Here is a 47231-nt window from a genome sequence, read left to right as displayed (position 1 = left end):
GGGGCTTCTGGCTCGGCGGCCTCTCAGCCGCTTCTGAAACTTACAGCATCGGGGGCTTCCGCTTCCCTCTGCCCTAAGCCCTGCAGCGCTTTGCCTTCCGGCTCACGCGCAGTCCAATAACCTATCACATCAGCTCTCGTCTACAAGTGCTTCTGCCCAGGGGAGGAAGATCTCGAGGGTCGCGGGGTCGCGGGCCGCCAGAACGGGAAAATCGGCATGGGCCTGGTCCTCGCCCGGCTGGAGGCGGGCTGGATTGGTCACCAGCCACCGCAGCGGACAGCCCAGCTCCGAGAGCACCAGCCAGGCCGCAGCCAGATCCCAGATCTTCGGGGTGGCTTCGAGCGCCGCCACTGTCTGGCCCATCGCCACGCTGACCAGATTGAGGCTGGCCACCCCGAGCAATCTGATCTTTCCGGGAAAACGCCGGTCGGGCAGCCTCTGAAGGACGCCGATCGATCGGCTGCACAGCGAGGCGCAGCCGATCGCCTGGCCCTGGGATGTGGGAGCAGGCAGAGGCTTGCCATTCCGCCAGGCCCCCTGCCCCCGCACCGCCACGATCCGTTGCCGGAGGGGAGGAATATCGAGGATCGCCAAGACCGGAACGCCGTGCTCGAAACGGGCCAGGGAAATCGCCCAGTACGGAATGCCGGCGGCAAAGTTCGTGGTGCCATCGAGGGGATCCACCACCCAGTAGGCGGAGGTCCGGGGGATCCGTTTCTCTCCCTCCTCACTGAGTACCCCTTCGCCGGGATAGAGCTGGCCCAGGCCGTGCACCAGGGTCGCGTCGCTCCAGCGGTCACAGGCCGTGATCAGGCTGCCATCGGCCTTGGACTCCGCGGCCATGTGACCGAAGTCGAGGCGCTGCCGGGTGGCCACCTGATCGAGCAGGCCATCAAGCGGCAGGGCGCCCAGCGGAAGGTGGCTCATGGCAGACGCGCTCATCCGAGTTCCAGCGAGAGGACGCGGCTGAGGCTGCGGCTGGTGTCCTCACGGAACTGGCGCAGGTTCAGCGCCGAGAGCAGCCACAACGCCGCAAAGGCGACCAGAGCCTCGATCGACAGCACCAGGGCAAAGGGGAAAAAGCTCGAGCCATCCGGCCCGATGGCCCGCCCCAGATCGAGCAGACCTCCCCCCAGCAACTTGCCGACGGCCCTTGAAAATGCCTGGGCCAGGCCCCAGACCCCGACAAAGGTTCCAGCCGCCTCCGGCAGGGTGAGGTCAAGCATCAGGCAGAGAGTGCTGTTGGTGCCGATCCCCGAGGCCAGGCCGAACACCAGCATCACCGTCTTGAGCACGGCCACCTGGGCTGTGAGCCCAGCCAGAAGAAGCAGAAGCATCGAAGCGGCGATCAGCTGGCAGCCCAGCCGCGCCGTGGCCAGCGGTCCAAGCCTGGGAACGATCCACCAGCCCGCAGCCACCAGGCCGATCAGGGTCCCCGATCCCCAGAGAGCGTTGAGACCGGCGGTGGCAGCGATCGGCATGCCGAACACTTCGGCGCCATAGCTCTCCAGAACAGGATCCTGAAGGAACAGGGCAAGGGTGAAGAGGACGAGAAAAAGAAAGAAGATGGCCACCTGCCGGCTGGAGGTGATCAGCTGCCAGGCCCGCCTCAGGGTGATCGCATCCTCCCGTTCGGCGCTCTGACTCAGATCGGTCTGGGCCGGTTCCATCCCCAAAACAGCCAGGAGGGTCAGCGCGAAGACAACCAGGGCGGAGCGCACCATGAATGGCCCCAGGACCGCTTCGAGTACGGCGGGATCCTTCACCCCATCGAGATTCCGAAGACTGAGGGAAATCGCCACCGCTCCAGCAACGATGCCGACAGTGAGCATGCACCAGATGATCCCGACCGCCCTGGGGCGATCCTTCTCGCCGGTGCGATCAATCACCAGAGCGAGATACGGGGTGCTGGCCATCGACACAGCCAGCCCGTAACAGGCGAACAATCCGCAGAGCAAGGCTCCCCCCAGCAGGCTCGCCTGGGAATCCTGCGCCTGGAACGCCCTCGCCAGCCTGAAGATCACCGGCACCACCAGCACGGCCAGGCCGCAGAAGCCGGCAGCACCCACAAGGATGTATGGGGTGCGATGCCGTCCTGCCCAGGCATAGCGATCGGAGATCTGGCCGAACAGCACCCGGGAGGGAGCAACGAACTGCTCGAAGGCCAGGGCGCCGCCCACCAGAAGGCCTGGGAACCCCAGCTCACTGACCATCACCCGATTGAGCAGCCCGGCAAAAACAACAGCCAGAAAGCCGAGACAGGCCTGGAAAAGGCCAAGCCTCAGGGTGCCGGGGATGGAGAGCCCTGGGCCCGATGAAGCATCCGGGTTCATCGGGGCGGCAGCTTAAAGCGATGTGACCTTATCAAGGACATTCTGGAATCCAGCTGGCCTGGCCCAAGCTGGCTCACAGGCTTGAGTCGAGCTGGCAGGCCGGCTGCAGAGGCAGGGGTTCGATCGGGATCTGGGTGGCTGGGTCCTGAGCTGGCTTGCTTCCCGGCAGGGCAGGAGGCTTGCAGAGCGCCACCTGATCAAGACCGGTGCGGCGGCGCAGCTCAGCCAGACGCTTGTTGTAGTCGGTGACGGCGCGAGCGTAACGAACCTCGGCCTGGGTGAGATCGCGCTGTGTATCGACAACTTCCCGCTGGGTCGTGACGCCGGCCTGGAATCGAAGCCGCGCCAAGCGGAGGGTCTCCCGCGCCGAGATCACTTCCCGGGTCGTGGTGGCGATGTCGCGATTGTTCTTGAGCAGCTCATAGAAGCTCGATTCCACTTCCTGGCGAATCGAATCGCGACGACTGGCGAAACGGAACCGATTTTCCTCAGCGACCTGCTTCTGCTGGCGGTACTGGGCGGCGGCTCGACCGCCATCAAACAATGACCAGCTCAAGTTGAGCCCGATTGTGTTATCGAAGCCGTAGGTAAGCGTATCGGTATTGCTGGTGTTGATCGCTCTGGAGGTGGTCTCACCACTGAAGCGGTTCCAGCCGAAGTTATTCACAATGCTGAGAAAGGGCTGCACCGCTCCGATCGAGGCATTGGCATTGCTGTTTGCAATCGAGATGTCAAGAATGATCTGATCGAGTTCCTCGCGGAAGGCATAGGCGGCCACGATGCTCTCCTGCAGAGAGGGCAACCAGGAGGCCAGCACCCGCGCCGGTTCCCTGGCCGTGGGGGTGACGTTCATGGGCAGATCAAGAAAGGCGGCCAGGCTGCGGCGGGCCACGGATTGATCAGCCAGGGCTGTGGTGAGCAACTGCTGGTCGCGGGCAAGCTGGGTTTCTGCCTGCAGAACGTCGAGCTTGGTGGATACACCGGCCTGGAAACGAGCCCTCGCATCCCTGAGACTCACCAGAGAAGCGCGCACCGATTCCTGGCCGATTCTCACATTTTCGTCGGCAAGTTGCAGATCGAAGTAGGCCTGGGCCACCTGAAGCCGCAGATCCCGCAAGGCGATCAGATACTGATTCTGGGCCTGCTCATACTGATCGCGGGCGGCGGCGATCTGAGGGACCCGTTGGGGATTGATCAGATCCCAGTTGATGCCGATGCTCATCTGCCCGCCATACCTCAGATTGGAGGTCGTGGTGGTGTTGGAGGTGGGGTTGAAGGGTGTTCTGCGGCTCGGGAAATTTGTATCACTCCGAAAACTATTGTTCAAACCTGGAAAACTGTTTGACGTGTTGAGGTTGATGTTGGGATACCAGGCGGAGATCTGGGCCCTCAGGTTGGACTTGGCCTGATCCACCTGGGAGGCCACAGCCTTCAGATTGGGGTTGTTGACTTCGGCAATGGTTTCCACCTCACGCAGGCCAAGGGGCCTGAGTTCCTGGATCCTCACCTGGGTGGGCTTGGTCGGCAGGGCCAGCGAGGGTGGGCCACTGAGCCCTTCCAGGCCGGGCTCGAGCTGCTTGGCTGCCGGAGCCAGCACGGAGGGATCCGACCTGGGACGGTTTCCCAGGACCTCAGGGGCCAGGGGCAGCTCGCTGCCCACGGGCTGGGCGGGCTGCACCGAAGCCGGCTGAGCCACGGCAGGGAGACAGGCCATCCCGGCGAGTGCCGACAGGACAAGGATGGAAGGCCGCACGCCAGAGAGGTCGGTGTTCAGGCAGAGCTTAAGGAACAAAGGCCAGCTCGCCGATGCAGGCAGCCACGAAATCATCCGCCCCATCCACCAGGCGAATCGGCACCGGGCAACGGGCTCTGAACGCGTCGAGGCTGAGGTCGTCCAGAAAGACAGGCATTCCCTGGCGCAGGACCACCGAGGGGAGAAGAAGCTGATCGCCCAGATCCAGGCCAGCCAGCCCCGTCAGCAGGTCGGATCCGGTCAGCAGGCCCGTGACCACCTGATCCTGGCCCCAGTAGGGGCTGGGCAGACCATGCAGGATCACCTCCAACCCATCAACGCGGTTGAGGCGATCCACCACCGGCTGGAGGGCCTCGGCCACCAGCCGCCCCACCACCCAGCTGATCCGGCGGGGAGCCGCCAGGCGCTCCGGCAAGGGTTCGGTGGCCCGCTCCAGGGATTCAAGGAAGGCCCGGATGCTGCCGACGCCGTTCTCCTGCTGGGGGAGGTCTTCGTAGGCGGAGCGGGGAGGCAGAGGCAGGCCGGCGATCAGATACCACTCATCCGAGAGCCAGGCGAAGCGGCTGCCCAATCTCGAGAGGAAGTGCTCCTGGATCGGCTCCACCTGGGCAATCACGGTGCGTGCACAGTCCCGATCGACCGGCACCAGACCATCCTGCTGGGGCCGGAAGCGGGTCAGCCCGACAGGCACCACCGCCGCGGAAAGCACCGCCGGCCAGGGTTCGGCAGCGAAGCTGGCCAGGTCATGGAGGCTGCGCTCCAGGGCCGCACCATCGTTCAGACCCGGACAGACCACCACCTGGGCGTGGATCTGCAGGCGCCGCTCCGCGAACCAGGCCAGCTGCTCCATCAGCAGCCCAGCCCGCTGATTGACCAGAAGGCGTTGCCGCAGCTCCGGATCCGTGGCATGGACCGAAACGAACAGCGGCGAAAGCCGCTGATCTTCGATCCGCCCCCAGTCGGCCGGGGTGAGGTTGGTGAGGGTGAGATAGGAGCCGTAGAGGAAGCTGAGCCGGAAGTCGTCGTCCTTGACGTAGAGGCTTTCGCGCTGACCGGGGGGCTGCTGATCAATGAAGCAGAACGCGCAGTGGTTGTTGCATTGCCGCAGCCCGTCGAACAACGCTTCTGTGAAGCCCAGCCCCAAACCGTCGTCGGCATCCTTCTCGATCTCCAGCCGGTGCAGAACACCCTCCGGGTCCTCCACCTCGAGCACCAGGTCTTCCTCACCGACCAGCACCTGCAGATCGATCAGGTCCCTGGGCCTGAGGCCATTGATGCTGAGCAACCGATCGCCGGGTTGAAAGCCGAGCTCCTCACCGATCGAACCGGGCGCCACGGTGGACACAACCGCCGGCTGGGGGAGGCGATCGACGGCGCCGACATCCAGCGAGACGCCGGCGGAAGGCTCATTCCACACGGGATCAGCGGTTCCACAGACCCTTCAGTCTGAACGACGATCAGCTCAGCCGGCAGCACCCCCCGACCGGGCCACCCAGGCCAGCAGGAACACCCCGAAACCGAGCCGGTAGGCCACGAACACCCAGGTGCTGTTGTTCTGAAGAAAACGCAGCAACCAGGCGATCGCCAGCCAGGAGACCACCGCCGCCGCCGCGATCCCGACCAGCATCGGCACAGGCCCCAGGGCCGCGTCGGCGGCAAAGGCCGTCTTCAGCTCGACAAGGCCGGCCAGGGTGATGGCGGGGATACCCAACAGAAAGGAAAAACGGGCCGCCGCCGATCGCTCCCAGCCATCGAAAAGCGAGGCCGTCAGGGTGCTGCCGGAGCGCGACACTCCTGGAATCAGGGCCAGGGCCTGGGCCAGCCCGACCCAGACCCCATCGATCGGACGGACCTGGGGCAGCGACCGGCGCCTGGCGCCAAGCGTTTCCGCCAGGGCCAGAACCAACGCCATCACGATCGAAACAATTCCGATCGAAGCGATCCCACGCAAGGCGGATGTTTCGTAGCCCGGCCAGAACACCTTGATAGCCAGACCGGCGAGCACGATCGGCACGGTGCCGATCACCATCGCCAGCCCCAGCCGCGCCGAGGGGTCCTTCCATTGACCCAGGCGAAAGGCGCGGCTGATGCCACGGATCACAGCGGCCAGGTCGTCACGGAAATAAAGAATCACCGCCCCGATGCTGCCGAGCTGGATCACCGCCGTGACCGCGACGCCAGGATCCCCCCAGCCCAGCAACACCGGCACCACCTTGAGATGGGCCGTGCTGCTGATCGGCAGAAACTCGGTGAGCCCCTGAACGACCCCAAGCACCAGGGCGTGCCAGCAGGCCTCGAAAAGCCCCAGCGCCGGAGGCTGGATGGCGGCGGGCATCGGGGGCATCAAAAATGGGAAGTTCCGACCCTATGGCCTGGAGGCGAAACGCACCAGGACCCAGCCCCCCTTAAGGTTGAAAACCTTTTGTTACACGTGCCGGTGCCTGGGGCCATTGCCACCCTCTCTCCCCCCGCTCCAGCCAGCCTGCAGCTTCGGATTCCCTCCCCTTCGGCGCGAGGGCGACAGGCAGGGTTGCCTCTTCCGGCGATGGCAGCTCTGCTGGTTGTGTTGCCCGTTTTCCTCCAGGCACCCTGGGTAAGGCTCCATCCCTTCAGTGCATCGCTGTTCACCGCTGGCCTGCTGGCGATGGGCCTGCTGCTCGATCGCCTGAACGGGGGCCGCTGGGCCAGCCTTGGTCAGCTGCTGGTCGGCTTCGCCGGCAGCTGGCTGGGGGGATGCCTGTTCTGGGGATGGTTTCGGCTTCACCCAGCCCTTCACCTGCCGATCGAGGCCTTTGCCCTTCCGCTGGCTCTTGCCGGCCTGAACGGACGCTGGAGCAACGGTTGTGCCTTCTACCTCGCATCCCTGGTCGGAACGGCCTGCACCGACGCCACCATGGCCCTGGCCGGAGTGATGCCTTACTGGCCCCTGGTCCTGAACGCCCCTCTCAGCGACGCTCCAGGACTGCTCAACCTGGCGGGCCGCCAGCTTGCCCACCCCGAGGCCCTGCTCCCCGTCGCCCTGGCCGCCATCGCCCTGCTCTGGGCCGCCGGTCAGCTCTGGCGAGCCGGAGCCCCAGGGAAGATCGCTGCCGCCGTCCTGCGAACCACCCTGGTGGTGGATGGTCTCTTTCTGGCGGCTGCCCTGCTCTGCCCCCGGCTGAGTGGCCTGATCTGAGCGGCCGAGCCGGTTGGTATTGAAGAACTGCGAATGCTCAAGCAGGCGAGCCTGGAATCACCGGAGCGCGCCTGTAGCCTTTGGCTGGATCCCGTCCGGCGATCAACTCGAGGAGATTTTCGATGAAACGGCTGGTTGCCTGGCTGATGAGCGGTGTGCTTGTTGCCGGTCTGCTTCTCACCCTGTTCCTTCCCGCCGCCGCCCAGGCGGAAGAGCGTCGGAACGTTGCCGACGACAAGATTGCCGCTTCCGAAGGGAAGGTGGACCTGAACAACTCTCCAGTCAGAAGCTTTCAGCAGTTTCCAGGCATGTATCCCACCCTGGCGGGCAAGATCGTGCTGGGGGGGCCCTACGAGGCCATCGATGATGTGCTGAACCTTGATCTCACCGAGCGGCAGAAGGAACTCTTCCAGAAGTACCGCGACAACTTCACGATCACTCCATCTTCCATTGCCCTGAATGAAGGGTTCGATCGGATCAACAACGGGGTTTACCGCTGAGCAGACAGGTCCTGCTCCTGGCTCAAGCCGTCGGCAGTGATCCGGCGGCTTTTTTGTTGGCTCCTTGACGGGCCCCATGGCTGCTGACGCCGCCCTCCCAGGGCCGCTGGCCAGGCGATGGGATGTCGTCGTCGTCGGCGGTGGCGCCGCCGGACTGATGGCCTGCCTGGAGCTGCCTGCGGATTTTCGGGTCCTGCTGATCAGCAAGGAAAAAGCACCCCGCTCGGCCAGCCGCTGGGCCCAGGGAGGCATTGCCGCGGTGACCGGGCCCGAAGACAGCTTCGAGAGCCACCGAAACGACACTCTCAAAGCCGGCGCCGGTCTCTGCGATGTCGGGGCGGTGGAGTTGCTGGTCCATCAGGCCCCCGGCTGCGTCAGGCGATTGCTCGAGCTCGGCATGGCCTTCGATCGGGTGGAAGGGGGACTGAGCGCCACCCTGGAGGCAGCCCACAGCCACCGCAGGGTCCTGCATGCCCAGGACCGGACCGGGGGCGCGCTGGTGGAGGCCCTGGAACGGGAGGCGAGCCGCAGGCCGCAGCTGCAGCAGGGCAAGGGACTGCTGGCCCTCAGGCTCTGGGTCGAGCAGGGACGGTGCCTCGGTCTGCAGGTGCTGGAAGGGAGTCGGGTGCGGTGGCTGAGGGCTGGAGCGGTGGTGCTGGCCAGCGGTGGCGGCGGTCATCTCTTCGAGAAAACCACCAACCCGGCCCAGGCCACCGGTGACGGTGTGGCGATGGCCTGGCGGGCCGGTGCCCAGGTTCGCGACCTCGAATTCGTCCAATTCCATCCCACCGCCCTGATGCTGCCGGGGGCTCCCCATTTCCTGATCTCCGAGGCGGTCCGGGGGGAAGGGGCCCGGCTGATCGATGACCAGGGCCTCAGCCCGGTGGCCCAGCTGGCCGGCGGCGACCTGGCCCCGCGTGATCAGGTGAGTCGCGCCCTGGTGCGGACCATGCAGGAGCAGGGGGTTGATCGGCTCTGGCTCGACCTGAGACCGGTGGGAACCGAGCTCCTGGAGCGGCAGTTCCCCACCATCCTCGGGCGCTGCCGCGAGCTGGGGCTTGAGCCCACCACCACGCCGATTCCGATTGCTCCGGCCGCCCACTACTGGATGGGGGGAGTGAGCACCGACCTGACGGCGGCCACCAGCCTGCCTGGGCTCTACGCCATCGGTGAAGTGGCCAGTACGGGGGTGCACGGCGCCAACCGTCTGGCCAGCAACTCGCTGATGGAATGCCTGGTGTTCGCCCGCCAGCTGGGTGATCTGCAGCTGGCGCCAAACGATTGGCCCCAGCACGATGACGCCCAGGCGGAACCCTGGGTGGCAGCGGATGAGGCTGCCGGCCAGGATCTCGATGGCCCCGGCATCACGGCCAGGATCGACGCCCTGCGAAGGCGTTGCTGGCGCGTGGCGGGAGTGGAGCGCCGTGGCACCGCGCTGAGCCGGGCCCTGCTGATCACCCAGGCGGAACGCCTGGAGCTGGATCACCAGCCGCTGGCACGGCAACTGGATCGACTGGCCCCTGGCGGGCAATTGCAACTCACTCCCCTGCAGCAGAGTCGGCTTCGCCCCCTTCAGGATCTCAGGCAGATGCTGATCCTGGCTGAGCTGCTGATCGCCGCGGCCCTGTTTCGCCAGGAAAGCCGCGGCGGCCACTACCGCACCGACGCTCCCGCACCGCAACCGTTCTGGCAGCGGCACACCATTCAGGAACGGGGCAGGCCGATCGGCACGGATCCGCTCAGCGAACCGCCCAGCCGCCTGGGCTGAGCCTGGAGCTCACTTCAGGGTGCGACCGGGCCCTTGAACCCACTCCATTCCGCCAGCCTGGCGAGGGGCTTGACCCCCGATTCCATCCGTCCGTTGATCTCCCAGCTGGGGAACCCCTCGATCTTCTTCGCCTCACACAGGGCCCTCTGGTTGTTCACCCCATCGGGGGCACATTCGACCACTGTGAGTTTCGCGGCTGCCTCCTTGCCGAACAGTTCCTTCTGTTCATGACAATGGGGGCACCAATAGGCGGAATACATCACGGCGCCCTGGGCCTTGAGGTGCTCCGCCAGGGCGATGGTGGCCGGGGTGCTGGCCCTGACGACGGGAGGCGGTGTGCCCTTGGTGGTGAGGGCAGCCGGCCTGTCGACGGACGCCGCCCAGCCGAGCCCGGCCAGGCCCACCACGAGGGCAACGATCACACCACGGAAAACGAGCTGGCCACGGTCTTCCCAGTCGCCGCCGAACAGGCTCAGGACGAAGAGCAACAGGCTGAGCACCGCCGAGAGCACGCAGAAGAAGCAGAACGCCTGGATCTTGAAGATCAGCAGGCCCATCAGCAGCAGGCTGAACACCAGCATGCCGCCGGTGAGCAGGAACAGCCCCCACCAGCTGCGCTCCGAGAGGCTGGTGCGCAGCTCACCCCGCAGGACCAACGGCAGCAGGGCGAGCAGCAGCACCGCGGTGTAGGCCAGGAAGCCGAACAGGGAGAGGGGTTGGCCGAAGAAACTGCCCCAGACGCTGTTGAGCACCTTGTCGCAGCCTTCAGCTCCCCCTGGGCAGGTGAGCTGGCCGATCACACCCCAGCGCTTGAGGGTGATCGTGCCGGTGTCGATCATGCCGATGGTGGCCAGCACGGCCATCACCACGCGTATCCAGCGATGATTGGGTTCACTGCGGCGACGGCTGCTCAGGCGACTGCTCAGGCGGGTGGTGCTCACGGCGGATGTTGCCAGTTGGGCGATTGTGGCAGCACCCGCCTGAGGGCGGTCACCCGTTGCCGGTCCACAGCACCGCTCACCACTCCATCCTGCTTGAGGGCGGTGCCGGCGATCACCCCGTTGCAGCAGGAGGCCAACTGGCCCATCAGCGCCGGGGTGGCTCCACTGCCGATCAGCACCGGTGCCCCCCTGGCCGCGGCCATCGCCTGCTCCAGGTCGCGCCGGACGGTGGGCTGGCCGGTGCCGGCCCCGGAGACGATCACCCCGTCCGCCCCGCCGCGCTGGAGAACATCAGCCACAGCTTCGGCCATGCCGAGCGGCGCCAGTGGCGCGCCGTGCTTGACCAGAACATCGGCAAGAATCAGGATGGATTCAGCCCCCAGCAGGCGGCGGCGGCGCAGCAGCTCGGCCGCCTGACCCTCGATCACACCCTGATCGGTGACGGTGGCACCGCTCAGCACGTTGACCCGCAGGAACCTGGCTCCGCTCACCTGGGCGATCGCCAGAGCCGCCAGGGCATCATTGCGAAGCACGTTGATTCCAACCGGCAGGCAGGTTTCGGCCACCAGCTCGGTGGCCAGGCGGGTCATGGCCGCCACGGTTTCCGGCGGCACGGTCCCGCCCCAGAAGGGCACATCACCGAAGTTCTCCACGATCAGGCCATCGGCGCCGCCATCGCGATAGGCGCGGACATCGGCAAGCGCCGCAGCCAGCACCGCGCCGAAATCCCCCTGCCAGCCGGGTGAACCCGGCAAGGGCCTGAGATGAATCACCCCGATCAACGGGCAGGGCTGAGCAAACAGGCCCTGCCAGCGATCCGGAATCAGGAAGCCGCTCGGGGGAGTGTCGCGGTTGTGCATCTCATAGGGTGTCAAGACCGGCCTGGGACCCGAACCTCCGATGAGCCAAGCCGCCAGCAAACCCACTGTGGCCTTTGCCCACCTGGGCTGCGAGAAGAACAGGGTGGATACCGAGCACATGCTCGGCCTGCTGGCCCAGGCTGGCTATGGCATCAGTGCCGATGAAAGCGAAGCGGCCGTGGTGGTGGTGAACACCTGCAGCTTCATTCAGGACGCCCGCACCGAATCGGTTCGCACCCTGGTGGGACTGGCTGAACAGGGCAAGCAGATCATCATCGCCGGATGCCTGGCACAACACTTCCAGGAAGAGCTGCTCGAATCGCTGCCGGAAGCCCGGGCGATCGTCGGCACCGGCGACTACCAGCACATCGTTGAGGTGCTGCAGCGAGTTGAGCAGGGCGAACGGGTGAACCGGGTGAGCGCCACCCCCTCCTTTGTCGGAGACGAACACCTGCCCCGCTACCGCACCACTTCCGAAGCGGTGGCCTACCTGAAGGTGGCCGAGGGCTGCGACTATCGCTGCGCCTTCTGCATCATCCCCAGGCTGCGCGGTGATCAGCGCTCCCGGCCGATCGAATCGATCCTGGCCGAGGCTCACCAACTGGCGGCTGAGGGGGTGAAGGAGCTGGTTCTGATCAGCCAGATCACCACCAACTACGGCCTGGATCTCTACGGCAAACCACGGCTGGCCGAGCTGCTGCGGGCGCTCGGAGAAGTGGAGATTCCCTGGATCCGGGTCCACTACGCCTACCCCACCGGCCTCACCCCGGAGGTGCTTGCCGCCTACCGGGAGGTGCCCAACGTGCTGCCCTATCTGGATCTGCCGCTCCAGCACAGCCACCCCGACGTGCTGCGGGCGATGAACCGCCCCTGGCAGGCCGATGTGAACGGTGCCCTGCTCGAGCGCATCCGCTCCCAGTTGCCTGATGCCGTGCTGCGCACCACCTTCATCGTCGGCTTCCCGGGGGAAACGGAGCAACAGTTCCAGCATCTGCTGAACTTCGTGGAGGAGCAGCGCTTCGACCACGTCGGCGTGTTCACATTCTCATCGGAAGAAGGAACGGCCGCCGCCGACCTGCCGCAACCGGTTCCGCCTGAGATCGCCATGCAGCGAAGGGATCGGCTGATGGCCCTGCAGCAACCGATCGCCGCCGCCCGCAACGCCACCTGGGTGGGCCGCATCGTCGATGTGCTGATCGAGCAGGAGAACCCGGCCAGCGGAGCCATGCTCGGCCGCTGTGCCCGCTTCGCCCCCGACGTGGACGGCGAAGTGCGGGTTCACCCCGGTGAGGGTGGGCTCTGCGCCGCACCCGGGACCCTGGTGCCGGTGCGGATCACAGCAGCGGACACCTACGACCTGATCGGAGAGGTGGTGGGGACCAGGGCGATGGTGGAGGACGCCGTGGCCGCCCTGGGGGCTGGTGCGTGAGGGGCTGGATCCTTCGGAACCAGCGCACCACCTTTCTGATCGCCTCGGGGCTCAGCACCGCCGGCTCCTTCGCGGGGATCACGGCCAAGGGCTGGATCCTGATGCACGACACGGCCAACCCCCTGCTGCTGGCACTGCACTTCGCCGCCCTGGCGATGCCCAGCCTGCTGGTGAGTGGTCGCGCCGGAGAACTCACCGACCGTCTGGGCTGCGAGAAAGTGCTGATCCGCTCCCAGTGGGGGCTGCTGAGCGGCGCCTCGCTCGGGGCAATCGCCATTCCCCTGCTGTCGGGAACCTCCCAGATTGTCCTGCTGTTGCTGAGCACCCTGGTGGTTGGGCTCTCGAGCGCCTTCGAACTCACGGCCCGCAACAAATACTGCTCCCTGCTGGTGGATGAGCCCCAGCAGCTGGCGCCCTATCTGACCAGCTTCTCGGTGGTGTTCAACGTCGGCAAACTGATCGGTCCACCGATCGGCGGCGTGCTGCTCGCCCTCAGTGGCCCGACGGCGGCCCTGAGCATCGATGCGGCCAGCTACCTCCTGCCGATTGCCACGGTGGTCTGGCTGCTCAAGCCCAACCGAGCGGCCGAACAACGCAGCCAGCAGGGCAAAGCCGGCTCGCTCGCCACGGCCTGGAGGGAATGCGGCGCTCCCCTTCGCCACGTGCTGGTGTTCACGGCCCTGGCCTGCCTGGCCGTGTTCTTCCACCCCGGCCTCGCCCCCCTGATCGCCCGGCAGGTGCTCGGGCCCAGCCCCCAGGCGCTCGGCCTGTTCACCAGTGTGCTGGCGGCAGGAAGCATCAGCGGTGGGCTTCTGCTGCAGCGCAACAGCCACTGGCTCAGCAGGCGACCATCCCTGTTGCTGGGGGGATGCACCCTGCTGACCAGCCTGGCCCAACTGGGCATGGCCCTCCCCGCCGGCAGTGGATTCAAGCTGGCGATGAGCTTCGCGATCGGCGCCGGCACCGCCGGTCTGCTGGCCGGCAGCAACCTGATCACCCAGGTGGCCGCCGCACCCGTGCTGCGGGGACGGATGGCCGGCCTGGGTCAGATCGCCTTCCTGGGCGGCGGTGGTCTGAGCGGACTGTTGGCCGCCTTTCTGAGCCTGCGCCTGGGGTTGTCCGCCACCTTCGCTCTGATGGGAGGGGTCGGACTGGTTCTCGCTCTCTGGGAGCTGACCCTCCGGCCCCGGACCCTGCTGGAGGTGCTGGAGAACCCCGGGGTCAGATCAACTTGATGCCACGCAGGACCGTGGACAGCAGGAAGGCCGTGACCAGGCCAGCCCCGACAAGACCCAGATAAAGCACGACGCCCATGGTGACCGAAGGCACACAGCCTCGTCATTAGAGCAGAGCGTGGCCTGATCGTTTCGGAAGCGCCTAGGGTGGCAGCCAATCATCACGGGATCCAACCGCCCTGGCGGAACAAAGGTCTGCGTGGAATCCATCGATACCCGGAACGGCATGCGCGCCCTGCTCATCTACCCGGAATTTCCCAAGACGTTCTGGAGTTACGAGAAGATCCTCGAGCTGGTCAATCGCAAGGTGCTGCTGCCCCCGCTGGGCATGGTCACCGTTGCGGCACTGCTTCCCCAGCACTGGGAGTTCAAGCTGGCCGACCGCAACGTGCGCGAGGTGACGGAAGAGGAGTGGACGTGGGCCGAGCTGGTGATCATCTCCGGGATGATCGTGCAGAAGGCCGACATGGCCGCCCAGATCGCCAAGGCCAAGCAACGGGGCCTGCCCGTGGCGGTCGGAGGCCCGTTCGCCAGCTCGACGCCGGATGCGCCGGAGCTTGATCTCGCCGATTTCAAGGTGCTCGATGAAGGGGAAATCACCCTGCCGATGTTCATCGAAGCGATCGAGCGGGGAGAAAGCCAGGGGCGCTTTTCCTCCAATGGCGAAAAGCCCGATGTCACGGGTACGCCCATCCCACGTTTCGACCTTCTCGAGCTTGATGCTTACGACTCGATGTCGGTTCAGTTTTCCAGGGGTTGCCCGTTCCAGTGCGAATTCTGCGACATCATCGTTCTGTACGGGCGCAAGCCACGCACCAAATCACCTGAACAGTTGGTAGCTGAGTTGCAGCGCCTCTTTGATCTCGGCTGGCGGCGTTCGATCTTTCTGGTTGACGACAATTTCATCGGCAACAAGCGCAACGCCAAGCTGTTGCTTCCCGCCATCAAGGAGTGGCAGATTGAGCATGGCTATCCCTTCAGCTTTGCCACTGAAGCCTCCGTGGATCTGGCCTCCGATGAGGAGATGATGCAGATGATGGCTGAAAGCCGATTCGACAGTGTTTTCCTCGGCATCGAGACACCCGACGAAGCCAGCCTGGAAACAGCCAAGAAACTCCAGAACATGCGCAGTTCCCTGGAAGAATCCGTGGACCGGATCACCTCCTATGGCATCCGCGTGATGGCTGGATTCATCATTGGCTTCGATGGCGAAAAAACCGGTGCTGGCCAGCGCATTGTTGAGTTCGTCTCCCGCACCGGCATACCCGCCGCCATGATGGGAATGCTGCAGGCGCTTCCCAATACGGGGCTCTGGTATCGCCTTGAGAAGGAGGGCAGGCTTGTGCAGGACAAGGCCGCCGCCAAAGGAGTGAATCAGACGAATCTGCTCAACTTCGTACCAACCAGACCGATCCGCGAAATCGCCACCGAATACGTTGACGCCTTCTGCGCCCTCTACGAGCCCAATGCCTACATGGACCGGGTTTACCACTATTACCTGAAAGTGGGATCGCCGCGTTGGAAGCCCTTCGTCAAGCCTGCCGATGCCACCGCCAAGCTGCCCAGCTGGACAGATGTTCGGGCCCTGGCGATCGTGGTGTGGCGACAGGGAATCAAGCGCGATACCCGTGGGCGCTTCTGGCGTTACATGCTTGGCATTGCCCGTCAGAACCCAGCCCAGCTCGAACAGTTTCTCGTCGTGCTGGCCCACAACGAACACTTCATGGAGTACCGGAGTGTGGTCACCCACGAAATCGAAGATCAGCTCAAGACCCTGCCTCCCGAGCTGCCGCCGGCCTCGGCCGTGATCAAGGAGTTGCAGCCGGCCTGATCCACATCCCGGCTGGTTCCAGCCTCCTAATCCTGGATGTAGGGCTTGCCTTCCCTGAGGCAGGCCTCCGCTTTCTGGAGCTCCCGCCCGAGGTAAAGCGCATGGTCGAGGCGACTGAGCGGTGAATCTTCGGCCGCTTCAGTGAGCTCGATCCCCAGTTCCTTGGCGGTTCTGCCGCGATAAATCCTGGCCGGAAGGCGTGGGTCGCCGCCGCGGCAGCTGAGCACAGCGCCGGTTTCGGGATCGGTGGCCAGCCCCTGGGCGTTGATGTCGTTGCGGTAGTGCTCGGCGATCAGCAGGCCCGCCTCCAGATCGAGCTTGATCAACAGATAGCCGGCCGGATCGAGGTTGATGAAGCGATCGGACAGCTGCTCATCGAGGCCATCCAGTGTCTCCAGGGCCTCCGGTGACAACGTCTGTGTCATGCCCGTTCCTGCCTCAATCCACCGCCAACCCTAGGCGGCATCCAGGGGGAGCTCGCGGCGGCTGAAGGGAAGCTCGGCATTGACCGCCTCCAGCTCCTCAAGCAACTGGGCATTGGCGGCCGGCAACCAACTGCGCAGCAACCGATCGAACTGTGGCTCGTACCAGCGATGCAGGCTGGCCCGGGGCTGAGCAACGAATCCACGGCGACGCTTGTGGCTGCCACCGGCGCCGGGGTCGAAGCGGCGGAGACCCTGGCTGATCGCCCAGGCAATCGGGGCGTAGTAACAAACCTCGAAGTGAAGATTCTCGATCTCCTCGTTGCTGCCCCAGTAGCGCCCCCACAACGAATCTGCCGAGTGAACGCAGAGAGACATCGCAACCGGATCACCGGGGTCACCGCGATGGGCACTGAACAGAACAATGGACTGGCGCAACTCGGCGGCGGCAAAGCTGAAGAATGCTTCGGTGAGGTACTTGCTGCCCCAGGCTCCCCAGCGATCACAATGCTGGGCATAAAACCGGTGCATGCGGATCACCATCGCCTCCGAGAGATCCTCACCGGCCAGCGCCGTCACGGTGAGGCCCGCCTCGGCGATCGAGCGGCGCTCCCGGCGGATGTTGCGGCGCTGGTTGGCATTGAAACTGGCCAGATAGTCATCGAAACTGCTGAAGCCAGCGTTGCTCCAGAGGCTCTGCTGGTTCAACCAGGTGGCGCAACCGGCTTGCTCCCCCAGAACCTGCCAGCTGGGATCGACATAGAGAAAGTTGCAGCTGAGGATGCCCTGCTCGCGGCAGAAGGCGTCGATCAGCTCCAGCATCACTGCTGTGAGGGCAGGAGCCTGCTCACCGGCGGCGAAATGGAAGCGATAGCCCTCGACCGGGCTGAGCGGACTCATGCCCAGCAGCTTGGGGTAGTACCGCAGACCGAGTTGGCCAGCCAGCTGGGCGAAGGACTGATCGAAGACGAACTCGCCATAGCTGTGCCCTTTGAGATAGAGCGGTGCGAGGGCAACCAGGGTCTGGTCGCGCCAGAGGCCGAGGTGACAGGGCTGCCAACCCTGGCGGGGAGCGACGCTGCCGGATTGCTCCAGACCATGCAGCCAGCGCCAGTCGTAGAAGGGCAGGCCGGACGCAGCGGTGAGAGCCTGCCACTGGTGCTCAGGAATCCCGTCGATCGACCGGTGCCAGCGGGCCTGCAGTTCAGCCATGGGCCAAGGCGATCCGACCGGACGACGGCTGCGCAAAACTAACGGGATGACCCGACCATCTGAGCGCCCAGCCCCAGGCCCGACCCGCTGGCGGCGGGGCGCATTCGGTGCGGCGATGCTCGCTGCCCTGGTTGAAGCGATGGTGGCTGGCCCGCCGGCGCAAGCCAGCCTGCTTGGACCGGTGCTGCAGTGGATGCGGCCCCAGCTGGAGCAGCGCCTCACCCAGCTCTGCCTGAATGTGGCGGCAGGAGGACAGAGCGGGCTGGAACGCAGCCTGCGGGAACCGTGCCGCCAGCTGGCTGGACCAGCCAGTCACTGCCTGATCAAGGAGGCCGAAACCAGTGGCCGCAGCTTCGGAGTGATCACCGAACTGGTGGCCGGACGCTTCGGCGATGACAGCGAGGTGGTGGTGAAGCGTTGCGCCGCCAGGCTGCTGGGCCTCCCTCCCGACACCCTCAAGGAGGTGCCGATGCGGGAGCTGAAGCAACGTTTCGGCCTTCCGCCGGGATGAGCGCAGCTCTCCGGTAGCGCAGCAGCAGTTCGCTTTCGCCCAGGGAGCGATGTTCCACCAGCTCCCAGCTCTGGCCCCACGGCAGCGCCGTGGCTGGACACCAGCCATGGGGACCACCCAGCAGCACTGGGCAGAGCGTGAGCTGGATCTCATCCACCCAGTGGCCCTGCAGCAGGCCGGCAGCCAGCTGGGCACCGCCCAGCAGCACCAATCGCTCCAGCCCCAGGCGCCTGAGCTCAGGCAGGGCGCTTGACCAGCTCTCCACGGGCAGCTGGCGATCGAACCCCGGCGGCAGCGGCTCCAGGCCAGGCCGGTGGGCCGGAACTCCAGTGCCCCCCTGGAGCAGCCAGCGTTCCAGGGGCTGGGAAAAGAAGGGCAGGCTGGCCTCAAAAGCGGCGCTGCGGCTTGCCACCAGGGCGATCGGCTGGGGTGAACGACCCGCCTGCCGCCGCTCCTGGAGCAACTGGGGCCGGTGGATGAGGCAGGTGCTTCGGTGCAGCCGCAGGCTGCGGGCGCCGATCAGACAGCCATCCGCCCAGGCCAGGGACTCCTCCAGCACACGGCGATCACCACGTCCACCCAGCTGGGCAGCTCCGCCAGCCGGAGGGGCCAACCGTCCGTCAAGGCTGACGGCCAGCACCAGACGAAGCAGGGGCCTCGCCGGGGCCACAGGTTCAGACAGCGGCGAGGGCCTCGAGGGCAGCCGGCCGCATGTCGAGCAGAGGCGTTTCAGCGAAGACTTCGGCCGCATTGTTGGGGCTCTCCTGCAAGCGCACCTTGTGCAGACGCGCCCCGGTGGCTGCGACCGGGGCGGCGAGCAGATCGACGATGTGGAGCGCGATGTTCTCGGCGGTGGGCACGCAACTGGCGAAGTGGACCACGTCCTTGTTGAGGAAGGTGTGATCGAAGGGCTCCACCACCAGATCGTTGACGATCTGCTGGAGTTCGGCCAGATCGCAGACCATGCCGGTACGGGGATCGATCGTGCCCCTCACCGTGACATCGAGCAGATAGTTGTGGCCGTGGCCGTGGGGGCGGGCGCACTTGCCGTAGATCCGCTCGTTTTCGGCCTGGGAGAGCTCCTGGCGGGCCAGCCGATGGGCGGCGGCGAAATGGGTGCGAATCGAGAGGAAGGCTTCCATGGTGTCGTCGAGCAGGTCGGCCCAGAGGGTGGGTTGTTCGTAGAGGCGCAGGCCGATCAGGGGCAGATGGGGCGCCAGGCGCTGCCAGATCGCCTGGCAGAGGGCCTCGGTGGTGGGCAGCCGGCCCGCAGGGCCCCGCAGATCGAACTCCGGCCAGCAGTCGTTGAGGAAGCGGAAATCAAGCTGCTCGGTGACTTCGCGGCGGATGGCGTGCTTGACATCGGAGAGATTCAGCACCATGCCGTCCTGGTTGAGGCCACCAGCCATCGCCACGATCAGTTCGTAGTTGTGACCATGGCCGGGGGCCAGGCTGCAACGGCCGAAACGGGCCAGGTTCTCGGCATCACTGAGCTCGGGCAATCGGTAGAGATGGCTGGAGCTGAAGGTGGCGCGGCGGGTGATCACGCAGCCACGGCCCTCGCCATGGCCGGAGAACCGCTCAACGGATCTCGGCTCCGCAGGCGGCTTGCCTTTGGTGATCAAGCCCTGGGCCGACATCGAAACAATTCTGGCGCTGCTGCATCCTAGGGAGGGCCATGGATGGGTAGCCGGTGGCCATGGCTCGCCGCGTTTTTTGATGTCCTCCCCAGATCCCTGCTCCACTGATCGACCGCTGGCAGAGCGCCTCGGCGGCATCAATCTCTATCTGGTGGGAATGATGGGTGCAGGCAAGAGTGCCGTCGGCAGGCCCCTGGCCGACGGCCTGGGCTATCGCTTCATCGATGCCGACCGGGTGTTGGAGCAGACCGCCGCGCAGACGATCCCGGAGCTGTTCGAGACCGAGGGGGAGCAGGGCTTCCGGGATCTGGAGTCAGCCGTTCTGGCCCGGATCGCCAGCTGGCATTCGCTGGTCGTGGCCACCGGTGGGGGGGTGGTGTTGCGGAGCGAGAACTGGGGCCGTCTCCAGCAGGGTCTGGTGGTCTGGCTCGATGCACCGGAGTCGGTGCTGCTGGAGCGTCTGCGCTCCGATCCCACACCCAGACCCCTGATCAGCGGTCCTGATCCGGCCGAGCGCCTGCGGGTCCTGCTCGAGCAGCGGCGTCCGCTCTATGGCCTGGCGGATCTGCAGATCCAGCAGGATGGGCGCCCGCCGGCGGACGTGGCCAAGCAGGTGCTGATGGCCCTGCCCGGGGTGCTCAACGGGCGTTAGCGGCGGGGCGGCTCCAGCCGCACCGCAAACCATTGCACCGTCAGGCCGGGCTCCAGCTCAAGCTCACAGGCCGTGTCGAGCAACCGTTCGGCCCGGGCTCGATCGTTGGGGAAGTCAGCCAGGTCAGCCGGTGGCTCGGCCAGCTCCGCCAGCCGTTCGGCCAGCCAGTCGACGGTTTCGAGCGCTGTGAGGGTGCGTTCGCCGAACCGGGGCTCCAGAACCACGTAGTGATCGCATTCGCGCAGAAGCGGATCGGACATGGCAGGGGCAAAGCGAACACCATCCTGGCCCTGCCCCTGGAGCCGCTGATCAATCCAGCGGACTGGTCGGGTCGATCAGCTCAGCAACCCTGCCCACCGTGAGATAGAGCTGATCCCGCCAGTCGAACAACGGCAGCAGCAGGGGATGATCGGCCAGACCAGGAACCCCCAGGCCCGCCAGGGGCGCTCCGGCGCTGGCGGGGAAGCGAAGCAGATAGAGCTGGGCCGCGACGGCCAGATCGGCGAGCGACAACTGATCGCCGGCCAGGAACGGCTGGCTGCCGACCAGCGCAGCCAGTTGCTCCAGGCTGGCCTGCAATTGCTGACGGCCATCGCGGCCGATCACCTCGCCGAGGCCGCTGAGCAATTCCCCCGGCAGTGCCCCGAGCAGAGAACGCAGAGGACCCGGCGTGGCCTCCGGCAGCAGGGCTCCACGCAGGACACCGTCCTGGCTGGCGGCCTGCAGCAGAGCCAGACGAACCCCGGCAGCCAGGGTGGTGTCGGCCCAGTCTTCAAGCAGCAGCACCCGGGCCCGCTCGGCTGGAGCCGCGGAAATCAGCGGCGGTGCCTCCCCCTGAGCATCGAGGTAGACGGCGATGGCCGAGGAATCGGCGATCACCTCCACCCCATCGCGGATCACCGGAACCTGCCGCTGCCCCGAGAGCCGGAACAACTCCAGCTGACCGAAGCCGGGGGTGACCTCCACAACGCTGTAGGGCAGCCGGCGAGCGGCCAGAATCAACCTGACCTTCTCGCAGAAGGCGGAATGCCTGAACTGGTAAAGCTCCAACTTCGTCGCTGCGAACCCCGTGGCGGCAGAGTAGCTCTCATTCCGTAAACCCTCGCCAGGGGGCACCGCCACGCACCGCGAGCCATGAAGGAATTTTTTCTCAACGTGACGCGCTACCCGCGCTACCTGGTGGCCTTCAGCCTGGGGGTGTTCAATTCGGTGCTCGAACCACTGGCCCGCCGAGGCAGCAACCCCGTCACCGCCGTGGCGTTGATCGGGGCCCTGCTCAGTGGCCTGCTCAGCCTGGCTCTCGTGCTGCGTGCGATGGTGAACCCCGCACCGCTGGCATAGGCATGGCACAGGGCCGACGGGTGGAGCGGGTCGCGGCGCTGATCCGGCGTGAAGTGAGCGAACTGCTTGTCCACGGCATCAAGGACGAGCGGGTGGGACTCGGCATGGTGAGTGTCACCGAGGTGGAGGTGGCCGGTGATCTGCAGCACTGCAAAGTCTTCGTGAGCATCTACGGCAGCGAGGACGACCGCCAGGCCGCCCTGGCGGGCCTCAGCTCCGCCACACCCTTCGTGAAGGGGGAACTGGGCCGCCGGCTGAAGCTGCGGCGCACGCCCGAGCTGATCTTCCAGCTCGATCGCGGCATCGAGAAAGGCACAACCGTGCTCGGTCTGCTCAACGAACTCGGGCGGCAGCGTCAGGAGAAAGGGGAGGTCCCACCCGGCCGTGATGATCTCGACGCCTGACTGGCGCCAGCTGTCCCTGCCGCAGCAGGTGGCCCGGCTGCTGGTGGTGCGCTGCAGCGGCCATCTGGGCGATGGCCAGCGCCGCTACCCCCGCTGGGAGCTGCCCAACGCCGAGCTGAAACGATTGCTGGGCCAGGGGGTGGGCGGGGTGATCCTGCTGGGCGGCAGCGCCAGCGAACTGCGCCTTCGCACCGACCAGCTCCAGCGCTGGGCCGGCCGCTCCCTGCTGCTCTGCGCCGATGTGGAGGAAGGCGTGGGCCAGCGCTTCGAGGGGGCCAGCTGGCTGCCCCCTCCCCTGGCCCTCGGCCTGCTCCACGCCAGCGAACCGGCCAGGGCGATCGCCCTGGCCACCGCCTATGGCCACTGCACCGGTCGCCAGGCCCGCCTGCTGGGCCTGAACTGGGTGCTGGCGCCGGTCTGCGATGTGAACAACAACCCGGCCAATCCAGTGATCAATGTGCGGGCCTGGGGGGAGGATCCCAGCACGGCTGGGCGGCTGGGGGCCGCCTTCATCGCCGGCGCCCAGGCCGAAGGGGTGCTGGCCTGCGCCAAGCATTTCCCCGGCCACGGCGACACCGACACCGACTCCCACCTGGAGCTGCCTCGGCTGCCCCACCGTCGCAGCCGGCTGGAGGCGGTGGAGCTGCCCCCGTTTCGCGCCGCGATCGAAGCGGGCGTGGCCACGGTGATGACAGCCCACCTGCTTCTGCCGGAGCTGGATCCAGATCGCCCCGCCACCCTCTCACCCCTGGTGCTGGAGCAGCTGCTGCGCCGGGAGCTGGGCTTCAACGGGCTGGTGGTCACCGATGCCCTGGTGATGGAGGCGATCACCGCCCGGTGGGGCGCCGGAGAAGCGGCGCTGCTGGCCTTCGAGGCCGGGGCCGATCTGCTGCTGATGCCCGCCGATGCCGACGCCGCGATCACTGCCCTGCTGGAGGCGCTCGCCAGCGGCCGGATCAGCCGAGGGCGCCTGGAGCAGAGCCTGGAACGGCGCGAGCGGGCCCTCGCTCTGGCAACCGCAGCGCCAACCGATCCAGCCACCCCTGAAGCCCTGGAGGGAGTTGAAACCGGCGCGGAACTGGCCCTGGCCAGGGAGCTGGTGACCGTCAGCCTGCAGAGCCAGGGCCGCGAGGAACTGCCGCCGGGTCCGGGCCTGAACCTGATCCGGCTCGACAGTGTCCTGGCCAATCCCTTCCTGCCGTTGATGGCACCGGCGCTGCAGCGACCTGCCCGCAACGGCTACGCCGCCTGCCTGATCGATGGCCGCAGCCCAAGCCCCTGGAGCGGCGAGCCGACGGCACCGCTGGCCCTCGATCGCCTGCCACCGGGTCCGGTGCTGCTGCAGCTGTTCGTGCGGGGCAACCCCTTCCGCGGCAGCGCCGGCGGCGAGGAACCCTGGCCCGCGGTGGTGCGTCAACTGCTGGGGGCCGGCAGGCTGGCGGGGCTGGCCATCTACGGCAGCCCCTACCTGTGGCAGGCGCTCCGACCGCTGCTGCCGCAGGAGCTGCCGGCGGCCTACTGCCCCGGGCAGATGCCCCTGGCCCAGGCCCTGCTCCTCGATCGCCTGGGGCTGGCGGGTGGCGGCCTGGAGGGCGGCTTCACAGACTGAATCGCATGGCCCACCAAGTCCAATCCCGGCGCAGGGCCAGCCTGGCGACCAGCCTGGCGAGCGCCGTGGCCTTGCTTCTCACCGGCCCGATGGGGCGCGCTGCACCGGTTGCCGCTGATCCTGTTGTCGCTCAACAGCCACAGGGTAAGCAGTGTCAACGGCTGAACCAATCCGGCAGACCCGATATCCAGCCCGCAGCGATTGACTGGCTGGAGCGTTGCCTCCTCGGACTCCCCACAACGAAGAGCACATACTTCAACGAAAGTGGTTATTCAGCCAAACGCCAGAAACTCCACGACGAGATCATCCGAGCAGCCCTCTCAGGGAAGCCTTGCGTAGCGATGGGAGCGCCGGTTGCCATTCTCACCGGAGGTCCACCGGGCGCCGGCAAAACCACCTGGCTGCGGCGCCACATCAGCGGCTCGCTTCTGCAGAGCAGCTACCGGATCGATGCTGATGAAGTTCGCGAAGCATTACCGGAGTATCACGGCTGGAATGCCAGTTCCACACAAGCTGAGGTCCGCGACATCGTTGCCATGCAGATTGAAGCCATCACCAGGCCATGCCGATTGAACGTGATCTACGATGGAACAATGACCCAGGCTGATCGCTATGAGCAGCTGATTGGATCCTTGAAACAGAACGGTTATCAGGTTTTTCTGGTGCAGATTCTGATCCCTGAGCCCCTCAGCCTGCAACGGGTGCTGGAGCGCTATCAGTCCAGCGGCCGTTATGTGCCGCGCTTGATTGTGAAGGCCTTTTATCAGCGCGGTATTTCCGTGTTCAGGCAGCTGGCCCCCAGGGCGAACGGCTCCGTCCAGGTGGATGGCCTCACCGGCAGGGTTCTCTGGAGCCAGGGCGATCCCCTCCCCGGCAGGGAAGTGAAGCCGATCAATCCAAACCACCCGCCCATGGGTAACCAACAAAGGCAGCCGGTGATCTTTGGGCAGAGTGGCGCACCGGAACAACGCTGAGCCCCTGATCCTGCTGGGCTATGGGCTTGTTTCCGGGCTGCGCAGCACGGTGCTGAAGGGATTGCAAGGATTCGGTGCCAGCCATCCAGTCGGCGGCGAGAATCCGATCAGCTTCTGCAATGTCTTCTTCATCGCCCAGTCGATGGTGGGACTTGCGCTGCTGAGCGCCGAGCCCAGGATCGTCTGGAGGGAGATCCGCACAATCAGCCCGGCGGCCTCAAGAGCCGTGGCCGCCGATTCCTTCCTGGGTTGCTTCCTCGCTCCACTGGCCTTCTACCACTCACTGGATCAGCTCTCGGTGATCACCCAGACGCTGCTGTTCTCGCTGACCCTGCCCGCTTCTGGCTTCCTGGCCCTGTTCTGGCTGAAGGAGAAACTGCCCGAGCGCTTCGCTCTGAGCCTGATGCTGATTTTCGGCGGCTTGCTGATCGGAATCCTGTTCGGTGCAACCGGGGGAATGATGAGCATGGACAACTGGATGGGCCTGGCCTGGGGCCTGGTTTCGGTGTTGGCCACCTCGCTTCGCAACTGCATCCGACGCAAGATTGCCACCTACCAGCTATCCCGTGGCCTCACCGTCGGGGTATCCAATCTGGCTGGAGCACTTGTTTTTGCCATCATCGCGTATCTGCAATACGGCCCCGATCATTTTCTGCTGCTTCAAACCTGGTGGGTCTTCTGGGTGATTGTTGTCTACGGAATCACCCTCAGTCTTGGCACCGAAGTGCTGCGCCAGGCCAGCGGCCGCCTGTTCAGCGTCAGCCAGGTGGCCCTCGCCGGCAGTGGCAGCATCCTCGTGACCGTGGTGAGCGCAGCCGTGGTTCTGGGGGAACCGTTCACGGCGGTGACCGCCCTGAGCCTCGGACTGATCCTGGCCGGGGTGACGCAGCGATTCATCCAGCCCAGGCTCGCCAGCGGCTGAGCCAGCGGTTCCAGGGCGCGGCGAAAACCGCCTTTAGGCTCTGCTGACCCAACCAGGCCGCCGATGCTCAGCCTCTCGATGATCGTGCGGGATGAGGCCGAGCGGCTTGGGTCCTGCCTGGCGTCGGTGGCGGGTTTCGTCGATGAGCTGGTGGTGGTGGACACCGGCTCGCAGGATGACAGCGTGGAGATCGCCAGGCGCCACGGCGCCACGGTGCACCAGATCGCCTGGCCGGGGGATTTCGCACCAGCCCGCAACCTGGCCCTGGAATCGGTGAGCGGCGATTGGGTGCTGGTGCTCGATGCCGATGAGCAGCTCCTGCCGGAAGCCAGAGCCCCGCTGCGGGCCCTGATGGCCCTCCCCGACGTGCTGCTGATCAACCTGCTGCGGCTGGAGCGCGGCGCCGAGCAATCTCCCTATTCCAGCGTGAGCAGGCTGTTTCGCCGCCACCCGGCGATCCACTGGAGCCGGCCATATCACGCGATGGTGGATGACAGCGTGGCGGCGCTGATCGCGCGCGAACCCGGTTGGCGCGTCGCTGAATGCCCCCTGCCCGCCCTGGTGCATGACGGCTACCGACCGGAGCTGCTGGCGGCCGGGGACAAGGCCGAACGCCTACGCCTGGCCATGGAGCAGGACCTGCGCGACAACCCCTCTGATCCCTATGCGAGCGCCAAGCTGGGAGGCCTGGAGATCAGCGAAGGACGCCATCGGCAGGCCATCAGCCGCCTGGAAGCAGGGCTGGCCCACTGCCCCGAGCAGGCCCACCCGCAACGCTACGAACTTCTCTTTCACCTGGCGATCGCCACGGCGGCTCTGGATTCCGAGCGGGCCATCGACCTTTACCGCCAGGCCCTGGCCATTCCGTTGAACCCTCGCCTCAGCCTGGGGGCGCAGCTGAATCTGGCGGCGCTGCTGCTGCGTCAGGGAAACGCCCAAGCCGCCCTGGCCCTGGCGGAAACCGCCACCCGGCGGGCGCCGGAAGTGGCGCTCGGCTGGGGGAACCTCGGGCTGATCCGCCGCCGCCTCGGCGACATCGCCGGCGCGATCGAGGCCTACGGCCAGTCCTTGCGCCTGAACCCCAGCCAGGCCGAAACCCACCAGAACCTGGCGGCAGCCCAACTGCTGGGGGGCAACATCGATGGGGCCCGCAGCCATTTCAGCCAGGCGATCCGCCTGCTGCGCCGCCAGGGACGCGCCCTGGACGCCGACCAGTTGCTGCGCCAGGCCGGTGCGATGGTGAGGCTCGATGCCTGAACCGATGCCAGAAGCCAGCAGTGAGGCGAGGGGCGCCGGATCAGCGGGGCCACCGCTGCTGGGGCGCTCGATCGTGGTGACCCGGGCCGAGCAACAGCTGGGTGAGGCGCGGCAACGGTTCGAGCAGGCCGGGGCCCGGGTGCTTGATCTGCCCGCCCTGGTGATCGGGCCTCCCGATGCCTGGGGACCGCTTGATGATGCCCTCGCTGAACTGGACGACTTCCACTGGCTGGTCTTCTCCAGCGGCAACGGCGTCGATGCCGTCGAGCAGCGCCTGGAGCGGATCGGCACCAACCTCGCCGGCCGGCCCCGTTCCCTGAAGATCGCCGCGGTGGGTCGCAAAACAGCCGCACGGCTGGAATCCCTTCGGGCCCCGGCCGACTTCATCCCCCCTGCCTTCGTGGCCGAGAGCCTGATCGAGCATTTTCCCGTTTCAGGCTGGGGTCTGCGCCTGCTGCTGCCGAGGGTGCAGAGCGGCGGTCGCACCCTGCTGGGTGAAGCCTTTGGCGAAGCCGGTGCCCGGGTGGTCGAGGTGGCCGCCTATGAGTCGCGCTGCCCGCAGCAGATGCCGGCCGCCACCGCCACCGCCCTGGCGGAGCAGAGGATCGATGCGATCACCTTCAGCAGCGGCAAGACCGTGCTGCACAGCTGCCAGTTGTTCGAGCGGCAGTTTGGTGACGATTGGCGCCGGCAACTGGAGGCCGTGGCGCTGATCACGATCGGCCCCCAGACCAGCCGCACCTGCCTGGAGTTGCTCGGCCGCATCGACGGACAAGCTGATCCCCACGATCTGGACGGCCTGGTTCAGGCCTGCATCCATACCCTGGCGAACCGCCCCCAGCTCAGAGCAGCGCCGGGTTGAGTCTGGCGCTGACGGTCCGCTGCCCCTGGCGAAGCAGGAGGTGGCCGGATTGGGCATCGATCGAGGCCACACTCCAGCCGATCGGCAGCAGGGGGGTGGTGCGCCCCCCCTGGTCACCCCTGGAGAGGCTGCCACTCTCGTTGCGGTAGGTGACCAGCGCCTGGGGAACCCCCCCGACGCTGACCACACCGTTGAACTTAAAGCCAGCCGGCAGGGTGATCGGCGGCTGAACGGCCAGGGATCCAGGCCGACCTGTTGCGGCGGCTGCTGGGGCTGCGGTGCGGGGCCGGGCCAGCGGGGCGAACGGATCGAGGCGCCGCTCCGGGGTGGTGGCCAGCACCTGCTCACGACTGGGCAGTGGCGTGAAGCCCTGGGTGGCCGGCGAGGCGACCGCTGGCCTGGAAGCGCCAGCAACCTTGGCGGGCTGCGGTGCAGCCGGCGCTGGAGCAGGCGGTGGCAGCAGCGCCTCGGGGCCGGGCGGTGGCGCACTGGCGCAGCCGACCAGGGCGGCCAGGGCGGCGATAGCCAGAGCCAGGTGTCCCATTCCCCGCAAATCAGTCGATCGGATGTCCACGTTCCACGAGATCCCTGAAGCGATCCAGATTGGCCTGGAGTTCCCGGGTGACGATTCCACCCAGGATGGCGGGTTCCATCAACGGCGCAAGCACACCCGGCAACTCGTAACTGACGGTGAGACGAACCGCCGTGAGGGATTCGCTCTGGGGGTAAAACCGCACGGCACCCTTGGTGGGCAATCCTCCCACCGATTCCCAGTGCAGCTGCTGGGCCTCGACTCGCTTGGAGATCCGCGCCTTCCAGTGGAAACGAAAGCCCTGGGCGGAGAGGGTCCAGTCGGTGAGATCAGGATCGTCGAGGGTCTTGACCGATTCGATCCAACGCATCCAGCGCGGCATCGCCTCCAGATCGCTCCACACCTCCCAGACCCGCTCCACCGGAGCGGTGATTTCGGTGGTGACGCTGTGCTCCAGCCAACGACCCATGGCTTCAGGCCACCGCGGCGCAACGGGTCAGGCGGGCCGGCTGCTCAAGGATGGCGGCAGCGGCCAGACGGCCACTCATGGTGGCGCCCTCCATGGAATCGATGTAGTCCTGGCGGGTGTAGCTGCCGGCCAGGAAGAAATTGCTCACCGGCGTGCGCTGCTGAGGACGGAACGGCTCCATGCCCGGTGCCTCCCGATAGAGCGACTGGGCCAATTTCACCACATTGCTCCAGATCAAGGTGAGCGGCTGGGCGGAAGGGAACAATTGCCGAACCTGGCCATCCACCGCCGCGGCGATCGCCGCGTTGCCCTTGGCGATCCAGGGATCGCCGGGGGTGAGCACGCACTGCAGCAGAGATCCCTGGCCGGGGCGGCGATAGTCGTCGGGGCTGGCCAGGGCCAGATCGGCGAAACAACTGAAATCGGCGTCGGCGGTGTAAAGCAGGTTGTTGAGACCGGCGGGGCGCTCAAGGTTGCGGCGGGCGGCTTGATTGGCCTCCGAATCGCCCAGTTCGGTCACCCAGCCGTCATAACGCAGCTGCACGGTTGCCACAGGCACCGCCTCGAGCCTGTAGATGTCATCGAACTGCTGAAAACGGCGCCAGGCCGGCGGCAGCAGCCGCTGGATGCCTGGCACGTCACAGGCGGCCAGATAAACATCGGCCTCCACGCTGATCTCGCCATCGGGTGTGCCCAGCAGCAGGTCGGTGATCCGGGGGGAGTCGGTGCCGTTCTCCTCGAAGCGCACCTCACTGACGCGATGCCGCAGATGCAGATGGGCGCCACGGGCTTCGATGTAATCGAGGATCGGCTGATGCAGCCAACGGTGGGGGGAACCCTTCAGCAGGTTGAGCTGGGAGGCCTCGGTGCGGGTGGCGAACATCAGGAAGATGGTCAGCATGCAGCGGGCCGAGATCGTGGCGCAATCGATGAAGCCGAGCGCATAGGCGATCGGGTCCCACATCCGCTCGATGCTGCGCTCACTGCCGCCGTGGCCGACGAACCAGGCCTTGAAACTGAGGCGATCCAGGTCGCGGATCACCGCCATGGCTCCGTCGTAATCCACCAGGCCACGCACGATCGGGCTGGTGCCGAGAGCCAGGGCGTTGCGCAGCTTGTCGATCCAGTCGAGCTGGGGGGTGGTGAAAAAGGCCTTGAGGCCATTGAAGGGGGCGCCGATCGGGAAGCGAAAATCCAGCTCCCGCAGATCCCCCCCCTTGTTGACGAACAGGTGAGTGTGGTCCTTGGGCAGCAGGTTCTCGAAGGCTCCCACCTTGCGCATCAGGGCAAAGAGGTTGGCGTAGTTGAAGAAGAAAACGTGCAGCCCCATCTCGATGTGGTTGCCGTCGCCATCCACCCAGCTGCCCACCTTGCCGCCCACGAACGGACGCGCCTCGTAGAGGTCGACCTGGTGGCCGGCATCACAGAGGTCGACGGCCGCTGACAAGCCCGCCAGACCCGCACCCACGATGGCGACCCGCACCCCGTCACTCCCGCTTTCTCCGACTCTATGGAGCCGACCGTCGCGGCGGCGGTTGTTCAGAAGCCGGGAAGCCTCCATAGAGTGGATGCAGCGAATTCCTCAAGACCCCACAGGCGCCCCCATGAGCAGCTCGATCGCAACGGTGACGGCAGACCAGGCTCCGGCCACCCACACCGGCAAGGACGGCAAGGGAATCCTGATCACCGACCCCGCCATGAAGCAACTGGCCGGCCTCACCCAGCAACAGGGTGAGGAGAAGCTGCTGCGGGTGGGTGTGCGCTCCGGTGGCTGCAGCGGCATGAGCTACACGATGGATTTCGTGGCCGCTGATGCGATCCAGGCCGATGACGAGGTGTACGTGTATGAACCGGCGGGGGCCGCCAGCTTCCGGGTGGTGTGTGACCCCAAAAGCCTGCTTTACATCTACGGCATGCAACTGGATTTCAGCTCCGCGCTGATCGGCGGCGGCTTCAACTTCACCAACCCGAACGCCAGCCAGACCTGTGGCTGCGGCAGTTCCTTCGCCGTCTGAGCCGGCAGCGTGGGAACCTGAGCCCATCCCTTTCGACCACCGCCGCTGCCGATGACGGCCACCAGTTCTTCTGCGGAATCCCAGTTCGATCAGGCGATCGACCGCTACCGGCAGGGCGCTCCAGCCGCCGAGCTGATCGACGAATTTCTGGCGATCACGGCCCAGGCTCCGCGCCTGGCCGCTGCCTGGACCTGCCTGGCCTGGTTGCAACTGCTGGAGGATCAGCCGGAGCAGGCGCTGCGATCGGCCCGGACGGCGGTGAAACTCAACCCCCAGGACCCGCAGTCGCGGGTGAATCTCAGCCTGGCGATGCTCGATACCGGCGCCAAAGGGGTGCGCGAACACATCGACCTGGTTCTGCGGGTCACGGCCCTCGCGCCTGAGCTGGCCACCGAACTGCAGGGTTCGATCAGCGATGGCCTGAGCCGCAAGCCCGGCTGGACCTCCCTGGAGAAGGTGCGGAACTGGCTGCAGGGTTGAGCGGCAGGTCTTCTGGAGGGGCCAGCCCCATGCAGCGCGTTCTCCTGCTCAGCAACGGCCACGGCGAGGATCTGAGCGGCAGCCTGATCGGCGCTCGGCTCCAGGCCGGCGGGGTGATCGTGCAGGCCCTGCCGCTGGTGGGGCATGGCGCGGCCTACCGACAGGCGGGCATCGAGGTGCTGGGAGCCACCCGCGAATTCAGCACCGGCGGTCTCGGCTACACGAGCCTGGGCGGCCGGCTGACCGAACTGTTTCAAGGTCAGCTGGCCTACCTGCTCGGCCGGCTGGGCCTGTTCCTGCGCCAGAGCCGAACGGCCGATCTGGTGGTGGTGGTCGGCGATGTGATCCCGGTGCTGGCCGCCTGGTGGAGCCGCCGGCCGGTGGTGACCTATCTCGTGGCCTACTCCAGCCACTACGAGGGCAGGCTGCGACTGCCGTGGCCGTGCGGTCTCTGCCTGAAGCAGCGGCGGTTTCGCCGCCTGTTCAGCCGCGATGCCTTGACGGCCAGTGATCTCACCGCCCAGCTGGGGCGGGCGGTGGACTTTCTCGGCAACCCCTTTCTCGATCCCGCACTGACGGACGCTCCACAGCCAGACGGCCGTGAACCCTCCACAGAATCAGAGCCACGCTCAGTCTGTCTGCTGCCGGGAAGCCGGCTGCCGGAAGCGGAGCGGAACCTGGAATCGATGCTTGCGGTGCTCCAAGCGCTTCCAGCCGATCTGCAGCAACCGGCTTGCCTTGGCCTGGACGCGGCCCTGGTCAAAGCGTTCACACCGGAGCGGATCGCAGCGGTGGCGGCCCGGCTGAACTGGAGGCTGGAGAACCGCAGCCTGCGACAGGGTCCACTGGAGCTGCGGCTGCACTGGGGGCGCTTCCCCGCCGTCCTGCAACAGGCCAGCCTTGTGCTCTCAATGACCGGCACCGCCGCTGAACAGGCGGTCGGGCTGGGGAAACCGGTGATCCAGCTGGCCGGGTTCGGACCGCAGTTCACCCCTGCCTTTGCCGAAGCCCAGCGGCGGCTGCTCGGACCCTCGGTGGTCTGCAGCGCCGGGGAACCGGGAACCGCCCTGAGCCTGGCCGGCACCGCCCGGCTGCTGCAGGAGCAGCTCGAAGCCCTCGGCGCCGGCACCAGCCTGGCGAACCGCTGCCGAGCCAATGGGCTGGAGCGGATCGGCGGCCCGGGCGGTTCAGCGAGAATGGCGGAGCAGATCCTGGCCTTGCTGGATGACTGAACTGGCTTCGCTTCCTCTGAGCCTGCGTCTGAAGGGTTGGCTCGACAACCTGCTGGTGCTGAATGTGTTCGTGGTGATCAGTGGAGCACTCTGGTTCGCCCTGGCGATCGGGCTGCACAGCCAGAAGGTGGAGGCACCGCTTGTCCTGTTTCAACGGCTCTGGACCCCGCTGTTCACCCCGGCCATCGGCGTGCTGATGGCCGCATCGGTGCTCAGCGGCGTGCTGGGCTGGTGGCAGCGGCGAGGGCCGCGGCAAGTTCCGGGTAGCGGAAGTTGAAGCCCTGATCCAGCAGACGCTGCGGCACCACCTCCTGGCCCTGAAGCACCACCTGGGCCCCGTCACCCAGCAGGAGTTGCAGCATGGGGCCGGGCACCGGCAGCAGGCTGGGCCGGCCCAGCACCCTGCCGAGGGCAGCGGCAAACCCCGCCATCGAAACCGGCTTCGGCGCCACAGCGTTGTAGACGCCCCGGTAGCCGGGATCCTCCAGCGCCTGGGCGATCAGGCTGCAGAGGTCATCGCGATGGATCCAGCTCATCCACTGGCCGCCCGAGCCGATCGGGCCACCCAGCCCGGCACGGAACACCGGCAGCATCTTGCCCAGGGCGCCGCCATCGGCACCGAGCACGATGCCGATCCGCAGCTTCACAACCCGGGCGAAGGCCGCCGCCCCATCCGCCGCCGCCTCCCACTGGCTACAGAGCCGGCCGAGAACATCGTCAGCGGCAGGGCTCGCCTCGCTGAACCGCCGCTCCAGGCTGCTGCCGTAATACCCCACGGCCGAGCCGCTGACCAGCACCGCCGGCCCGGACTGGAGCGCCGCCATCGCCTCCACCAGCAGCCGGGTGGGCTGCAGGCGGCTGTCGAACAGCAGGCGCACCTGCTCGGCCGTCCAGCGCTTCTCGGCGATCGGCTCCCCGGCCAGGTTCACCACCCCTTCGGCCGCGGCCAGGGCCTCGCCCAGCTCGGGCCGCTGCCAGCTGGCCGCCAGGGCGGGATCGGCCACGAGCCGTTGGAGCCCGGAGTGCTCCAGGCCCGCAAGGCTGCCGGAACGGCGGCTCACCACGCTGCAGGAATGGCCCCGCTCCAGCAGCAGGGGCACCAGGGCACGCCCGATGAACCCGGTGCATCCCAGCAGAAGCAGGCGCATGACTGTGATCCGGCGGCAGGGGAACAGGCTAGGAGCCAGGGCTCGCCAGGGCCGGTGGGGGGTCGGTGAGGCCGAGGCGGCGCGCCAGGGGCACCAGTGCGAAGCCCTGACCCAGCAGGCCCAACAACACGACCCCGAGCGCCAGGGGCGGCATCAGGTGCCCCCAGGACACCCCACTGGCGGCGGCCTGGATCGCCATCGCGATCGGCACGGCGCCGCGCAGCCCGGCCATTCCCACAAACAGCTTTTCGGCCTGGTTGTAGCCGCTCCGCACCAGCAGTCCCTGCACCATCAGCCAGCGCGCCAGCAGCATGGCCAGGAACAACACCACCGCCCAGCCAAAGGTCTGAACCACCTCCCGGGGGTCCACCACAAGCCCCATGCAGAGGAACAGCAGCAGCTCCGCCAGCTTGGTGAAGCCGGCATGGGCCTCCTCCAGGGCCGGCTGATCTCCATCGGGGCTGTTGCCCAGCACCAGGCCGGCGATGAAGGCCGCCAGCAGGCCACTGCCACCGAGCAGCTCGGTGGCTCCCACCAGCAGCATCAGTTCCGCCAGGCTCATCACCGCCAGCAGGGAGGGGCTGGCCTTACTGCGGTGCTTCGCGAGCAGGAACTGGGCGATGCTGCCGCCCATGAAACCCAACAGACCACCCAAGAGGAACTGGCGCACCACGTCGATCACCAGCCCTGAAGGCGCCGTGACGGCCCCCCCTGCCATGGCGAGGGCGAGGCCGGAGAACACAACAGCCACCGGATCGTTCACCGCCGATTCCACCTCGATCAAGGCGAGCAGCCGCAGGGGCAGCAGGCCTGAGAGGGGGCGCAGCATCGCCAGCACCGCTGAGGCATCGGTGCTGCAGACCATCGCTCCGACGAACAGTGCCAGCGGCAGGCTGGCGGGGATCTCGCCGCCTGGGAGGTACTGCAAACCCAGCACCACAGCCATCACCAGCAGGGCGGTGATCAGGGAGCCGGCTGTGGCCAGGCGGGTGGCCGGGCGGATCACGGAGCGGACCCGGCGCCAGTTGGTGGTGAGCCCTCCGAAGAAGAGCACCAGCACCAAGGCAACCTGGGCCACCAATTCGGCCCTGGGGAGGCTGAGCAGCGGCAGGGGTTCGCCGGGCAGGGCTTCAAGGTTGTTATCGGTGAGCAAACCGAGCACAAGCACCAGCAGAATTCCCGGCACACGGACCTTGATGGCCAGCGAATCGAGCAGAACAGCGGCCAGCAGCAGGGCGCCGAACACAGCCAGCGCCATGGCCAGGTTCGTTCCCAACAGAAGACCAATCCAGTGGGAGTGGTTATAGCCTGATCGGGCCGCCTTTTCGCCTGATGGCCGAAACTCCCACCGCCGCGATCAAGAAGGGCTCCCTGGTGAAGGTGAATGCGGCCGCCTATGCCGGCAGCCTCGAAGCGGCGGCCAGCGACCCCACACCGCCTGCTTATCTGTTCGAAGGGCCCGGCGAAGTGCTGGCGATCAAGGGCGATTACGCCCAGCTGCACTGGAGCCTGCCGGTACCCGACATCTGGCTCCGGCTGAATCAGCTCGAAACCTTCTGAGCCGGATCCCCGCGCCTCAGAGTTCCAGGCGGCGGCGCTCCTGATGGAGAAGGCTGCGGCGGTGCTTGGCTTCACGCAGCATTTCGCGGCCATCCCTGAGGTAGCTGTCCACATAACCCATGGTGTAGCGCTCCAGTTCAGCCAGGGCATCCTGCACCTGGCTGAGGCAGTGGTAGAGGCTGAGGCCGAATCCCTTGGCGGCGGCAGGGCAGGCCAGGGAACGGAACAGGGCCTCCACCTTCTCAAGTTTGGCTTTGCTCTGGGCCAGAAAAACGCAGAAGGTCTCCATCAGGGCGTCGTCGTAGGGATCGGCCGAGAGGGCCCGCAACTGGGCGGGGAAGGGGTTGATCACCTGGGCGAGCAGACGATCGATCGGGCCGTAGACCTGCTGCAGCCAGGCAACCAGTTCGCTGTCCCTGGAGCGCCCGCGCTGACGCATTGGCACGGCGGGAATAGCGGCCACGAAGCCGGCACGCTCGGCGTCGTAGTGGCGGCGCTGCTCCGCATCGCCCAGCACCGCCCAGGCCTCGTTGAGGGCCAGGATCACGGTGGCATCACCGCCGGCATCGGGGTGATGCCGTTTGACCAGGGCGCGATAGGCCGCCTTGATCGCGGCGGCACTGGAGCCGGGCGCCACCCCCAGAACGGCATAGAGCTCTGGCTTGGTGGAAGGCACCAGCGACGCACCGAACAGGCACACCATCATCGCCACGGGCCGGGCCGGAAGGCAGTGATCAGCCAGCAAAAAACCCCCGTTGCCGGGGGTTGCTGGTGTGTGAGGAGCTTGGGGCCGTGAATCAGAACCGGAAGGTGGTCTGAACCAGGCCGCCGAACACATTGAAGGTGTCGTCGCTGCCGGTGTTCTGGCCCAGGGGACGGCTCAGGTAGAAGATCGCCGGGGTAACCGAGATGTTGTCGGAAACCCGGAAGCGATACCACCATTCCCAGACGTAGTTGCCATCGTCGGGGGTGGTGTTGGCGTTGTCGTTGGTGCCACGAGACAACTGAGTGGCGAAGGTGCCCTGACCAACGGCCATGCCGGCGGCATTGCCCTTGGCAAACACATCACTCCACTGCAGACCGGCGAACCAGCTCTGAGACTGAGTGACGTAGGGCTGTACGAACTCAGCGCCGGTGGTCCTGGTGTCGTTGCCCGAAAGGGTGTTGATACCCCAACCCACACTCAGAGATGGAACGAAGCCGGGCTTCTTGGGTTGCCAGTAGGCGTTGACGGCGAAGTTGTTGGAATCGCCGTTGGCCAGGAAGGAGCTGTTCGAGGCAGCGAAGCCCGTGCTGCGCCGGAAGTTGGTGGCGGCCTGGCCGTAGCGGTAAGCCAGGGAGATGTTCCACTGGGGAGCCGTGTAGTTCAGCTGGGCCAGGAAGTTGCCGCGGGAGCAATCAGCACCGATGCCGCCTTCACCACCGGAGCAGGCAAACGGATTGCCTTCATAAACAGTGCCCACGTTGCCCGTCTGAGCCACGTAACTGGCACCGAAACTGAAGGCGCCTTGCCCCTTCTTGACATTCTGCTTCCAGATGCCTGCCAGTAGGGAACCAGTGGCCTTGTTGTAGACACCCGGTGCACCATGGACAGAGAAGTAGTCGAGGATGCTGCTGTTGTAAACCGAGGGGTTCACAGCCAGCGACTCAGTGTTCCGGGCCTTGGGACCAACAATGAAGCTGAACTCCTTACCAACGGGGAAGCGATAGTAGAGACGATCGATGCCAACCCCATCAGAGCCGGCAAAGCCATTGCTCGCCTTGTCAAGGGTGGTCAGGTTAACCGGATCACCACTACCGGCGTTGAAGGCATTGGCAAAGTTGCCGGAACGCAGCCGGGTGTAAAGCAGGTCCTTGCCGGTGAAGCTGGTCAGCAGGTTGAGGCGGACGTCGTAGCTGAAGGTGGTGGCACCATTCGCCTGGTTATACCGGTCTGACGTGTTCCTGCCCAAACCAGTGGGTACGCCAGCAATTGGGCCGTTCCGATCACCACCGGCGCTGAGGGCGCCAAGCACGAAGTTGGCCTCACCCTGAAGCTTGGTGGTGGTGGAGAACTGGCTGGCTTCGAGTTCACCCACCTTGGCTTCCAGGCCATCGACCCTGCCCTTGAGCACGGCGAGTTCGGCCTCGAACTCCTTCATTAACCGGCGCAATTCGTCGGTCACTTCGGTGATCCGATCGAGGCAGGCGTTGAGCAGAGCGGCGGCTTCCCAGCGGCTCAGCGGCTGCTTGCCGCGGAAGGTGCCATCGGGATAACCAGCCACGCAACCATATTGCTCAACCAGGTTGGAGAGCGCCTGATAGGCCCACTCGGTGGGTTGAACATCGGAGAACTGGCTGATGCTGGTGACCTGGTTCTGGCTTTTAGCCGAAGCAGGCCGGGCATACTTGTTGATGCCATCAAGATTGAGATCTGCGGCGGAAGCGGCCAGGGGACTGAACATCCCAAGGGCCACAGGCGCCAGCAGGAGCTGCTGGAACGGTTTTATTGGATCCTCACACCAATTGAGGGGGCTTCCATTGGAAGCTGCGCAAAGTGTATCGGATGCGGCCTCTTGAAACCATCAAAATAGAACTGGATGATGTATCGCAGGATACGCCAACTTGCCGCAGCCAGGTTGCTCCATCAAGGCCCAATCCAGAGCGAGACAGGCAAACCAACAGACACAAAAAAGCCGCAACAAAGAGCTGCGGCCTTTGGAACAAGAGTGCAAACGTTCAGCTCTGAATGAGCTTGAAGAAAAGAATCCTGGCTGATGAGTGTGAGGGATCAGCCAGGTTTCCTGTTTGTTGCTGATAGATCAGAACTTGAAGGTGGTCTTGAGCAGACCGCCGAAGTTGTTCAGATCAGGCCTGTTGTTGGAACCAAAGGAACCATCCTGGCCAAGGGGAGCGCTGAGGTAGTAGATCGCAGGCGTCACACTGATGTTGTCAGTGACCTGGAACTTGTACCACCACTCCCAGGCAAATTGACCATCCCGAGGATCAATGGTGGAATCACCACTGGTCTGGGTGAGGAAGGTGGGTTGACCCACAGCCATGCCCGCGGCATTGCCCTTGATGAACACATCGGTCCACTGCAGGCCGACATACCAGGATTGGCTCTGGGCGTCGCCGAAGTCTTCGCCGATGGCACCGGTGCCATTCCCGTAGGTGTAGGCGTTGATGCCCCAGCCAGCGCTGATCGAGGGAATGAAGCCGGAGTTGGAAGGCTGCCAGTAACCACTGATGCCGACGGAGTTGACGGAGTCAGCGTTCAGGTAAGCCGTCACTGCCGTGGGGGTGCCGTTGCCGCCGTAGAGGCCAGCCACACCATTGGGGGTGGAGTAGTTGTAAGCCACGGCGAGACCGAAGTTGGTACCCGTGTAGGCGATCTGAGCGGTACCGGTCTGCTGGGAGCAATCGTTGCCGATGCCACCGCAGACAGCGAAACGATCATCCGGGGCGCCGACGTTGCCATTGGCAGCGACGTAGTTGACGCTGGCACTGAAGCCGCCGCTCTTCCACCACAGACCACCACCAGCGCCGAGGTTGAGGCTGTAGGTGCCGGGGGCGCCGGCATAGGTGAAGATGTCGAGAACGGTGTCAGCCGGGTACACACTGGGCCAGACAGCCAGCATGTCGTCCTGACGGACCCGGGGACCGGCGGTGACGGTGAAGGAACTGCCGACCGGGAACTGGTAGAAGAGCCGGTTGATCATGACGGAGTCAGGACCGGGAGGGCCCTCGAAGCCCACTTCCAGCGCGTTCAGGCCTACGACGGGCGCACCGAAGGGGCTGTCACCGAAGTTGCCGGCGCGCAGGCGGGTGCGGAGCAGGTCCTTGCCTGTGAAGCTGGTGTCCAGATCGAGCCGCAGGTCGTAGTTGAAAGCAGTGGAGCCCTGGAGGGCCTGGGCTGCATCCACTCGGCCGCTGTCACCGCCGTAGGAGTTGGCGCCGATCACGAAGGTGGCCGTACCTTTCAGCTTGGTGGTGGTGGAGAACTGATTGGCCTCCAGCTCACCCACTTTGGCTTCGAGGCCATCGACGCGGCCCTTCAGCACGGCCAGCTCAGTTTCGAACTCCTTCATCAGGCGACGGAGTTCGTCGGTCACCTCAGTGATCCGGTCGAGGCAGGCGTTGAGAAGGGCGGCAGCTTCCCAGCGGCTCAGCGGCTTCTTGCCACGGAAGGTGCCATCGGGATAGCCAGCCACGCAGCCATAACGCTCCACCAGGTTGGAGAGCGCCTGGTAGGCCCACTCGGTGGGCTGCACATCGGAGAACTGGGTGATGCTGGTGACCTGCTCTTCAGAGCCGGCGTACTTGTTGACGCCGTCAATGTTGAGCTCGGAGGCCGAAACGGCCATGGGGGCGAGCAGACCGAGGGCTGCCGGCGCCAGCAGCAGTTGCTGGAAAAGTTTCATGGATTCCTCACACACGAGATGGCGCAAAGCGCACAACACCAGAGTCACTCCAGCGGGGCTGGATGGCCAAGGGGGTTGTGACAGAAGGCACAACGGCCCAGGGTGCGGATCGGTGCTCCGCACTCCGCCGGGCGGTCAGAGTGTCGGGGCCTCGCCTCAGGCCCCTGGCCGGTCTTCGGTTTCGCTCGCTTCGGCTCCCGGCTGCAACCACCTGGTGCTGGTGGCTGGCACTCGGCCTGATCTGGCTTGCCTGCACCGCTGCCGACCGGCTCTGGCTTCAGCTCGATCAGCGGCTGCCGGCCTGGGATCAGGCCGAATACCTCAACAGTGCCGTCGACCATGGCCGCGCCCTGGGCCTGCTCCCCGGCGGCGGCTGGGGCGGATGGGGCGCCCTGCTCGATCTCTCCCCCAAGATCCCGCCCCTGGCCAGCCTGGTGAACGGCACGGTGATGGGGATGGCCGGCGACAGTCCTGATCAGGCCAGCTGGGCCCTTTCCCTCTGGCAGTTCTTGCTGCTCACCGTGGTGGCCTGCTGGGGCCGGCAGCTGGTCGGGCCTGGGTTCGGCCTGCTGAGCGCGGCTCTGGTCGGCCTCACCCCTGCCCTGGCCGCCCTGCGGGTGGACTTCACCCTGGATCTCCCGCTCACCGCCGCCGCCACGCTGGCGCTCTGGCTGCTGGGCCGCTGGTGCGCACCCGCCCCCAGCGGGGGCCGCTGGGGGCAGTCCCTCGCGGCAGCGGCGGCGATCGCGGCGGCCGTGCTGGTGAAGCAGAGCGCCCTGCTGGTGCTGGCGCTCCCCTGCCTCTGGGCGATCGGCACTGGCCTGCGCCAGCGGCCGCGGCGCCTGCAGGTGCTGGCAGCCCTCGCCCTGGTGCTGGCGGCCGTCCTGCCCTGGCTGCATCACAACTGGATCACCACCCTCGGTGGCACCAACCGGGCCGTGATCGAATCGGGGACGCGGGAGGGGGATCCGGGCCCGTTCAGCCTCGCCAGCCTGCTCTGGTACACGAGGCTCGGGCCCGAGCAACTCGGAATGCCCCTTTTGGCTATCGGAGGGCTGGGGGGCCTGCTCGCCTGGCTGCGGCGGCTGCGGCGGCGAAGTGGGCCCAGCGGCGGCCTGATCGGCTGGGGCTCAGGCTGGGGCTGGCTGCTCGGCTGCGCCCTGGCCGGCTGGCTCTGCACGAGTCTGAGCCCGAACAAGGATCCGCGGTACATCGCCCCGGTGCTGCCCCTGCTGGTGCTGCTGCTGGCGCGGGGCTGGTGGAGCCTGCTGCACGGGATCCAGGCGAATGGGATCCAGACGCGCTGGAGGGGTGCGGCAGCGGCGGCCCTGCTCGGCATCGGCCTTGCAGGCACGGCGGCCACAACAGCAGTGGCCCGGATTGAGCAGATCGAGGCCCAGCCCGGTTCACCCCTAGTGAGCGTGATCGCGGCGCTGAGGCAACAGGTGGCCAACCAGCCGGTCACCGTTGTAGTGATTCCCACCACAGCCTCGCTCAACCAGCACAACGTCAGCAGCTTCGGCCGCCTCAACGGCGGCCAGATCCTCGGCCGCGAAATCGGCAAGCGAAAGGAGGAGCACCCCCTCGTGCTCGAGCAGGCCGAGTGGCTGCTGCTCGCCAGTGGCGACCAGGGCACCGAACGGAAAGCGTCGCGGCGCCTGAGCCGGGAGGTGCGGCGGGATGGCCGGTTCAGGCGGGTCGGCAGCTGGCCGTGGGACCGCGGCAGGGAGATCGAACTGTGGCGCCGGCGCGCCGACGCTCCGCCGGCCGGGCGGTTCGACCAGCGCTTCATCGCCCTGGCCAGAGGGATCAAGCAGGGGCCGGCCGGGCTTGGGGCGGTGTTCGCCGCGATCGGCCCCCAGCACCAGCTCGATGGCCACTTTCTCTATCAGCGCCGGGTGAACGCCTGGGCCTGGGCCCGACTGGAGCGGAATCCATCCGATCCCGATGCCCTCTGGAGCCTGGGGCTGCTGGCCGTGCTGCGCAACCGGCCCAGCGAAGCGGATGGCTGGTTCAGCCGCCTGGAGCGGCTCGCTCCCACCAATCCGTGGCCGAGTGCCTACCGGGCTGTGGTGCTGCTGGCCGACTGGCAGGCCGGCCAGGCCGCCGCCGTGGCGCAGGGCGCCTCCGGACGGTTCGAGCAGCCCGTGCTCAAGGCCCTGGCCGATCTAGCCGGGGTGTTGAGCGGCGATCTGCGCCGGATTCAGCCGGCCAGACAGTCGCTGCCCCGTGCCATCCGGATGGTGCAGGCGGAGCTGGAGGGCGAGCCGGAAAGCGAGACGGAGAGCCCCCAGTAACCTCCTGCCCACTACCCCCTCAACGATGCCCGCCGCTGATCCCGCACCGCCCGGGCGGGGCGCCGCCGGCCTCCCCCTCTGGCTTCCCCTGCTGACGGGGCTCGCCCTCCGGCTGGTTCAGATCCAGGCACCGATCCTGGGGGTCCACAGCTGGCGTCAGGCCGACACGGCCGCGATGGCCCGCAATTTCGCCGAGCAGGGGATGCATGTCCTGCTGCCCCAGATCGACTGGGCCGGAGCGGGCAGCGGCGTGGTGGAAGCGGAGTTTCCGCTCTATCCCTACGCGGTGGCATTGCTCTATCGCCTCTTCGGGGTGCGGGAGTGGCTGGCCCGGGGGGTTTCGGTGGCCCTGAGCGTGCTGACGATCTGGCTGCTGATCCGGATCGGGCGGCGGCTCGTGGGCGCCAGGGCGGGCTGGTGGGGAGGGATGGCGGCGGCCGTGCTGCCGATCCCGGTGTTCTATGGCCGCACCGTGCAGCCGGAAGCCACCCTGCTCTTCCTGGCCGCCCTCTGCCTGGAGGGGTTCCTGGCCTGGCTGGAGCGGGATGATCCACTTCCGTTGCTTCTGAGCTGGCTCGCCTTCACTGCTGCCTGCCTGATCAAGGTGTTGCCCTTCCTCTGGCTGGGGGTGCCGCTGCTGTGGCTGTGGGGCTCCCGGCGGAGCTGGCGCGTGCTGCGGCAGCCCGGCACCTGGCTGTTTCCCCTGGCCGCCGCCGCGGTGACGGCCCTCTGGTACTGGCACGCCCACCGACTGGGCCAGGCCAGTGGCCTCAGCTTCGGCTTCTGGGGCGGGGAAGCCAACCGCTACAGCTGGCGCGACCTGCTCGGGCCCGGCTACTGGCTGGGTCTGGCCATCAGGATCACGGTCCGGAACCTGGCGGTGCTGGGGCTGCCCCTGCTGGTGCTGGGGCTGCTGGGCCTGGGCCGCATCCCGGACCGCGAGCAGCGAACCCAGGCCCTGGTGCTGCCGATCGGGCTCGGGGCCGTCCTGGCCGCCGGAGCCCTGGCACCTGAGAGCAGTGCCGTGCACGAGTACTACCAGTTGCCGCTCACCCTGTTCGCCGCCCCCCTGATCGGCCTCGGCTGGGTGCGACTCCAGCAGGGAGCCCTGCCCTGGCTGCGCGGCAGGGGCTGGATCCTGCTGATCCTGCTGCCCCTGGTCAGCCTTACCGTGCTGACGATCGACTACTGGAGCCGCGAAAACACGGCCGGATCGCCGACCCTGGCCCTTGCCGAGCGGATCCGAAAGGCCACGCCCCCTGAAGCCAGGGTCGTGGTGGCCAGCGGTTCGGATCCCACCGTTCTCTATCTGGCCCACCGCAAAGGCTGGCTGGTCTCCCCGGCAGGCCTGATCAAACGCAGCCCAGAGGAATGGCGGCAACGCGGTGCCGCGGCCCTGGCCGGCAGCTTCCAGCAGATCGAAAGCTTCAGACCCTTCGAGAACGGCCCAGCCAAAACCAGGCTGCGCAGCTGGGTCTGCGCCCATGCCGGAGACTGTGGAGCGGATTCGAGCTTTCTGATCCCGCTGGGCCCGATCGAGCCCGCCCGCCGCTGAATCCGATGGAAGCGATCAGCCCCGGCCCTCGCCCCCCCACCGTCCCCTGGCGCGGCCTGCTGCTGCTCTGGGCCGTCGCCCTGATCCTGGCCGGCACAGGGCTGGGCAACCTGCCGCTGCGCGACTGGGACGAGGGCATCGTGGCCCGCGTGAGCCTCGAAATCGCCGATCGGGGGCTTCCCCGGGGCCTGTTGCCGACCCTCTGGGGGGACCCCTACCTCAACAAGCCCCCCGGGCTGCATCTGCTGATCGCCGCAACGATCTCGCTCTGGCGCCAGGCCAGCTCCGCCGCCGCCGGGTTGCCGCCGGAGTGGGTGATGCGGCTGGCGCCGGCGCTGCTCTCGACCCTGGTGGTACCCCTGGTGGGCCTGGTTCAGTGTCAGCTGCGGCCAGGACAGCGGGGCGCGGCCCTGGCCACGGCAGCCGTGATGCTGACCCTTCTGCCGGTGGCGCGCCATGGCCGCCTGGCGATGCTTGACGGCCCCCAGCTCTCAGCCATGGCCCTGCTCTGGTGGGCCCTGCTGCGCAGCCGCTCGTCCGGCCACTCCGCACTCCGGGAGGGGGGCATGGCCGGGCTGGCCGGAAGCGCCTTGCTGCTGCTGAAGGCCCCGGTCCTGCTGCCGGCCCTGGCGGCTGGGCTGATCGGACTGGCCGCCGACCCCAGCCCCGGCAGGCGGCGCTGGGGTCAACTGCTGATCGGACTGGTCCTGGGTCTGGGGCCGGGTCTGGCCTGGCATCTCTGGCATGGATGGAGCCGCGGCGGGGCTGCGCTCTGGCTCTGGGGCGGAGACGGGGTCACCAGGGTGCTGCTGGATGCCGGCGAAGGCAGTGAGCTCGGTTGGCGGGTGCCTCTGATCGAGCTGCTGGAAGGAGGCTGGCCCTGGCTGCCGCTCTGGCCGATGGCCCTGGTCATCGCCTGGCGGCAGCGCTCGATGCCCTGGGGTCGCTGGTGCCTGGTGCTTCAGCTGGTGCTGGCGGCATCCATCCTGCCGCTGCGCACCCAGCTGCCCTGGTACAGCCATCCCCTCTGGTTGCCGTTCGCCCTGCTCTGCGGACCGCTGCTGGCGCGGCTGCTGCAACCCCGGCAGGACCGCCCCCCCCTGCGGTTCGTGCCGATCCTCTGGTCTGTGCTGGGCGGCGGCCTGGTCGTGCTCGCCCTGCTGGCCGCAACAGGCCGGACCGGGCTGCCTGGCGAGGCCAGCCGCCTCGTTCTGCTGGCGGGCCTTGGACTGCTGGTGGGCGGCCTGATGCTGCTGCGCCCCACGGCACGGCAGCGCCGCAGCGGACTGGCCCTGCTGCTGGCGGGCTGGTGCTTCTCCCTGCTGCTGCTCTTCCAGAGTTCCCTCTGGAACTGGGAGTTGAACGAGCAGGACGACGTACGGCCGCTGGCCAGCCTCGCCAGGGCTGCCGAGACAGGGGCCGACACAGGCCTGCTGCCGATCTATGTGGCAGGACAATCAGGGCGGCGGCCCAGCCTCAACTGGTATGCCCAGCGGCCAATCGATCCGTTGCCTTCCAGGGCGAGCTCCGGCACGCCCACCCCGTTCCTGTTGCTTGCCAAAGCCTCCACTCCGCCTCCCCCCCTGCTTCTGGAGCCTGGTTCCCACTGCCGCCTGAGCAGGCTGGGCGAGCAGGACTGGCAACTCTGGCGATGCACCGTTGTGCCCCTCTCCGATGAACCACTCCGCTGATCGCCGGTCCTGGAGCGGCGTTGTCCTGGCTGCCGCCGTGGTGTTCGCCGTCGTGGGCCTGGTCCTGCAGTGGTGGCGCCTGCAGGTTCTCACCGCTTCCTACGACCAGGGCATCTTTCTGCAGGTGCTCTGGAACAGCCTGCGGGGCCATCCATTCGAGAGCACCCTCTCCTCCCAGCTGTCCGCCAGCGTTGTCCACGACGGACAACTGCCCGCCCTGGGTTATCACCGGCTGGGACAGCACTTCACCCCGGCGCTGCTGCTCTGGGCCCCCCTGGTGGGCCTGCTGGGCGCAGGAGCCCTGCCCCTGGTGCAGGTGGGCCTGATGACGGCCGCCGGACTGGTTCTGCATCGCTTCGCCCTCCAGACCCTTGGAAGCAACAACGATCGACTGGCGGCCCTGCTCACCTGTTCCTTCTTCGCAGCCAATGCCGTGATCGGCCCCACCTGGGGAAACTTCACGGATCTCTGCCAGTTGCCCCTGGCCTTCTTTCTGCTGGTCTGGGGTTGGCAGCGGCGGAGCTGGTGGCTGGTGGCCCTCTGCACGGTGTTGATCCCATTGATCCGCGAGGACACGGGCGTGCTGCTGGCCGGGGTGAGTCTCTGGATCCTGGTGCGCCGCAAGCAACAGTGGCCGGCAGCACTGCTGATCGGCGGGGTGGGAATCAGCTGGGTCGTGATCGTCACCACTGTGTTGATGCCCCTGTTCAGCGATGACAATTCGCGCCGCTTCATGGTGGAGAATTTCGGCCATTTCATCGGCGATCAGGATCGCGCCAGCAGCCTGGATGTGGCGGGGAAGATCCTTTCAACCCCCATCGGACTGATCCGGGAGCTGGTCAACGAACCTGGAGACACGCTCCGCTACCTGTTTGCCCAGGGTCTGCCGCTTCTGTTCATTCCGCTGATCTCCCTGGACAGCTGGTTGCTGATGGGACTGCCGTTTCTGGGATTGCTGCTGGCGGATGGGAAACCACCGCCACTGGCCATCAACGTGCGCTACGCGCTGCTGGTGGTGCCCGGCCTGTTCGCGGGGGCGGTGCTCTGGTGGCAGCAGCATCAGGGCAGCTTCCAGCGGCCCAGGCTTCGGGCCGCCTGGATCGGAGCCATCGGGCTGTCGATTCTGCTCACGATCAGCAGCAATCCCAACCGCGCCCTCTCCTTCCTGATTCCCGACAGCGTGAGTCCGTGGATCTACACCAACCCCGCCCAGCTCTGGAAGCATGGCCAGACAGCCCGGCGTGTTCTCCAGCAGATCCCGCCAACGGCCTCCGTGGCAGCCACCACCCCCCTGGTTCCGCTGCTCGCCGAGCGGGAAGTGCTGGTGCGCTTCCCGCGCAGCTGGCGCTACGCAGACAGAGCTGGTGCCCCCCGCGAGGTGGAGTGGATCGCAGCGGACCTGGCGATGCTGAGCAGAAATCTGAGCGTGTCGGATGGTGACCGCAGAGAAATCGCCCGAATCATCGAGCTGATCCCCGAGCTCTCACCTGGCTATGGAGTGGTGGATGTGGAGGGGGGAATCGTGTTGCTGGCGCGGGGAATGCCAGATCGTGCCGACGCCCAGGAGCGGCTGGCCGAACTGGTGAAGACTTTCGAGCTGGAGCCAAAGGACGAACGCTGATCGGCCGATCGGCTCACGAGGACCGTTTGAGCATGGCCGGTTCACCATGGCCGGTTCACCATGAACGGTTCACCATGAACGATGCCCCCGCTCCCACCAGAGGGTGGGAACGGGGGCTCTCGCCGGGTCCGCTCTGGCGCGGAACCGATTGAACTCAGAGGCTGCTGCCTGAAATCAGACGGCGTTCTCCGCGATCAGCAGACCCTTGCACATGGAACTGTGACTCACAGACACCTCCTCCCCTGGGGGAAAAAACGCCAGCCGGTGAAGCCTTCGGAGTGAATCCTGGAGCAGGCTCCGGGACAACACTCCACGACACTGCTGACAGAACGAAGCCAGTTTAGAAGAAAAGCCGGGAAAACGGATCACAGCGAGTTCCGTTGCCAACAAAAAAGGCGCCCGATCGGGCGCCCCTATTGACTTCACTGCGAAACAGAATGAAGGCGCTCAGAAATCAGAGAGCGTTACCACGGGGCAGGACCTCCTCAGGGAAGACGAAGTTTTCATGCGGCTGGTCAGCCGGTGCCATCCAGGCACGCAGACCTTCATTCAGAAGAATGTTCTTCGTGTAGAAGGTTTCGAATTCAGGATCCTCAG

46 protein-coding genes and 1 pseudogene are annotated in these 47231 nt (G+C 66.4%); 24 read left to right on the top strand and 23 right to left on the bottom strand.

The genetic code is table 11. From position 1 onward, the window contains the following. Nucleotides 1-129: 129 nt before the first annotated feature. From KQ307_RS01660 to KQ307_RS01640, 5 genes are all read right to left on the bottom strand, one after another. Entirely contained in the window at nt 130-927 is a 798-nt protein-coding gene (locus tag KQ307_RS01660) for an inositol monophosphatase family protein (protein ID WP_399235657.1), read from the bottom strand. Between the two features lie 11 nt (nt 928-938). Further along, nucleotides 939-2333 carry a BCD family MFS transporter gene (locus tag KQ307_RS01655; protein ID WP_259701949.1) on the bottom strand — a complete coding sequence of 465 codons (1395 nt, stop codon included), beginning with the start codon at nt 2331-2333 and terminating at the stop codon, nt 939-941. Between the two features lie 73 nt (nt 2334-2406). Further along, on the bottom strand, nt 2407-4047 hold the full coding sequence (locus KQ307_RS01650; RefSeq protein WP_259726728.1) for a TolC family protein: 1641 nt from the start codon (nt 4045-4047) through the stop codon (nt 2407-2409). A gap of 67 nt (nt 4048-4114) precedes the next feature. Continuing rightward, a complete protein-coding gene (locus KQ307_RS01645; protein ID WP_259701947.1) occupies nt 4115-5503 on the bottom strand; it encodes a TIGR03279 family radical SAM protein in 1389 nt (462 codons plus the stop codon). 45 nt (nt 5504-5548) lie between these two features. Continuing rightward, the gene (locus KQ307_RS01640) at nt 5549-6421 is read right to left on the bottom strand and encodes an undecaprenyl-diphosphate phosphatase (RefSeq protein WP_259701953.1); all 873 of its coding nucleotides are present in this window, start codon (nt 6419-6421) and stop codon (nt 5549-5551) included. 102 nt (nt 6422-6523) lie between these two features. On the opposite strand from KQ307_RS01640, the gene KQ307_RS01635 reads away from it, so the two are divergent. From KQ307_RS01635 to nadB, 3 genes are all read left to right on the top strand, one after another. Further along, nucleotides 6524-7261: a DUF3120 domain-containing protein gene (locus KQ307_RS01635; RefSeq protein WP_311133753.1), complete on the top strand. Its 738-nt coding sequence runs from the start codon at nt 6524-6526 to the stop codon at nt 7259-7261. Nucleotides 7262-7383: 122 nt separating this feature from the next. Further along, nucleotides 7384-7761, top strand: coding sequence for a photosystem II complex extrinsic protein PsbU (psbU, locus tag KQ307_RS01630; protein ID WP_259701945.1), 378 nt, complete (start codon nt 7384-7386; stop codon nt 7759-7761). Nucleotides 7762-7837: 76 nt separating this feature from the next. Continuing rightward, nucleotides 7838-9529 (top strand): L-aspartate oxidase, encoded by a 1692-nt coding sequence (nadB, locus tag KQ307_RS01625; RefSeq protein WP_259726727.1) that lies wholly within the window; start codon nt 7838-7840, stop codon nt 9527-9529. Between the two features lie 14 nt (nt 9530-9543). On the opposite strand, the gene KQ307_RS01620 is transcribed toward nadB, so the two are convergent. Further along, nucleotides 9544-10470, bottom strand: coding sequence for a vitamin K epoxide reductase family protein (locus KQ307_RS01620; protein WP_259701943.1), 927 nt, complete (start codon nt 10468-10470; stop codon nt 9544-9546). After that, a complete protein-coding gene (locus KQ307_RS01615; RefSeq protein ID WP_259726726.1) occupies nt 10467-11330 on the bottom strand; it encodes a BtpA/SgcQ family protein in 864 nt (287 codons plus the stop codon). The genes KQ307_RS01620 and KQ307_RS01615 overlap by 4 nt, the downstream gene beginning before the upstream one ends. A gap of 40 nt (nt 11331-11370) precedes the next feature. On the opposite strand from KQ307_RS01615, the gene rimO reads away from it, so the two are divergent. Then, on the top strand, nt 11371-12759 hold the full coding sequence (rimO, locus tag KQ307_RS01610; RefSeq protein WP_259701941.1) for a 30S ribosomal protein S12 methylthiotransferase RimO: 1389 nt from the start codon (nt 11371-11373) through the stop codon (nt 12757-12759). After that, entirely contained in the window at nt 12756-13994 is a 1239-nt protein-coding gene (locus KQ307_RS01605) for an MFS transporter (protein ID WP_259701940.1), read from the top strand. Before rimO ends, KQ307_RS01605 begins: the two co-directional genes overlap by 4 nt. On the opposite strand, the gene KQ307_RS01600 is transcribed toward KQ307_RS01605, so the two are convergent. After that, nucleotides 13981-14088 carry a cytochrome B6 gene (locus KQ307_RS01600; RefSeq protein ID WP_259726725.1) on the bottom strand — a complete coding sequence of 36 codons (108 nt, stop codon included), beginning with the start codon at nt 14086-14088 and terminating at the stop codon, nt 13981-13983. The genes KQ307_RS01605 and KQ307_RS01600 overlap by 14 nt on opposite strands. Before the next feature lie 132 nt (nt 14089-14220). Between KQ307_RS01600 and KQ307_RS01595 the strand changes: the two genes are divergently transcribed. Beyond that, nucleotides 14221-15825, top strand: coding sequence for a B12-binding domain-containing radical SAM protein (locus KQ307_RS01595; RefSeq protein ID WP_259701939.1), 1605 nt, complete (start codon nt 14221-14223; stop codon nt 15823-15825). Nucleotides 15826-15851: 26 nt separating this feature from the next. Here the strand turns inward: KQ307_RS01595 and KQ307_RS01590 are convergent, their stop codons facing one another. Both KQ307_RS01590 and KQ307_RS01585 read right to left on the bottom strand, forming a co-directional pair. After that, the gene (locus tag KQ307_RS01590) at nt 15852-16250 is read right to left on the bottom strand and encodes a DUF4346 domain-containing protein (protein ID WP_259701938.1); all 399 of its coding nucleotides are present in this window, start codon (nt 16248-16250) and stop codon (nt 15852-15854) included. A gap of 30 nt (nt 16251-16280) precedes the next feature. Beyond that, nucleotides 16281-17459, bottom strand: coding sequence for a GNAT family N-acetyltransferase (locus KQ307_RS01585; protein ID WP_259701937.1), 1179 nt, complete (start codon nt 17457-17459; stop codon nt 16281-16283). A gap of 46 nt (nt 17460-17505) precedes the next feature. On the opposite strand from KQ307_RS01585, the gene KQ307_RS01580 reads away from it, so the two are divergent. Further along, complete coding sequence (locus KQ307_RS01580) at nt 17506-17970, top strand: hypothetical protein (RefSeq protein ID WP_259701936.1); 465 nt, start codon at nt 17506-17508, stop codon at nt 17968-17970. On the opposite strand, the gene KQ307_RS01575 is transcribed toward KQ307_RS01580, so the two are convergent. Both KQ307_RS01575 and KQ307_RS01570 read right to left on the bottom strand, forming a co-directional pair. Further along, nucleotides 17915-18640 carry a dihydrofolate reductase family protein gene (locus tag KQ307_RS01575; protein WP_259701935.1) on the bottom strand — a complete coding sequence of 242 codons (726 nt, stop codon included), beginning with the start codon at nt 18638-18640 and terminating at the stop codon, nt 17915-17917. The genes KQ307_RS01580 and KQ307_RS01575 overlap by 56 nt on opposite strands. 4 nt (nt 18641-18644) lie before the next feature. Further along, nucleotides 18645-19610: a 6-carboxytetrahydropterin synthase gene (locus KQ307_RS01570; RefSeq protein ID WP_259701934.1), complete on the bottom strand. Its 966-nt coding sequence runs from the start codon at nt 19608-19610 to the stop codon at nt 18645-18647. 79 nt (nt 19611-19689) lie between these two features. On the opposite strand from KQ307_RS01570, the gene KQ307_RS01565 reads away from it, so the two are divergent. After that, on the top strand, nt 19690-20262 hold the full coding sequence (locus KQ307_RS01565) for a shikimate kinase (protein ID WP_259701933.1): 573 nt from the start codon (nt 19690-19692) through the stop codon (nt 20260-20262). Here the strand turns inward: KQ307_RS01565 and KQ307_RS01560 are convergent. Together KQ307_RS01560 and KQ307_RS01555 are read right to left on the bottom strand one after the other, a co-directional pair. Further along, nucleotides 20259-20522, bottom strand: coding sequence for a chlororespiratory reduction protein 7 (locus KQ307_RS01560; protein ID WP_259701932.1), 264 nt, complete (start codon nt 20520-20522; stop codon nt 20259-20261). The genes KQ307_RS01565 and KQ307_RS01560 overlap by 4 nt on opposite strands. 49 nt (nt 20523-20571) lie before the next feature. After that, nucleotides 20572-21312, bottom strand: coding sequence for a glutathione S-transferase (locus KQ307_RS01555; RefSeq protein ID WP_259701931.1), 741 nt, complete (start codon nt 21310-21312; stop codon nt 20572-20574). 84 nt (nt 21313-21396) lie between these two features. Between KQ307_RS01555 and KQ307_RS01550 the strand changes: the two genes are divergently transcribed. The 7 genes from KQ307_RS01550 to KQ307_RS01520 all read left to right on the top strand — a co-directional run bounded on the left by KQ307_RS01550 (nt 21397) and on the right by KQ307_RS01520 (nt 27631). Further along, nucleotides 21397-21603 (top strand): DUF751 family protein, encoded by a 207-nt coding sequence (locus tag KQ307_RS01550; RefSeq protein WP_259701930.1) that lies wholly within the window; start codon nt 21397-21399, stop codon nt 21601-21603. A 2-nt stretch (nt 21604-21605) separates the two neighbouring features. Further along, nucleotides 21606-22007, top strand: coding sequence for a 30S ribosome-binding factor RbfA (gene rbfA, locus KQ307_RS01545; RefSeq protein WP_259701929.1), 402 nt, complete (start codon nt 21606-21608; stop codon nt 22005-22007). After that, a complete protein-coding gene (locus KQ307_RS01540; protein WP_259701928.1) occupies nt 21991-23616 on the top strand; it encodes a glycoside hydrolase family 3 N-terminal domain-containing protein in 1626 nt (541 codons plus the stop codon). Before rbfA ends, KQ307_RS01540 begins: the two co-directional genes overlap by 17 nt. 5 nt (nt 23617-23621) lie before the next feature. Continuing rightward, the gene (locus KQ307_RS01535; RefSeq protein ID WP_311133752.1) at nt 23622-24590 is read left to right on the top strand and encodes a zeta toxin family protein; all 969 of its coding nucleotides are present in this window, start codon (nt 23622-23624) and stop codon (nt 24588-24590) included. After that, nucleotides 24568-25512 (top strand): DMT family transporter, encoded by a 945-nt coding sequence (locus KQ307_RS01530; protein WP_259701927.1) that lies wholly within the window; start codon nt 24568-24570, stop codon nt 25510-25512. Before KQ307_RS01535 ends, KQ307_RS01530 begins: the two co-directional genes overlap by 23 nt. A gap of 63 nt (nt 25513-25575) precedes the next feature. Continuing rightward, on the top strand, nt 25576-26769 hold the full coding sequence (locus KQ307_RS01525) for a glycosyltransferase (RefSeq protein ID WP_259701926.1): 1194 nt from the start codon (nt 25576-25578) through the stop codon (nt 26767-26769). Between the two features lie 4 nt (nt 26770-26773). After that, entirely contained in the window at nt 26774-27631 is an 858-nt protein-coding gene (locus tag KQ307_RS01520; RefSeq protein ID WP_259701925.1) for a uroporphyrinogen-III synthase, read from the top strand. Here KQ307_RS01520 and KQ307_RS01515 read toward each other — a convergent pair. From KQ307_RS01515 to zds, 3 genes are read right to left on the bottom strand one after another with little or no spacing between them, the layout of a single operon-like run. Next, nucleotides 27612-28175, bottom strand: coding sequence for a hypothetical protein (locus KQ307_RS01515; protein WP_259726724.1), 564 nt, complete (start codon nt 28173-28175; stop codon nt 27612-27614). The two genes, KQ307_RS01520 and KQ307_RS01515, sit on opposite strands and share 20 nt — an antisense overlap. Nucleotides 28176-28185: 10 nt before the next feature. Beyond that, entirely contained in the window at nt 28186-28632 is a 447-nt protein-coding gene (locus tag KQ307_RS01510) for an SRPBCC family protein (RefSeq protein WP_259701923.1), read from the bottom strand. A gap of 4 nt (nt 28633-28636) precedes the next feature. After that, entirely contained in the window at nt 28637-30115 is a 1479-nt protein-coding gene (zds, locus tag KQ307_RS01505; RefSeq protein WP_259701951.1) for a 9,9'-di-cis-zeta-carotene desaturase, read from the bottom strand. Between the two features lie 121 nt (nt 30116-30236). Here zds and KQ307_RS01500 point away from each other — a divergent pair, with 121 nt between their 5' ends. From KQ307_RS01500 to KQ307_RS01485, 4 genes are read left to right on the top strand one after another with little or no spacing between them, the layout of a single operon-like run. Beyond that, complete coding sequence (locus KQ307_RS01500) at nt 30237-30647, top strand: iron-sulfur cluster assembly accessory protein (protein WP_259701922.1); 411 nt, start codon at nt 30237-30239, stop codon at nt 30645-30647. A gap of 51 nt (nt 30648-30698) precedes the next feature. Beyond that, a complete protein-coding gene (locus tag KQ307_RS01495; RefSeq protein ID WP_259701921.1) occupies nt 30699-31127 on the top strand; it encodes a hypothetical protein in 429 nt (142 codons plus the stop codon). Between the two features lie 29 nt (nt 31128-31156). Then, the gene (locus KQ307_RS01490; RefSeq protein WP_259726723.1) at nt 31157-32359 is read left to right on the top strand and encodes a lipid-A-disaccharide synthase-related protein; all 1203 of its coding nucleotides are present in this window, start codon (nt 31157-31159) and stop codon (nt 32357-32359) included. Then, nucleotides 32352-32636 carry a hypothetical protein gene (locus KQ307_RS01485; protein ID WP_259726722.1) on the top strand — a complete coding sequence of 95 codons (285 nt, stop codon included), beginning with the start codon at nt 32352-32354 and terminating at the stop codon, nt 32634-32636. Before KQ307_RS01490 ends, KQ307_RS01485 begins: the two co-directional genes overlap by 8 nt. Here the strand turns inward: KQ307_RS01485 and KQ307_RS01480 are convergent. Both KQ307_RS01480 and KQ307_RS01475 read right to left on the bottom strand, forming a co-directional pair. Beyond that, on the bottom strand, nt 32572-33507 hold the full coding sequence (locus KQ307_RS01480) for a TIGR01777 family oxidoreductase (protein WP_259701918.1): 936 nt from the start codon (nt 33505-33507) through the stop codon (nt 32572-32574). The genes KQ307_RS01485 and KQ307_RS01480 overlap by 65 nt on opposite strands. Nucleotides 33508-33535: 28 nt before the next feature. Then, nucleotides 33536-34783: a cation:proton antiporter gene (locus KQ307_RS01475; RefSeq protein WP_259701917.1), complete on the bottom strand. Its 1248-nt coding sequence runs from the start codon at nt 34781-34783 to the stop codon at nt 33536-33538. 56 nt (nt 34784-34839) lie between these two features. Here KQ307_RS01475 and ndhO point away from each other — a divergent pair, with 56 nt between their 5' ends. Next, a complete protein-coding gene (gene ndhO / locus KQ307_RS01470; RefSeq protein WP_259701916.1) occupies nt 34840-35067 on the top strand; it encodes an NAD(P)H-quinone oxidoreductase subunit O in 228 nt (75 codons plus the stop codon). A gap of 16 nt (nt 35068-35083) precedes the next feature. Here ndhO and KQ307_RS01465 read toward each other — a convergent pair whose 3' ends face one another. From KQ307_RS01465 to KQ307_RS01455, 3 genes are all read right to left on the bottom strand, one after another. After that, nucleotides 35084-35770: a J domain-containing protein gene (locus KQ307_RS01465; protein ID WP_259726730.1), complete on the bottom strand. Its 687-nt coding sequence runs from the start codon at nt 35768-35770 to the stop codon at nt 35084-35086. Nucleotides 35771-35864: 94 nt separating this feature from the next. Then, the gene (locus KQ307_RS01460) at nt 35865-37556 is read right to left on the bottom strand and encodes an iron uptake porin (protein WP_259726729.1); all 1692 of its coding nucleotides are present in this window, start codon (nt 37554-37556) and stop codon (nt 35865-35867) included. A 312-nt stretch (nt 37557-37868) separates the two neighbouring features. Next, nucleotides 37869-39470, bottom strand: a complete 1602-nt coding sequence (locus tag KQ307_RS01455; RefSeq protein ID WP_259726721.1) for an iron uptake porin — start codon at nt 39468-39470, stop codon at nt 37869-37871. A 140-nt stretch (nt 39471-39610) separates the two neighbouring features. Here KQ307_RS01455 and KQ307_RS01450 point away from each other — a divergent pair, with 140 nt between their 5' ends. Genes KQ307_RS01450 through KQ307_RS01435 form a run of 4 tightly spaced genes read left to right on the top strand, consistent with a single transcriptional unit; the run spans nt 39611 to nt 46634 of the window. Then, the gene (locus KQ307_RS01450; RefSeq protein WP_259726720.1) at nt 39611-41767 is read left to right on the top strand and encodes a glycosyltransferase family 39 protein; all 2157 of its coding nucleotides are present in this window, start codon (nt 39611-39613) and stop codon (nt 41765-41767) included. A 25-nt stretch (nt 41768-41792) separates the two neighbouring features. Continuing rightward, nucleotides 41793-43322: a glycosyltransferase family 39 protein gene (locus tag KQ307_RS01445; RefSeq protein ID WP_259701911.1), complete on the top strand. Its 1530-nt coding sequence runs from the start codon at nt 41793-41795 to the stop codon at nt 43320-43322. A 5-nt stretch (nt 43323-43327) separates the two neighbouring features. Beyond that, nucleotides 43328-45013 (top strand): phospholipid carrier-dependent glycosyltransferase, encoded by a 1686-nt coding sequence (locus KQ307_RS01440; RefSeq protein ID WP_259726719.1) that lies wholly within the window; start codon nt 43328-43330, stop codon nt 45011-45013. Continuing rightward, complete coding sequence (locus KQ307_RS01435; RefSeq protein WP_259726718.1) at nt 44997-46634, top strand: DUF2079 domain-containing protein; 1638 nt, start codon at nt 44997-44999, stop codon at nt 46632-46634. The genes KQ307_RS01440 and KQ307_RS01435 overlap by 17 nt, the downstream gene beginning before the upstream one ends. A 454-nt stretch (nt 46635-47088) precedes the next feature. Here KQ307_RS01435 and KQ307_RS01430 read toward each other — a convergent pair. Continuing rightward, a pseudogene (locus tag KQ307_RS01430) lies at nt 47089-47231 on the bottom strand (photosystem II D2 protein (photosystem q(a) protein)); the annotation flags it as partial.

The organism is Synechococcus sp. CS-1326 (assembly GCF_025128115.1).
In the GTDB taxonomy this organism is placed as follows: Bacteria; Cyanobacteriota; Cyanobacteriia; order PCC-6307; family Cyanobiaceae; genus Regnicoccus.
Note: the sequence above shows the minus strand (reverse complement) of the source record. Positions and strands in the feature narration are given on the sequence as shown.

Excerpts from the sequence above, each read along its gene's own strand:
- KQ307_RS01660 (WP_399235657.1), bottom strand. The coding sequence starts at position 927 with ATGAGCCACCTTCCGCTGGGCGCCCTGCCGCTTGATGGCCTGCTCGAT.
- KQ307_RS01655 (WP_259701949.1), bottom strand. The coding sequence starts at position 2,333 with ATGAACCCGGATGCTTCATCGGGCCCAGGGCTCTCCATCCCCGGCACC.
- KQ307_RS01650 (WP_259726728.1), bottom strand. The coding sequence starts at position 4,047 with ATGGCCTGTCTCCCTGCCGTGGCTCAGCCGGCTTCGGTGCAGCCCGCC.
- KQ307_RS01640 (WP_259701953.1), bottom strand. The coding sequence starts at position 6,421 with ATGCCCGCCGCCATCCAGCCTCCGGCGCTGGGGCTTTTCGAGGCCTGC.
- psbU (WP_259701945.1), top strand. The coding sequence starts at position 7,384 with ATGAAACGGCTGGTTGCCTGGCTGATGAGCGGTGTGCTTGTTGCCGGT.
- nadB (WP_259726727.1), top strand. The coding sequence starts at position 7,838 with ATGGCTGCTGACGCCGCCCTCCCAGGGCCGCTGGCCAGGCGATGGGAT.
- KQ307_RS01615 (WP_259726726.1), bottom strand. The coding sequence starts at position 11,330 with ATGCACAACCGCGACACTCCCCCGAGCGGCTTCCTGATTCCGGATCGC.
- rimO (WP_259701941.1), top strand. The coding sequence starts at position 11,371 with ATGAGCCAAGCCGCCAGCAAACCCACTGTGGCCTTTGCCCACCTGGGC.
- KQ307_RS01595 (WP_259701939.1), top strand. The coding sequence starts at position 14,221 with ATGCGCGCCCTGCTCATCTACCCGGAATTTCCCAAGACGTTCTGGAGT.
- KQ307_RS01590 (WP_259701938.1), bottom strand. The coding sequence starts at position 16,250 with ATGACACAGACGTTGTCACCGGAGGCCCTGGAGACACTGGATGGCCTC.
- KQ307_RS01585 (WP_259701937.1), bottom strand. The coding sequence starts at position 17,459 with ATGGCTGAACTGCAGGCCCGCTGGCACCGGTCGATCGACGGGATTCCT.
- KQ307_RS01580 (WP_259701936.1), top strand. The coding sequence starts at position 17,506 with ATGACCCGACCATCTGAGCGCCCAGCCCCAGGCCCGACCCGCTGGCGG.
- KQ307_RS01570 (WP_259701934.1), bottom strand. The coding sequence starts at position 19,610 with ATGTCGGCCCAGGGCTTGATCACCAAAGGCAAGCCGCCTGCGGAGCCG.
- KQ307_RS01565 (WP_259701933.1), top strand. The coding sequence starts at position 19,690 with ATGTCCTCCCCAGATCCCTGCTCCACTGATCGACCGCTGGCAGAGCGC.
- KQ307_RS01560 (WP_259701932.1), bottom strand. The coding sequence starts at position 20,522 with ATGTCCGATCCGCTTCTGCGCGAATGCGATCACTACGTGGTTCTGGAG.
- KQ307_RS01550 (WP_259701930.1), top strand. The coding sequence starts at position 21,397 with ATGAAGGAATTTTTTCTCAACGTGACGCGCTACCCGCGCTACCTGGTG.
- rbfA (WP_259701929.1), top strand. The coding sequence starts at position 21,606 with ATGGCACAGGGCCGACGGGTGGAGCGGGTCGCGGCGCTGATCCGGCGT.
- KQ307_RS01540 (WP_259701928.1), top strand. The coding sequence starts at position 21,991 with ATGATCTCGACGCCTGACTGGCGCCAGCTGTCCCTGCCGCAGCAGGTG.
- KQ307_RS01535 (WP_311133752.1), top strand. The coding sequence starts at position 23,622 with ATGGCCCACCAAGTCCAATCCCGGCGCAGGGCCAGCCTGGCGACCAGC.
- KQ307_RS01525 (WP_259701926.1), top strand. The coding sequence starts at position 25,576 with ATGCTCAGCCTCTCGATGATCGTGCGGGATGAGGCCGAGCGGCTTGGG.
- KQ307_RS01520 (WP_259701925.1), top strand. The coding sequence starts at position 26,774 with ATGCCAGAAGCCAGCAGTGAGGCGAGGGGCGCCGGATCAGCGGGGCCA.
- KQ307_RS01515 (WP_259726724.1), bottom strand. The coding sequence starts at position 28,175 with ATGGGACACCTGGCTCTGGCTATCGCCGCCCTGGCCGCCCTGGTCGGC.
- KQ307_RS01510 (WP_259701923.1), bottom strand. The coding sequence starts at position 28,632 with ATGGGTCGTTGGCTGGAGCACAGCGTCACCACCGAAATCACCGCTCCG.
- KQ307_RS01500 (WP_259701922.1), top strand. The coding sequence starts at position 30,237 with ATGAGCAGCTCGATCGCAACGGTGACGGCAGACCAGGCTCCGGCCACC.
- KQ307_RS01495 (WP_259701921.1), top strand. The coding sequence starts at position 30,699 with ATGACGGCCACCAGTTCTTCTGCGGAATCCCAGTTCGATCAGGCGATC.
- KQ307_RS01490 (WP_259726723.1), top strand. The coding sequence starts at position 31,157 with ATGCAGCGCGTTCTCCTGCTCAGCAACGGCCACGGCGAGGATCTGAGC.
- KQ307_RS01485 (WP_259726722.1), top strand. The coding sequence starts at position 32,352 with ATGACTGAACTGGCTTCGCTTCCTCTGAGCCTGCGTCTGAAGGGTTGG.
- KQ307_RS01480 (WP_259701918.1), bottom strand. The coding sequence starts at position 33,507 with ATGCGCCTGCTTCTGCTGGGATGCACCGGGTTCATCGGGCGTGCCCTG.
- ndhO (WP_259701916.1), top strand. The coding sequence starts at position 34,840 with ATGGCCGAAACTCCCACCGCCGCGATCAAGAAGGGCTCCCTGGTGAAG.
- KQ307_RS01465 (WP_259726730.1), bottom strand. The coding sequence starts at position 35,770 with ATGGTGTGCCTGTTCGGTGCGTCGCTGGTGCCTTCCACCAAGCCAGAG.
- KQ307_RS01455 (WP_259726721.1), bottom strand. The coding sequence starts at position 39,470 with ATGAAACTTTTCCAGCAACTGCTGCTGGCGCCGGCAGCCCTCGGTCTG.
- KQ307_RS01445 (WP_259701911.1), top strand. The coding sequence starts at position 41,793 with ATGCCCGCCGCTGATCCCGCACCGCCCGGGCGGGGCGCCGCCGGCCTC.
- KQ307_RS01440 (WP_259726719.1), top strand. The coding sequence starts at position 43,328 with ATGGAAGCGATCAGCCCCGGCCCTCGCCCCCCCACCGTCCCCTGGCGC.
- KQ307_RS01435 (WP_259726718.1), top strand. The coding sequence starts at position 44,997 with ATGAACCACTCCGCTGATCGCCGGTCCTGGAGCGGCGTTGTCCTGGCT.